Raw genomic sequence first — 55,717 nt, 5'->3', positions numbered from 1 at the left:
CGGCACCGCCCCGGGATGCACGCCGACGATTGCCTTGGTGCGGATCACCGCATGCAGCGCCGCGTTCAGCAACAGGCCCGACAGCACGGCGGAGATGGCGATCGGCCCCTCCGCCTCGGCATCCGGCAGCCAGGAATGCAGTGGCACCAGCCCGGCCTTGGTGCCGTAGCCGACGAGCAGGAAGACGAAGGCGAGGTTCAGCACGCCGGGGTCGCAGCGCTCGGCGATGCCGTGCAGCACCGTCCAAGAGAGGCCGGAATCGCCATGCCCGACGAAGGGCTGCGCCGCGAGATAGAGAATGATGGTGCCGAAGAGCGCGAGGGCGATGCCGACGCCGCAGAGGATGAACAGCTTCCAGGCCGCCTCGATCGCCGTGGGCGTGCCGTGCACCGCGACGATGAGCACGCTGGCCAGGGTCGCGATCTCGATCGCCACCCACATCACCCCCATGTTGTCGGCGAGCAGCGCGAGAGCCTGCGCCCCCATGAAGACCTGGAAGGCGACATGGTAGGCGCGCAGCCGCAACGCATCGAACCGCTCCGCCCCGATGGCGCCGAGCGAGAAGACCGCGGTGGTCAGCCCGATGGTGAAGGAGAGCAGGACCAGCGGCAGGTTCAGCGCATCGACATGCGTCCACCCCTCGATGCCGCCGGGATGCCCGAGCAGCAGCAGCGCGAGGACGAGGCTCGCCGCCGAGACGGCGATATTGGCGAGCGTCGCCGGCCGCTCCCGCGGCAGCACGGCGAGCAGCAGCGCGCCGGCCCATGGCAGGAAGACGACGGCCCAGGACAGCGGCATCAATCGGCCTCCCCGCGATGGCGCTCGAGGAAGCCGGTATCGACGGTGTCGAAGCGCTCCCGGATCTGGAACACGAAGACGCCGCCGACGACGAGCAGCATCATCACCAGCGCGGCGGTCGAGAGCTCAACCACCAGCGGCATGCCGGCGACGCCGACCGCGGCGAGGATCAGCCCGTTCTCCAGCGTCATCAGCCCCGCCACCTGCAGGATGGCGTTGCGGCGGGTGATCATCATCAGCATGCCGAGCAGCACCACCGAGAGGGCGAGCGCCAGATCCTCCCGCGCGATGGCGCGGTTGCCGGCGGTGATCGGCAGCACCACCAGGATGGCGAGGGCGACCAGTGCCACCCCTGCGACGAGGCTCGGCCCGATGCCGAGCGCGGTCTCCACGGTCCGGTGCAGGTCGAGCCGGCGCAGCAGGGTGCGGAGCGCGAGCGGGATCAGCACCGCCTTGGCTCCGAGGGCGATCAGCGCCGTCAGGTAGAGCTGCGGCGCGCCCTGCACCAGGGCCTGCCAGGCGGCGGCGAGGGCGAGGATGCCGCCTTGCATCGCCAGGGCATTGATCACCGCCCCGACGCGGCGCTGGTAGAGCAGCACGAAGGAGAGCAGCAGCATGCCGCCGCCGAGCAGGTGCGAGACATCGTAGGGGAGCTGGCCGAAGCTCATGCCAGCCCCGTGCTGACGAAGAGCAGCGCCGCGCCGAGGAGCGCCAGCAGCAGCGCCGCGCCGAGGAATTCCGGCACGCGGAAGACGCGCATCTTGGCGATCGCGCTCTCGAACCAGGCCAGGGCGAGGCAGAGCGCGCCCATCTTCAGCAGCCAGGCCAGCAGACCGACCGCCCAGGCGAGCGGCCCACTGCCCGCCGGCGCCGTGCCGAAGGGCACGAAGATGGCGGCGACCAGCGACAGCCAGAGCGTCAGGCGCAGCGCCGCGCCGTATTCCCAGAGCGCCAGGTGCCGGCCGCTGCTTTCGAGCAGCATCGCCTCGTGCACCATCGTCAGCTCGAGATGCGTCGCCGGATTGTCCACCGGGATGCGGGCATTCTCGGCGACCGCGACCGCCAGCATCGCCACCGCCGCGAGGCCGAGCGAGACGCGCAGGCCGAGCGCGCCGTCGCGGAAGGTGCCGGCGATCAGGTCGAGATTGGTGCTCCCGGCCAGGATCACGAAGTTCAGCACGCAGAGCAGCAGCGCCGGCTCGGCGAAGGCGGCGAAGCTCATCTCCCGCGCCGCGCCGAGGCCGCCGAAGGCCGTCCCGACATCCATCCCCGCCAGGGCCAGCGCAATGCGGGACAGCGCCAGCAGCCCGGCCAGCAGGATCAGGTCGGCGAAGGGGGCGAAGGCCATGCCGCGGGCGAAGCTCGGCACCAGCGCGATGGCGAGCAGGCAGGCGGCGAAGGCGACATAGGGCGCCGCCTCCGAGACGACGGAGGCGTTCTCCGCCAGCACCGGCCGCTTGCGCAGCAGCTTGTCGAGGTCGCGGAGGGGCTGCAGCGGCGAGGCGCCGCGCCGTCCCATCAGCCGCGCCTTCAGCCAGCGCGTGACGCCGAGGACGAGCGGCGCCGCCGCGAGCATGAACAGCAGGTGCAGAAGCTGCGCCAGGATGGCTCCGAAGACCTGCACTCAGCGCGCCTCCAGCCAGGCCAGCAACGCCAGCATCCCGACCAGGGTGGCGAAGCTGAGCGAGAGGCAGCGACGGATGGTGAAGTGGCGCATCCGCTCCGCCGCACCGGCGATGCGGTCGCGCAGCCGCGCCGCCGGGCCGAGCAGCAGGGCGCCCGAGGGGTCCGCGAACCGCACCGCATGGCGGCCCGGCCGGGTCTCGCCCGGCGCCGGCATGTCGACGCTCTCGCGCGCCTGCAGCAGCGTCTCGCCCAGCATGCGGCGCAGCGGCTGGGCGATGCCGGCCGCACCGGGCTGGGTCAGCGGGTCGCCGAAGGGGAGATGCGGCGGCGGGTCGATGAAGCCGCAATTCCAGACCGGCCCGCGCGCGGTCGCCGCCGGGGAGCGGCGCCGCACCAGCAGCCAGGTGACGCCGAGGGCGAGGGCCAGCAACAGGGCGATGACGAGCGGCGCGTAGCCGGTCATGCCCTCGCCCGCAGCCAGCGAGGCGCCGCGCGCCGGCACCCGCATGACCGGGCCGACCAGTTCCTGCAGGGCCGGCGCGGCCAGCCCCAGCACGCTGCCGGGGAAGAGGCCGAGCAGCACCGTCAGCCCCGCCGGCAGCAGCATGGCGGCGCGCTCGAAGCGGCCGGCCTCCCGCGCCCCGGCGCCGCGCGGGCTGCGCGGGCGGCCGAGGAAGACGAGGCCGAAGAACCGCACCATCGCCGCCGCGGCGAGCGCCGCCGCCATCGCCGCGACGGCCGCGGCCGCGGCGGTGAGCACCTGGAAGCCGATATCGCTGACCCGCCAGCCGGCGAGCAGCGCCTGCAGCAGCAGCCATTCGCTGGCGAAGCCCGAGAGCGGCGGCAGCGAGGCCGCGGCCGCGGCGCCGATCAGCGCCGCGAGGGCGGTGACCGGCATGGCGTGGATCAGCCCGCCCAGCCGGTCCAGGCGGCGGCTGCCGGCGCCGTGCAGCACCGCGCCGGCCATCAGGAAGAGCCCGGTCTTGAAGACGCCGTGGTTCAGCGCGTGCAGCAGCGCCGCGCCGGCGGCGAGCGCCGCCAGCGGCCCGAGATCGGCGCCGCGGAAGGCGAGCGCCAGGCCGAAGCCGAGGGTGATGAAGCCGATATTCTCGATGGTCGAGCAGGCCAGCAGGGTCTTGGCGTCATCCTCAAGATTGGCCCGCAGCGCCCCGAACAGGGCCGAGGCGGCGCCGAGCACGAGCAGCGGCACGCCCCACCAGGAGGGCTGCGCCGGGCCGCAGAGGTCGAGCAGCAGCCGCGCCAGCACGTAGAGCGCGATCTTGGTCATCGCCCCCGACATCAGCGCCGAGACATGGCTGGGCGCCGCCGGATGGGCGAGCGGCAGCCAGGCATGCAGCGGCACCAAGCCCGCCTTGGCGCCAGCGCCGAGCAGGCCGAGCAGCAGCACCGCGGCGGCGCGCCAACCCTCCGGCGGGGCGTCGCGCATCGCGGCGAAATCGAGCGCCCCGGCCTGGCCGGCCAGCAGCCCGAAGGCCGGGACCAGGCAGGCGCCGGCCAGCACCGCGAAGACAAGGTAGAGCCGCGCCGCCGCGCGGTTCTCCGGCTTCTCGTGCTCGGCGGCGACCAGCGCCCAGGAGGCGAAGGACATCAGCTCGAAGCCGAGGAGGAGCAGGAAGGCGTCCGTCGCGGCGAGCGTCAGGGCCATGCCGGCAAGGAAGAGCGGAAAGGGCGGCAGGGCGCGCGCCGGCAGCGGATGCCCGCCGGCCTTGCCCTCCATGGCGAAGAGCGAGGCGGCGCTGCCGGCGATGCCGAGCAGCAGCAGGAACCAGGCCGACAGCCCGTCGAGGCCGATTTGCGCCGGCGCCCAGGGCGGCCCGAAGGGCAAGGGTCCGGATTCGACCGGCTCGCCGCCCAGCAGCACGGCGAGCGCCACGACGGCAAACCCGACGGAGGCGATCAGGCATCCCGCATGGACGACCAGCCCCGCCCGGGCATGGCGACCGAGCGGCACCGCCGCCGCCGCGAGCAGGACCAGGACCCAGAGACAGAGCGCGAAGAGCGTCAGCACGGGAACGGGAGGCGGGCCATCACGTCCCCGAGCTTAGTCCCCTACCGCCGACGCGGCGAGGGGGGGTCGACCTTGAAACGGCACGATTCCCGCTCTTAACAAGCGCGCAACAAGAGGTTAGTTAGGCCGGTCCCGCTTGCCGTCATGGCGCGGGCGCACCGGGAGCCAGCACAGACACATGGATCGTCGTGGATTCATCGCTAGTGGGGCCCTTGCCGGCACCGCCGCCTTGGCTACTCCTGCCCTCTCGCAGGGCGCGCTGCCGGAGGTCCGGTGGCGTTGCGCCTCCTCCTTTCCGCGCTCGCTCGACACGATCTTCGGCGCGGGCGAGCATGTGGGGAAGCGCGTCGCGGCGCTGACCGACGGCAAGTTCCAGATCCGCGTCTTCTCGGCCGGCGAGCTGGTGCCGGGGCTGCAGGTGGCGGATGCGGTGCAGGGCGGCACCGTGGAATGCGCCCATACGGCGAGCTATTACTTCGTCGGCAAGGATCCGACCTTCGCCTTCGACGCCACGATCCCCTTCGGGATGAACACGCGGCAAATCAATGCCTGGCTCTATGCCGGTGGCGGCCGCGAGCTGCTGCAGGAGTTCTTCGCCGGCTACAACATCCACTCCATCCCCTGCGGCAGCACCGGGGCGCAGATGGGCGGCTGGTTCCGCAAGGAAATCAAGACCGTCCAGGACCTGTCGGGCCTGAAGATGCGCATCGCCGGCATCGCCGGCAACATCATGCAGAAGCTTGGCGGGGTGCCGCAGCAGATCGCCGGCGGCGACATCTACCCGGCGCTCGAGAAGGGCACGATCGACGCCGCCGAATGGATCGGCCCCTATGACGACGAGAAGCTCGGCTTCAACCGCGTCGCGCCCTATTATTATTACCCGGGATGGTGGGAAGGCGGGCTGAACCTCTCCTTCTACGTGGCCAAGTCCAAGTATGACGAGCTGCCGCAGGTCTACAAGGACGTGCTGGAGAGCGCCTGCCGCGACGCGACGCTCGAGACCATGGCCAAGTACGACGTGCAGAACCCGCAGGCACTTCGCCGCCTGGTGGCAGGCGGCGCGCAGCTTCGCGCCTTCCCGCGCGAGGTGATGCAGGCCTGCTACAAGGCGGCCTTCGAGCTCTACGAGGAGACGGCGGCGAAGAATGCCGCCTTCAAGAAGGTCTACGAGCCCTGGAAGGTCTTCCGCGACCTCGAATACCAGTGGTTCCGGGTCACCGAGAGCACCTTCGACAATTTCGTCTATCTGATGCACGCTCAGGCACAGCAGCAGCGCCGCTGAGACACTGCTGACATGAATGCGCCCCGCCCCCGGCCCGCCGGTGGGCGGGCGCGCCAGGGAGGTAACACGCTCTCATGGGTCCCCTGCTCGCCTTCAGCCGCGGCGTGGACAGGCTGAACGCCGCGGTCGGCAAGCTGGCCGACTGGGCGGTGCTGCTGTCCTGTGCGATCTCCGCCGGCAACGCCTTCGTGCGCTACGGCGTCTCCTACTCCTCGAATGCCTGGCTCGAGGTGCAGTGGTACCTCTTCGGCGCCACCGTCATGCTCGGCGCCTCCTACACGCTGTTCCGCAACGAGCATGTGCGGGTGGACCTGCTCTATTCCAGCCTGTCCGAGCGGGCCCGGCTCTGGGTGGACGTCTTCGGCTTCCTCTTCTTCATGCTGCCGGCGGTCACCCTGCTGGCCTGGATGACCTGGCCCTTCTTCCTCGACAGCCTGATGCGCGAAGAGGGCAGCCCGAATGCCGGCGGCCTGCTGCGCTGGCCGGTGAAGATCCTGCTGCCGATCGGCTTCTTCCTGCTGATGCTGCAGGGCATCTCCGAGCTCATCAAGCGCATCGCCCTGCTGCGAGGCGTCTCCCCGCAGGCCGAGGTGGTGGTCGAATACCACCGCCCCGAGCAATAGACCCTCGCCAGGATCCGCGCCCCTATGACCATCGACATGGACGTGATGGCGCCGCTGATGTTCGGCGGCCTCGTCGTCTTCCTGCTGATCGGCTTCCCGGTCGCCTTCAGCCTCTCCGCCGTCGGCCTGTTCTTCGGCTTCCTGTCGATCGAGCTCGGCTTCTTCACGCCGGCCTATCTCGGCAACCTGCCGCTGCGGGTCTTCGGCATCATCTCCAACGACCTGCTGCTGGCGATCCCCTTCTTCACCCTGATGGGCGCGATCCTCGAACGCTGCGGCCTGGCGGAGGACCTGCTGGAGGGCACCGGGCAGCTCTTCGGCAAGGTGCCGGGCGGCCTCGCCTATGCGGTGATCCTGGTCGGCGCCGTGCTCGGCGCCATCACCGGCACGGTGGCCGCCTCGGTCATCGCCATGGGCATGATCAGCCTGCCGATCATGATGCGCTACGGCTACGACATGCGCATCGCCACCGGCGTCATCGCGGCCAGCGGCACCATCACCCAGGTGATCCCGCCGAGCCTCGTCCTCATCGTGCTCGGCGACCAGCTCGGCAAGTCGGTCGGCGACATGTATGCCGGCGCCATCGGACCCAGCATCCTGCAGGTGCTGCTTTTCATCGGCTTCATCGTCGTCGTCAGCATCTTCCAGCCGCACCGGGTGCCGCCGCTGCCGGACGAGGCGCTGACGCAGCGCGGCTGGCAGCTCTGGTGGCGGGTGCTGAAGGGCATGGTGCCCTCCATCGTGCTGATCTTCCTCGTGCTCGGCACCATCTTCCTCGGCCTCGCCACGCCGACCGAGGCGGGGGCGATGGGCGCGGTCGGCGCGGTCGTGCTGGCCATGGTGAACCGCCGCTTCACCTGGGACCTGCTCTGGCAGGCCACCCAGAACACCATGCGCATCACCGCCATGGTCATCTTCATCCTGATCGGCGCCACCGTGTTCAGCCTGGTCTTCCAGGGGGTGGACGGCGCGATCTGGATCGAGCACCTGCTCTCGAAGCTGCCGGGCGGCCAGGTGGGCTTCCTGATCTTCAGCCAGATCTTCATCTTCTTCCTGGCCTTCTTCCTCGACTTCTTCGAGATCGCCTTCATCATCATCCCGCTGCTCGCGCCGGTGGCGGCGAAGCTCGGCATCGATCTCGTCTGGTTCGGCGTGCTGATCTGCGTGAACATGCAGACCAGCTTCATGCACCCCCCCTTCGGCTTCGCGCTCTTCTATCTCCGCGGCATCGCCCCGAAGGAGGTGCGCAGCCGCGACATCTACTGGGGCGCCATCCCCTGGGTCGGGCTGCAGCTCGTCCTGGTGGCGATCGTGATCTTCTGGCCGGAGAGCGTGACCTACTGGCTCGACCGGAGCACGGGCGTCGACCCGAGCACGGTCCGCATCGAGGTGCCGCTGCCCGACCTGCCGGACGACGACGCGCCGCCAGTCTTCAAGTAGCGTCCTTCAAGTAGCGCCTCTCGCGGCGGGCGGGCCCGAACGCCCGCCCCGTCCCGGCGTTGACCTCCCGGTGCCGCCTGGCGGGACCGATCGGATCGCAGGGAGGAAGACGTCATGACACGCGGATGGATCCTGGCCGTTGCGGTGGCCTGCCTCGCGGGCTGCGCCGAGACGCAGCAGAGCGTCGATACCGTCGCCTCCGCCGCCAAGGCGCAGGTGAACCCGACTCTCTCGACCACCGATGCGAGCTTCATCACCGACGCCGCCCGCGGCGGGATGGCGGAGGTGCAGCTCGGCCAGCTGGCGGAGCAGAAGGGGCGCTCGCCCGCCGTGCGCCGCTTCGGCGCGCAGATGGTGAGGAACCACGGCGAGGCGAATACCGGCCTCATGGCGCTCGCCCGGCAGAAGCAGATCACGCCGCCCGATGGCATCGGCGGGGAGCAGCAGGCGGTCTATGACGGCCTGGCCAAGCTGCAGGGCCGCGCCTTTGACCGCGCCTATGCCAAGGCCATGGTGCAGGACCATCAGGAGGACCTGCGCGCCTTCCAGAACGAGGCGCAGAACGGCACCGATCCGGATGTGAAGGCCTTCGCGGCGCGGCAGGTCCCCATGCTGCAGGAGCACCTGCGCATGGCCCAGGCGCTGCCACGCTGAGACTGTCCCACGAAGCGGCGCCGCCGCTTCGTGGGGCCCGTTCATGGGAAAACCCTGGCTGGTGTCAGCCCTGGCCCGCCGGGCGCGGGTCGATCGGCGTCAGCATCGGGTAAGCGGCTTCGATCGCCTCTGCCGCGGCGAGCGCCAGGTCCTCACGCCAGCGCGGCGCCACCACTTGCACGCCCATCGGCAGCCCCTCGGCGAGGCCGGTCGGCACCGAGACGCTCGGCAGGCCGAGTTGCACGGTCGGGAAGAGCGGCGTCTGCGCCCGGATCACCCGCTGGAAGTCCTGCTCGTCCAGCCCCTGCGGGAAGGGCGGCTCGGCCGAGACCGGAATCACCAGCAGCGGCCGCTCCTGCATGAACTGCGCCCAGGCGCGCTGATGCGTGGCACGGCGCGCCAGCAGCCGCATCCAGTCCGGCAGTGCCGGCAGGGCCCGCTCGCCCATCTCGGCGAAGATCGCGCGCGCCGCCGGATCGGCGAGTGCCTCGAAGCCGGCCTTCATGAAGACGGTCGCCTCGGCATGGATGAAGGCGTCCCAATCCGCCGCCACCTCGTTGAAGCCGGGCGGCTCCGCCTCCTCCACCACATAGCCGGCCGCCTGCAGCGCCTCGCCTGCCGCCTTCACCGCCGCGGCGACCGCGGGATGCACGCCCTGGCGCGCCGGATCGGCGCAGAGCGCGACGCGGAGCGGTCGCGGCAGGGGCGGTCCCTCCAGCGGCACCGGCGCCTGCCAGGGATCGCGCCGGTCCGGCGCCGCCATGGCGGCGAGGGCGAGCCGCAGGTCCGCGACGCGCCGGGCCAGCGGTCCCTGGGTGGACAGCAACTGGCCGGAGAGCGAGCGCTCCTCCTTGGCCGAGGGGTTGAAGGCGGGGATGCGGCCGGCCGAGGGGCGCAGCCCGGCGATGCCACAGGCATAGGCCGGGTAGCGGACCGAGCCGCCGATATCGTTGCCATGCCCGATGGCCCCGATCCCGGCCGCCGTCGCGGCGCTCGCCCCGCCCGAGGAGCCGCCCGGCGTATGCCCAGCGCTCCAGGGATTCAGGGTGCGGCCATGCAGGGCGTTGTCGGTGAACCAGCGCCAGGAGAAGGCCGGGGTGTTGGTGCGGCCGATCACGACGGCGCCGGCCTTGCGCATGTTGCCGATGACGGCGCTGTCGGCCGGCGCGATCACGTCGCGGAAGGCAACGACGCCGTTGGTCGTGGCCCGCCCCTCCATATCGGCATTCACCTTCACCGTGACGGGCACGCCATGCAGCGGGCCGAGCGCCTCGCCGCGGGCGCGCGCCGCATCGGCGGCATCGGCCGTGGCGAGGGCCAGCTCCGGCAGCGGGTCGACCACGGCGTTGAGGGCGGGGTTCACCGCCTGCAGCCGGGCCAGCGCGGCCTCGGTCGCCTCGCGGGCGGAGAGGGTGCCGAGGCGGATGGCGCGGGCGATGTCGACGGCGTCCCAGCGCCAGGTCTCGGAGGGGAGATGCTGCATGTCGGTTCCTTCGCGGTCCGCCGCGGAGGGTAGACCAGATCCACGACACGCGAAGCCGCCTCCGCGCCGGGCTGGCGGGCGCGGGTCATGGCGGCGCAACCAGAAATCCCTGACGAATTTTCAACTTATAGTTGAGTTTCGCATATATAATCAGGTCGCCTCATACGCCCCGTGGCGGGACGCGGCGCGAACGCCCGTCCGAACGGGTCGTGCGGGGCCGGGAAGACCCCCTCGGAGGAGACCAGGATGGCCAGCTACAATGCGATCTCCGGCACCCGGTATGACGACACCCTCGAGGGCGGCGCCGAGCCGAGCCGCTTCCTGGGCGGCGCGGGCAACGACACCTTCGTCCTCAAGGCCGGCGAGCTGCTGCAGATCGGCGGGTCCGGCCTCGTCGACCAGATCCTCGATTTCCACGGCGCCGGCAGCTCGGGCGACGGCGAGCAGGACGTGCTGACCCTCTCCGGCTTCGGCGCCGGCAGCACCCTGACCTTCGACCACTACGGCGCCGACCGCGTCTTCGACCCCGATCTCGACCGCTACGTGCTCATCGAGAACCAGCGCCAGCAATACTACCGGGTGACCGACGGCGCCGACGCCACGAAGAGCGGCATCCTCCTGGTGCAGATGGCCGACGGCACGAACCAGCTCACCGCCGACGACTATGCCTTCACCAACGATCCCGGCACCGGCATCGTCTTCATGACCGGTTCCGGCAATCCCTGGGGCATGGCCAGCTACGACGGCAGGATGGGCCTCGCCTTCGGCGCCGGCGCCTGGACCAAGCAGCAGGGCTTCGAGGCCAGCGTGCTGAGCGCGACCAACCAGACCGTCTACATCGACGGCAGCGCCGACCAATCAAGCGCCTTCGATAGCTTCGTCGCCGCCCACAGGGCCGAGATGGAGCGCTACGTCGCCGGTGGCGGGCATCTCTTCCTGAATGCCGCACGCCTGTCCGACGAGGATCTCGATCTCGGTTTCGGGGCGACCCTGCATCTCGATGCCGGCCTGTCCGTCATCTCCGCCACCGGCCATGTGGTGGACGCCGCGGGCGACCTGGCGAACGGGCCGGCCGGCGAGGCCGGCACCGACTTCACCGGCTCCTATTTCAGCCATGACATCGTGACCGGCACGGGCTTCACGACCCTGATGACCGGCGAGTATGGCGACATCCTGATCGAGAAGGCCTATGGCCTCGGCACCGTCACCATCGGCACCCTCACCGCCTCGGACTGGCAGTCGCCCTCGCCCGAGGCCGGCATCCTCTTCGCCAATATCCTGGCGCATGTGAACGACCACGTTCTCGCCTGACGGGGGTGATCAGCTGACGGCGGGTGATCAGCCTTCGCCCGGCGCGATCCGCTTCCAGGTGATGACCAGCACGTCCCGGCAGGAGGGCAGCGCCGGATCGGCGGGTTGCACCGGCGTCACGCCATGCATCACCCGCCGGTCGTCCATGAAGGCGCAGTCGAGCCGGTCGAGCAGGGTGAAGCGCGCCAGCGCATCGCCGGCATCGTCGGTGACCAGCGTCTCGCCGCCCGCGAGGTTGGTGCGCGCGATCATCCCGATCAGCACATAGTCCACGCCGTCATGGTGCACGCCCTCCGGCGTCGGGAAGCCGGGGGCGCCGGCCGCGGCCTCGATGCGGAACTGGTGCACCTCGACGAACCAGTCGGTCCGCGGGCTGCGCGCATCGGCGACGCCGCGGCCGAGCGCGAGCAGCGCCTGCAGCGGCGCGCTCGCGGCGACGGCATCCTCCATCGGCCCGAACCAGCGCTCGACGCCGCCATTCAGGCTGTTGTGCACCACCGCCTGAAAATGCGGCCGGTGCGGGCCGCGGACATGCCCCGGCTGGCCGGCCCGGGCGGTGAAATTCGCATGGCGTCGGCGCCGGTAGCGACCGCCATCGGCCATGAAGCGGTCGGTCTCCAGCCGCTCCCAGCTCGCGGCGAAGGCGTCGAGCTCGGCCGGCGCCCCGGCCGGGCCGAGGCGCGCCGCCATCTCGGCACCGCGCAGCAGCGCGAAGCCCTGGGCCTCGATCGCCGCGAGCAGCGGGTCCGGCGGACTGACCTGCAGGGCTGCGCTCATTCCGTGTCGCCGATCGCCGGCGCCTCCCGGGTGCGGCCGGCCAGCACCTCGGCGACGTGGCGCACCTTCACCGGCGTGCCCTCGCGCTTCAGCCGACCCGCCATGTTCAGCAGGCATCCCATGTCGCCGGCGAGCAGCGTATCCGCTCCTGTCGAGGCGATGGAGCGCGTCTTGTCGGTGACCATGCGGGTGGAGATGTCGGGATACTTCACGCAGAAGGTCCCGCCGAAGCCGCAGCAGATCTCGGCATCCGGCATCTCCTTCAGCGTGACGCCCGGCATGGATTGCAGCAGCTTGCGCGGCTGCGCCTTGACACCGAGCTCGCGCAGCCCCGAACAGCTGTCGTGATAGGTGATCACGCCGTCATAGCGCGCCCGCACGCTGTCGAGGCTGCGGATGTCGGTGAGGAAGGAGACGAGCTCATGCGTCTTCGCCGCCAGCGCCTCGGCCCGGCCACGATACTGCGGATCGTCGGCGAAGAGCCCGGGATAGTGATGCGAAATCATCCCGCCGCAGGAGCCGCTCGGGACGACGGTGTAGTCATAGGGCAGGAAGGTATCGATCACGCCCCGGGCGAGGTCCTGCGTCGTCGCCCGGTCGCCGGTGTTGTAGGCAGGCTGGCCGCAGCAGGTCTGGGCGTCGGGCACCTCGACCAAGCAGCCGGCCTCCTCGAGCAACGCAATGGCGGAGAAACCGACATTCGGCCGGTAAAGATCGACGAGGCAGGTGACGAACAGGGCGACGCGTGGCCGGGTCTGGAGCATGCCGACAATCTAGCAGATGGCCAGGGCGCGGAAACGGCCGCGAAGATGAATTCGGCTCCGCGATCAGGCAGCTGGGGCGGGTCGCGGGAGGGCAGGACCGCCGGGCCTGGGATGGCCCGGCGGCCAGCAGGCCTGCCCGCTGCTGCACCGCCTCAGCGGCGCTCCGCCAGCAGGACGGGCCCGCCCGGCTGCGGATCGGCATAGGCGACGATGGGCTGGCCATCCATGCTGCCGATCACGGTCAGCGGCCCACGGCCGACATTGCCCCGCGGCGTGCCGGAATAGGCAACGCCATAGCCGGTGCCGGAGGCGACGAGCCGCGCCTCGCCGTTCCGCCAGCCGCTCCCGCCGTCGCGGATGGCGGCCTGCCGCATCGCCTCGGCGGCGGCCTGCAGCCCCTCGCCCTCGCTGCCTTCGGCCCGGCCGGCCAGCGGCAGGAGAATGGTGAAGCACAGCACCAGGGCCAGTGCTCCGAGCTTGCGCATGTCACACTCCTTCTCGCATAGTGTGCGGGAAGATTGGCGTGGCTGCGCCCGGGCGTCTGTGCGCCCGGCCACGCCGAGACACGCTCGTCGTTCGGTGCCCAACGGGGGCCGGGATGCGTCAGGGCGCGACGCCTTCGCGCGGCACCAGCACGGTCATCTCCACCACCTCCCGCATCGGCCCCGCGCGCGCCGCTGCGGCCTCGCCCCAGCCGAAGAACAGGTCGCCGCGCGCCGCGCCACGGATGGCGCCGCCCGTATCCTGCGCCTGTACCAGCCGCCGGATCGGACTGCCGTCGAGCGGGTCGCGCGTCACGATCCAGACCGGCACGCCCAGCGGGATGAAGGCCGGATCCACCGCCATCGAGCGCCCCGGCGTCAGCGGCACGCCGAGCGTCCCCGGCGGCCCCTCATCCGGCCGCAGCGCCTCGTCGCGCTGGAAGAAGACATAGGAGGGATTCTCGTTCAGCAGCGCCATCGCCGCCTCCGGCGGGGCCGCCGCCAGCCAGGCGCGGATCGCCTGCATGGACATCGCCTCGCGGGCGATGGCGCCGCGCTCGAGAAGCACCCGGCCGATGGCGCGGTAAGGATGGCCGTTCTTGCCGGCATAGCGCAGCCGCAGCAGCCCGCCATCCGGCAGCAGCACGCGGCCCGAGCCCTGGACCTGCAGGAAGAAGGCCTCGACCGGATCGACATGGACGAGGATGGGGGAGAGGCCGTCCAGCGCCCCGGCCTCGATCGCCGCGCGGTCGGGAAGCGGCATCCCCTCGGGCGGGGCCGGCGGCAGGCCGCGCAGCGGCGTCGGATGCGGCGCGTCGGGCGCCAGGCGGCCGGAGAGCTGCGGCTCGTAATAGCCGGTCAGCAACCCCGTGCCGACCGGCATGGGCTCGAGTCGACGCTCGAGGAAGTCCCGCTCGGCCCCGGCCGGCAGCGCCATCGCCTCGGCGCAGACGAGATCCCAGGCCGCGGGGCGGCCAGCACGCGCGGCAATCGGGCCACGACCGCCAAGGGGGGCATCCGGCGCCCGTCGCGCCAATTCGCGGCAACCGGCGCGGAAGGGCGCCAACGCCGCGGCGGCATCCTCCTCCGCCCAGCCGGGCAGGCTCGCTAGATCGCCGGCGCCGGCAGGCGCGCCGGCGACAAGGCCGAGAGCCCCCGCCAGGACCAGCCCTGGCCAGCGCCGCCGGGGCTTCGCCACATCCTGCCGCAAGGGCTCAGGTGTGGCTGGTGCCGGTCAGCTTCCAGGTCGGGTCGGTCGCGGTGACGTCGCGCTGGAAGGTCCAGATATCGGTCAGCTCGGTGACGGCGTCGCTGCCGGAGATGACCTCGCCGTTGCGGCCGGTGGTCATGTTCACCTGATCGGTGACGAAGCGCACCACCACTTCCGCGATGTTGCCGCGCAGGTCAGCCCCCTCGATCGCCAACTCATGGACCTCGCGGATCTCCGTGCGCTGCTGCTCGCCCGCCTGCTCGCGTGCCGTGATGGCGCTCTCGAAGCCGGCATAGGCGCTGTCGCTCAGCAGGCCCTGCAGGGTCTGCCGGTCGCCCGCCGCGAAGGCGGCGACGATCATCCGGAAGGCGCCCTCCGCCCCATCCAGGAAGCGGTCCGGGTCGAAGCTGCGATCCGCCGCCGCGATGCGGCCGAGCGCCTGGCCCGGCGGCGTCCGCGGGTCAGGCAGCACGTGCCGCGTGCCGCTGCGGGCCGGCGCGGCGCGCACCTCCTCGGCCGTGCCATCGAGCACCCGGCCGCCGCGCGGGTCGAAGCCGGATGGCCGCGGCTCCGAGGCAGGCGGCCGTTCGAACCCCGTGCGCCGGCCCAGCACGCTCCGCAGCCGCAGGACCAGAAAGGCCGCGACCATGGCGAAGAGGATCAGGTCGAGCGGAAAGCCACCCGTCATGGTTAACTCCTTTTCACCCATTTAAGGTCGCGAGGGTCCGGCCGCAACGCCGCAGGGCACCGGAACCGGCTGCCGGAAGGGCAACCGGGCGGGCTTGCCCGGCCGGGACGGCACCGGTACGCCATGCCCAGCCTCCCCGTCTCCTCTCCCCACGGCAAGCGACGATGATCCTCCTCCGGCACGGCCAAAGCGAGTTCAACCTGCGCTTCACCGCGACGAAGAAGGATCCCGGCATCCCGGACCCGGCCCTGACGCCGCTCGGCCAGGCGCAGGCGGAGGAGGCAGCGGAGATGCTCGCCGATGAGGGGCTGCGGCGCATCATCGCCTCCCCCTACACCCGTGCCCTGCAGACCGCGACGCCGATCGCCCGGCGGCTCGGCATCCCGGTGCATGTCATGCCGGCCGTGCGCGAACGTTACGCCCTTTCCTGCGACATCGGCTCGCCCTGCTCGCAGCTCGCCCTTGCCTGGCCGGAGGTGGATTTCCGCCATATCGACGAGGTCTGGTGGCCGGCGATCGAGGAGCCCCACCATCAGGTGGAGGCGCGCGCCTCGCTGTTCCGGGCCGAGATGGCGGCCCTGCCGGACTGGCGGGACACGCTGGTGGTGTCGCATTGGGGCTTCATCCTGGCAATGACCGGCGAGCAGCTGACGAACGGCGAGTGGCTGCGCTGCGATCCCAACGCGCCGGCGCCACGGGATATCCAGTGGCGACACTATCAGCCGCCGGTGAAGCGCCAGTGAAAGTTTACCAGTGACGGTTTGCCGGACGGGCCCGGCGCGGCGCTGTTCCGCGCCAGCCCGGCATGCTACCCCGCGCGCCCATTCTCCGGGATGCATTCTGCCATGTCCGACGCCCCCGCCGCCCCGCCGATGCCCCAGGGCCCGCTCGTCCTGAACCTGCAATACACGAAGGACCTGTCCTTCGAGGTGCCCGGCGCGCCCGAGATCTTCGCCACCCTGCGCGAGCAGCCGCGCGTCGACCTGCAGCTCGACGTCCAGGCCCGCCCGGTGCAGGAGGGGGGCAATGTCTACGAGGTGTCGCTGCAGATCCGCGCCGACGCCCAGGCCGAGGGCCGCTCCTGCTTCATCGCCGAGCTGGTCTATTGCGGCGTCTTCACCGTGACCGTCGAGCCGGACGTGCTCGAGCCGGTGCTGCTCGTCGAGTGCCCGCGCCTGCTCTTCCCCTTCGCCCGCAACATCCTGGCCGATGTCACGCGCGACGGCGGCTTCCCGCCGGTGATGCTGGCGCCGATCGATTTCGTCGCGCTCTGGCAGTCGCGCCGCGGCGAGCAGCAGGGACCGGTCGGCACCGCCTGACGCCGGGGGCACGACGTGCCCGCCCGGCCGGGCTTCGCAAGGCAAGCCGCCCGGTGGTGAACCGCCGTGGCGGTGACGGCGATAATCATTAGGAAATCGCATTAAAAATTTGTTGCGAAGTCTCTCTGCTCACTCGATTGTCATGTCGGAACAATCCGGATTTCCACATGACGCCCGTCGAGACCGCGTCCCGACTAGGCCCCGTCCTCGCCTTCCGGCCAGTGCCGGGACGTGCGGAGATGCCGGGGAATGTCCCGGGAACAGCCCCGGCCGAGGAGCGCATCCTGCTCTCCCCGCCGCATCTCACCGGCACCGAGCCGACGGCGCTGCAGGCCGCGCTCCATAGCGGCTGGATCGCCCCCGCCGGCCCGATGCCGACGGCCTTCGAGGAAGCGATCGCCGAGGCCACCGGCTTCGAGCAGGTTCTCGCCACCACCACCGGCACCGCCGCGCTGCATCTTGGCTACCGGCTGCTCGGCGTCGCGCCGGGCGACGAGGTCTGGACCAGCACCCTCACCTTCATCGCCACCATCGCGCCGGCGGTGCAGATGGGCGCGGTGCCGCGCTTCCTCGACGTCAGCGAGGAGAGCTGGACCCTCGATCCCGCGCGGCTCGAGCGCGAGCTCGCCCGCGCCGCCCGCCGCGGCCGCCTGCCGCGCGTCGTCGTGCCGGTCGATCTCTTCGGCCAGTGCTGCGACCTCGACACCATCGCCGCGCTCTGCGAGCGCTGGGGCGTGCCGGTGCTCTGCGACAGCGCCGCGGCGCTCGGCGCGACGCAGCGCGGCCGCCATGCCGGCCGCGGCGCGCGCCTCGCCGCCTTCAGCTTCAACGGCAACAAGATCATCACCACCGGCGGCGGCGGCGCCCTGGCCTCGGACGATGCGCGGCTGATCGAGCGCGCCCGCATGCTGGCGACGCAGGCGAAGGAGCCGGCGCCGCACTACCAGCACGAGACCACGGGCTTCACCTACGGGCTCTCGGCCCTGCTCGCCGCGGTCGGGCTGGCGCAGCTGCCGGCGCTGGCCGAGCGGGTCGCGGCGCGGCGGGCCATCTTCGCCCGCTACCGCGAGGCGCTGGGCGACCTGCCGGGCATCGGCTTCATGCCCGAGCCAGGCTGGGGCCGCGCCAACCGCTGGCTCAGCGTCGCCCTCTTCACGCCGCGCTCCGGCGCGCCGGAGCGCGAGGCGGTGCGGCGGCGTCTGGCGGCGCTGGACATCGAGAGCCGGCCGGTCTGGAAGCCGCTGCATCTGCAGCCGGCCTTCCGCGACGCGCCGCGCAGCGGCGGCGCCATCGCCGCCCAGCTGTTCGAGACCGGGCTCTGCCTGCCCTCCGGCAGCGGCCTGACGCCGGCGCAGCAGGCGCGCGTCACGGCGGCGATCCGCAAGGAAGCGGGCGGCTGATGCGCATCCTCTACCTGCACCAGCATTTCTCGACGCCCGAGGGCGCCACCGGTACGCGCAGCCATGCCATGGCGCGGGCGCTGGCGGCGCGCGGGCATGCGGTGACCATGGCCTGCGGCCAGTATGCCGGGGCGGCGACAGGCCTCGGCGGCGGCTTCCGCCACGGCCGCCGCGAGGGGCCCGTGGACGGCTTCCGCGTCGTCGAATGGGCCATCCCCTGCGGCAATGCGATGCCGCTGCGCGCCCGGGCCGGGGCCTTCCTGCGCTATGCGGCACGCGCCACCCGGCTCGCCATGGCAGAGACCTGGGACCTCGTCATCGCCAGCTCGACGCCGCCGAGCGTCGCCCTGCCGGCGCTTGCCGCCTGGCGGCTGCGCGGCATCCCCTTCCTCTTCGAGATCCGCGATCCCTGGCCGGAGCTGCCGCGCGCCATGGGCATCGGCTCGCCGCCGCTCTGGTGGGCGCTCGACCGGCTGGCCGATGCCGCCTGCAGCAACGCCGCCACGGTGATCGCCCTGTCGGACGGCATGGCCGAGACCGCCCGGGCGCATGGCGCGCGCGCGATCGCTGTGCTGCCGAATGGCTGCGACCTCGACCTCTTCGACCCGCGCATCGCCCCCTGGCGGCCCCCCGGCCTGCCGGCCGATGCGGCGCTCGCCGTCTATGCCGGGGCGCAGGGTCCCGCGAACGGCCTCGGCCTGCTCCTCGAGGCGGCGGCGCGGCTGCAGGCGATCGGGGCGCCGCTGACCCTGCTGCTGGTCGGCGAGGGCGCCGAGACGCCGCGGCTGCGCGAGCGGGCGGCCGCACTCGGCCTGCGCAACCTCCGCTTCCTGGCGCCGCTGCCGAAGCGGCGGCTGGCGGCGCTGCTGGCCAGCGCCGATATCGGCCTGCAATGCCTGGCGCCGGTGCCGGCCTTCGCCGAGCTCACCGCGCCCAACAAGCTGATGGACTACCTCGCCGCCGGCCTGCCGGTGGTGGCCAATCTCGGCGGCATGGCGGCGCGGCTGCTGGCCGGCGGCCGGTACGGGCCGGCCGGCATCGCCGTGCCGCCGGACGATCCCGCCGCCCTGGCCGGGGCGCTCGGCGCGCTGGCGGCGGACCCGGCCCGGCGGCGGGCGATGGGCCATGCCGCCCGGCAGCTCGCCGAGCGCCGCTGGGACAGGCGGCTGCTGGCGGCGCGCTTCTGCGAACTCGCCGAGGCGGCGGTGCCGGCCCGGCCGCGGCTGGCCCTGGCATGACCGCCCGCACCGGCCGGTCCGGCCGATGACCCTGCTAACGCCCCAGCCAACGCCCCAGCCAACGCCCTTGCCGACGCCCCTGGGCGAACTGCACCTGGTCGCCGCGGCGCGGCCGAACCTGCCGAAGCTGGCGGCGCTCTGGCACGCCCTGCCCGCATCCCGCCTGCCGCTGCGCCCGGTGCTGCTGCATACCGGCCAGCACCAGGACCCGGCCATGTTCGGCGACCATCTGGCCGAGCTCGGCCTGCCGGCGCCGGAGATCGCGCTCGGCGTGCCGGGCGGCAACCATGCCGAGACCACCGGCCGCACCATGATGGCGCTGCACGCCGCCTGGGCGCGGCGGCGCCCGGCCCTCGTCGTCGTGGCCGGGGATGTCGACGGTTCGCTCGCCGCGGCGCTCGCCGCGCGCAAGCTCGGCCTGCCGGTCGCGCATCTCGAGGCCGGGCTGCGCGGCGGCGAGGCGGACATGCCCGAGGAGATCAACCGTCGCGCCATCGATGCGGTGGCGACGCTGCTCTGGGCGCCGGACGAGGGCAGTGCCGCCCGCCTGCTGGCCGAGGGGGCCGCGCCCGCGGCGGTGCGGGCGGTCGGCAACGCCATGATCGACACGCTGCGGCGCAACCTCGCCGCGGCGCGGGCGCGGCCGCTGCCCGAGGAGCTGGCGTCCAAGGGGTTGGCGCCCGGCGGCTATGGCCTCGTCACCCTGCACCGCGCCGGCAATGTCGACGATCCGGCGCGGCTCGCGGCGCTGCTGCGGGCGCTCGGCGCGGCCGCCGCGCATCTGCCGCTGGTCTGGCCGGTGCATCCCCGCAGCGCCGCCCGGATGGCGGCGGCCAGGCTGGCGCTGCCGCCCGGGCTGCACGCCCTGCCGCCGCAATCCTACCTCGCCTTCCTCGGCCTGCTCGCCGGCGCCCGGCTGGTGGCGACCGATAGCGGCGGGGTGCAGGAAGAGGCGACGGCGCTCGACCTGCCCTGCCTGACGCTGCGCCCCTCGACCGAGCGGCCGGTGACGCTGAAGGCCGGCAGCAGCCGGCTGGTGACGCCCGAGGCGCTGCCCGCGGCGGTGGCGGCGGCGCTGGCCGGCGACTGGCCGCGGGCCCGGCCGATCCCGCTCTGGGACGGCGGCGCGGGGCCGCGCATGGCGGCGCATCTGGCCGAGGTGCTGGCGGCATGAACGCCCTCGCCCCGCCGCCGGTGCGCCTGGCCCCGGCCGAGGCGCCGCTGGTCCTGATGCTCTCGGCGGCGCATCCGCCGGACGATATCCGCGTCGTGCGGAAGGAGGGTGCGGCGCTGGCCGCGGCAGGCTGGCGGGTGCGGCATCTCGCGCCGGCCCGCGACGCTATGCCGGCGGCGGTCGCGGGCGTGGCGATCGAGGGTTTCGCCCGCCGCCCGGGCTGGGCCGGCCGGCTCGCCGCCCTGCCCGGCCTCGCCCGCCGGGCGGCGGCGAGCGGCGCCGCGGTGATCCATGCCAGCGAGCCGGATGCCTGGTTCGCCGCGCTCTGGGCCGGATGGCGCAGCGGCGCGCGGGTGGTGCTCGACGTGCACGAGCATTATCCGAGCCGCCTCGACAGCCGCTTGGCCCGGCCGCTGCGCCCGCTCGCGCGGGCGGCGCTGCGCCTCGCCTGCCGCCTCGCCGGGCGCGCCGCCGATGCGGTGGTGGTGGCCAAGGACGGGCTGGCGGAGGATTTCGCCGGCGCGCCGCGGCTGGTCGCGGTGCGCAACTACGCCATGCCCGGCGCCGCCGCGCCCCGGCGCCATGCCGCCGGCCCGCTGACGCTGGTGCATGCCGGCGCCATGGGCCGCAGCCGCGGCTGGCCGGCGCTGCTGGAGGCGATGGCGCTCGGCCCGCCGGAGGACCGGCTGCGGCTGATCGGCCGCTTCACCGATGGCTCGGAGACGGAATTCCTCGCCCGCGCCGCGGCGCTCGGCCTCGCGGACCGCATCGAGCGCCTGCCCTGGCTGCCGCATCCCGAGGCCATGGCGCGGCTGGCCGAGGGCGATATCGCCCTGGTGCTGTTCCAGCCGGGCGAGGAGAATCACCGCCTCGCCCTGCCGCACAAGCTGTTCGACGCCATGCAGGCCTGGCTGCCGGTGATCGCCCCGGCCTTCGCCACCGAGGTCGCCGGCATCGTCGCCGCGACCGGCTGCGGCATGCTGGTCGACAGCGCCGATCCGGAGGCCATCGCCGCAGCCATCGAAGCGCTGCGCGATCCGGACCGCCGGGCCGCGCTCGGCGCGGCGGGGCAGCGGGCGGCGACGACCCGCTTCGGCTGGGCGGGCGAGGCGGCGCGGCTGGTCGGGCTCTACCGGGCGCTCGCCCCCTTGCCAGTCCACGCCCCCGGCGGAGTGCCGGCGCCCTGATCGGCCCTCCCCTGGTGGCGCCCGCAGTGGCGCCCATGGTGGCGCCCATGGTGGCGCCCTGGGGCGGACCGGCTTATAGCCGGCGGATGGCCCGCCGCGCGCCGCACCGCATCCTCCTCAACCTCGCGCTCGATTCCGCCATCGCCTGCCTGGCCCTGCCGGCGGCGATGCTGCTCGATGCGCCCGGCACCTGGCCTGCCGCGGGCTGGTGGCTCGGTGCCCTGCCCGGCGCCGTCCTGGCGCTGCTGGCGGCCGGGCTGCCGGTGCGGCTGCCGCAGCAATACTGGCGCTATGCCGGGCTGCCCGACCTGCTCGGCATCGTCGGGGCGGCGATCGGCGCGGCGCTGCTCTTCTGGATCGGGCTGCGCCTGTTCGGCGCCTGGGCGCCGCCCAACCCGGCCTTCCCGGCCATCCACGCCCTGACCCTCGGCATCCTGCTCGGCGCCCCGCGCATCGCCGGGCGGCTGCATCATGGCCGGCGCGCGCATGAGACGATCACGCCGCAGCCGGTGCTGCTGGTCGGCGCCGGGGACGGGGCGGACATCTTCATCCGGGCGCTGGCCGCCGAGCGGCAGCCGGCCTTCCGGGTCATCGGCATCCTCTCCATGCGCACCCGCCAGGCGGGGCGGCGCATCCAGGGCCACCCGATCCTCGGCACCGCCGAGGAGATCGCCAGGGTGCTGGACATGATGCGGGAGGAGGGCCGGCTGCCCGCCCTCATCGTCCTCACCACCCACCACGTCCAGGGCCTGGCGCTGGAGCAGCTGCTCGACGTCGCCGACCGGCACGGTATCCCGGTGCGGCGGGCGCCCTCGGTCACCTCGCTCGACCCGGCGGCCAGGCGCATGGCGGGCGGGCTGGAGGAGAAGGCCGGACAGCGGCTGAAGCTCGACCCGGTGGCGATCGAGGACCTGCTCGACCGGCCGCAGGTGCCGCTCGACCGCGAGGGCATGGCGCGGCTGATCCAGGGGCGGCGCGTGCTGGTCACCGGCGCCGGCGGCACCATCGGCGGCGAGCTGGCGCGGCAGGTGGCGAGCTTTGGGCCGTCGCAGCTCACCCTGCTCGACCATGGCGAATTCGCCCTCTACGAGATCGACCTGGAGCTGCGCGAGCGGCATCCCGACGTGCCGCGCCGCGCCGTGCTCGCCGATATCCGCGACGAGCCGCGCATGCGCCGGCTGCTCGAGGACATCCGGCCGGAGCTGGTCTTCCACGCCGCGGCGCTGAAGCACGTGCCGATGGTGGAGAACAACCCGCTGGAGGGGCTGCTGACCAACGCCCTCGGCACCCGCATCGTCGCCGATGCCGCCGCCGCGGTCGGCTGCCGGGCCATGGTCTTCATCTCCACCGACAAGGCGGTGAACCCGACCAGCGTCATGGGCGCGAGCAAGCGGCTGGCCGAGATGTACTGCCAGGCGCTCGACATGTCCGCCCGCGCCGCGAGCCGCGACCCGGTGCGCGCCAGCGGGCACGGCATGCGCTGCGTCACCGTGCGCTTCGGCAACGTGCTGGGCTCGACCGGCTCGGTGGTGCCGCTGTTCCGCCGCCAGCTCGAGCGCGGTGGGCCGCTGACCGTGACGCATCCCGACATGCGCCGCTACTTCATGACGGTGCGCGAGGCGGTCGGACTCGTCTTGCAGGCGAGCGTCATCGGCGCCGAGGACCGCGAGGACCAGCCGCGCGAGCTGGCCGAGGGCGGCATCTTCGTCCTCGACATGGGCAAGCCGGTGAAGATCGTCGACCTGGCGCGGCGCATGATCCGCCTCGCCGGGCTGCGGCCCGAGGAGGATGTCGAGATCCGCTTCACCGGGCTGCGCCCCGGCGAGAAGCTCTACGAGGAGCTGTTCCACGGCCAGGAGCCGCCGCGACCGACGCAGTTCCGCGGGTTGCTGGTGGCGACGCCGCGCACCGCCGACCCGGCGCTGGTCGGCCGTGCGATCGACGAGATCGCGGCGGCGGCACGGGCGGGCAACCCGCGCGCGGCGCTGGCGCAGCTCGGCCGGCTGGTGCCGGAATTCGACCATAATGCCGAGGGCGCCGAGGCACAGGCGGCGCGGTAGTATCCTGCCCGTGCCCGGCCGCACAGCCGGGCGCGCCGTCGGCGAATATGGGGCGGACTTGTCGCAGCCGGAATGGCGTCCCCGTGGTTTCGCGCCAGGCGGCGATCCGGTGTAGTCCTCCGCCGCCGCGCGGCGGCACCGGGCCATAACGGCCATGCAGGCCAGGAGACCTCCCATGCACCGCAGATTCCTGACGGCGGCAGGGCTCGCCCTCGCCGCCCTTCCCTCCCGCCTCGGCGCCGTCGAGCTCCCGCTTCGCTGCGCCGTCGGTCCCCTCCTGCCCACGGTGGAGGAGACGCACCGCCTCTGGCGGCCGTTCTTCGCCCATATGGCGGAGGCGGTCGGCCGGCCGCTCGAGTTCAGCGTCACCCCGGACTGGGCCGGTATCGCCCTTGCCCTGGCGACCAACCAGATCGACCTCGCCTGGATGGGGCCCTGGAGCTACCTGCTGGCCAAGGAACGCGCCGGCGCCGAGGCGCTCGCGGTGGTGACCTATCAGGGCAAGCCGACCTACCAGGCTGTCATCCTCGCCCGGCAGGCGCTGAAGATCGGGCATTTCCCGGAGGACGCGAAGGGCCTGTCCATCGCCTTCGCCGATGCCGGCTCGACCAGCGGCTGGTTGATCCCGCATTACTGGTTCCGCCAGCACGGCATCGATCCGGCCACCTACTTCCGCTACCAGGACGGCAACACCCATGCCGCCAACACCCTGGCGGCGGCGAATGGCAAGGTCGACCTCGCCACGGATGACGACCGCGGCCTGGCGGCCATGGTCGCGGCGGGGCGGCTGCGGCCCGACCAGCTGCGCGTCGTCTGGCGGTCCGACCCGCTGCCCAACGATGCGCTGGCAGTGCGGTCGGGCCTCGACCCGGCGCTGAAGGCCAAGCTGCGCGAGGCGGCGCTGGCCATCGACGAGGCGAAGGCGGCGAAGGTGATGCCGCCCCGCTATACCGGTTGGGTGGCGGCGCAGCCCGACAGCTACGCCATGATCGAGAGCGCGGGCCGCACCCTGCTCGGCAGCAGCGGCGCGGGCTGAGCGGCAGCCCCCGCGGGCGGGTGTTGCACCGCGACACGCGCCTTGATTTTGCGCCGGCCTTCGCCCGGGTCTAGAGCAGGCGCGGCAGGGCCGGTCCGCGAGCCCCCCTGCGCCCCGTCCGGGCCGATGCCCGGCGGATCCGCGACCGGATGGCGACCGTCGATCCGCGTCCCGTCCTCGCGCTGGAACGAGACCGCGCATGAGCAGCACGAACCATCCCGAGACCCGCCCCATCGCCTTCTTCGACATGAAGGCGCAGCAGGCGCTGATCCGGGCCGAGATCGATGCCGGCATTGCCCGCATCCTCGAGCATGGCCGCTTCATCCAGGGCCCCGAGGTGGATGCCATCGAGGCGCAGCTGGCCGGGTTCAGCGGCGCGAAGCATGCCGTCGGCGTCTCCTCCGGCACCGATGCGCTGCAGATCGCCATGATGGCGGAGGGCATCGGGCCGGGCGATGCGGTCTTCCTGCCGGCCTTCACCTATACCGCGACGGCCGAGGTGCCGCTGGCGCTCGGGGCGACGCCGGTCTTCGTCGATGTCGAGCCGGGCAGCTTCAACATCGACCTCGCCGATCTCCGCCGCCGCCTGGCGATGGTGGCGCATGAGCGGCGGCTGCGGCCGCGCGCGGTGATCGGCGTCGATCTCTACGGGCTGCCGGCGGACTGGCCGGCGATCCGGGCGCTCTGCGCCGAGCACGGCATGTTCGCGCTCGACGACGCGGCGCAGGCCTTCGGCGGCGCCCTCGGCGGCCGGCGCCTCGGCACCCAGGCCGATGCCACGGCGCTCAGCTTCTATCCGACCAAGACGCTCGGCTGCTACGGCGATGGCGGCGCCATTCTGACTGACGATGCCGACCGCGCCGAACTCTACCGCTCGCTCCGCACCCATGGCGAGGGCAAGTCGCGCTACGAGGTGCTGCGCACCGGCATGAACGGCCGGTTGGATTCCATCCAGGCGGCCATCCTGCTGGCCAAGATGCCGCTGCTCGAGGGCGAGCTGGCGGCGCGGCGGCAGGCAGCGGGCTGGTACGGGGCGGCGCTGGGCAACCAGGTGACGGTGCCGCGGGTGCCGGAGGGAGCCGAGAGCGCCTGGGGCATCTACACCATCCTGTTGCAGGACACGGCGCAGCGCAGCCGGGTGCAGGCGGCGATGCAGGCGGCTGGCCTGCCCTCGGCCATCTATTACCCGAAGCCGCTGCACCGCCAGCCCGCCTATGCCGCGGCGCATGCCCGCGGGATCGAGGCCGGCGCGCCGCCCCTGCCGGTCAGCGAGGATCTCTGCACCCGTTGCCTGTCGCTGCCGATGCATCCCTACCTGTCCGAGGCGGATGTCGGGCGGGTGGCGGAGGTGGTGCGCTCCGCCCTGTAGGAGCAGGCGGGGGGCCGCCCCGGATGCCATGGTCGCGGCCATGGGTTGTGCAAGACCCTGGCCTACAATCTCCGGTCCCCGGCGCGATCATCTCTGCGCGTCATGAGGTTCCCTGTTGAACTCGGTGGCCGCCGGGCGCTTCCATGACGCATTCGCGTCACGAATGGAGGCCGCGGCCCATGCACCGTCGCTCCCTGCTGGCGGTCGGAGCCGCCGCGCTGACCTCGGCTCCGATGCTGCGGCCGCGCCCGGCCCGGGCCGATGGCGAGCCTGTGGATGTCCTGCTGGTGCTGGCGGTCGATGTCTCCCGCTCGGTCGATGACGACGAGGCACGGCTGCAGCGGGAAGGCTACCGCGCCGCGGTCTCCGACCCGCAGGTGGTGGAGGCGATCCGCGGCGGCATGATCGGCGCCATCGGCGTGGCCTATGTCGAATGGGCCGGCGCCGAGTACCAGCGGCTGGTGCTGCCCTGGATGCGGATCTCCGGCATGGCGGAGGCGCAGGCCTGGTCGGAGAGGCTGGCCGAGGCGCCGCGCGCCTCGCTCTCCTGGACCTCGATCTCAAGCGGGCTCGACTTCTCCCGCACCACGCTGCAGCAGGCGCCCTTCGACGGCACGCGGCGGGTGATCGACGTCTCGGGCGACGGGGTGAACAACAGCGGCGGGCCGGTCGAGCCGGCGCGCGACCGGCTGGTGGCCGAGGGCGTGACGATCAACGGCCTGCCCATCGTCAACGACCGCCCGACCTTCGGCCGCATGCCGCCCATCCCGCTCGACGACTACTACCGCGATAGCGTGATCGGCGGGCCCGGCGCCTTCGTCGTCGTCGCCGAGGATTTCCAGAGCTTCGGCAATGCGGTCAAGCGCAAGCTGATCCGCGAGGTGGCCGGCCTGCCTGGGCCGGTCGTGATCTGACGGTCCGGTTGCGGCTATTTCTTGGGGCCGTTGACCAGGGCCTCGATCCATTTCGGGCTGTTCTGCTTGACGATCTCGACCTCGGACTTGTTCTGCTGCCGCAGGTCCTGGGCCAGCGCGGCGGCCTCGGCCTCCCGCATGGGGGCGCTGCAGACCACGCCGGTCAGCACGATGTATTGGCACACGACTGCGAGCATCCGGCCTTTCCCTGTTCCACCTTCAAGAAGCCGAACGAGTACAGGATGCCGGGCCGGCAAGACCAGCCGCGGCGTCGGGGCGTGCGGAGGTGTGAAGCGCGGGCGCGTGAGGCGGGGCCGGCGATGTGGCATCCAGCCCCCCGCCTCACCCCCTAGCCTCACTCGGGCGGCATCGCCCAGGCCAGTTCCTCGGCGCCCGGCGCGTAGAGCTGGTTGGTCACCGCCGGGTTGCGGTTGACCAGCCGCCGCATGAAGAGCGGATGGGTCATGGAGCGGCATTCGTGCTCCACCTCGAAGAGCAGCCGGCCGTTGTCCGGATCGACGAGGCGGATGAAGCGGTACTGGAACTGGCTGTCCTCCTGGCTGATCAGGCCGCGCTCGGACAGCCGGGCATGCACCCCGCCGAAATCGACGAAGGCGAGCTGGATATGGTGGCCGTCATAGGCGGGCTGCGGCCGGTCGGTCTCGCGGAAGGTGAGGTACTGGCCGGGCGCGACCAGCGCCTTCGCCACCCCGTCCTCGATCCGCGCCGGCGCCTGCACGATCTCGCGGTAGAACCGGACGATGCCATCGAGGGCGCCGGGCGCCACGTCGAACTCGACATAGGGGATGCCGAGCCGGATGCGGCCGAAGCGCTCGGCATCCGGGGCGTGGCAGCGGAAGCGGTTGCCCCAGGGGCAGGTGACGGCGATGTGGTCCGCCTGCTCCTCGAAGCCGTAGCGCGTGCCGTCGAGCCAGCGGCGCGCCGTCTGCAGCCGGTGCAGGAGCTGGGCGCGGTCCGGCAGCACCAGCCCGATCGTGCCGCGCAGCACCTGCGCCTGGCCATGCGGCAGGTGGAACTGGCTGACCCCGGCATTGGCCCACATGTTCTCGACCCCGGTCAGCAGGAAGGGGTCGCGCGTCAGGCCGAGGGCGGAGATGTAGAAGGCGGTCGAGAGGCGCTGGTCCGGCACGCGCAGGTTCACGTGCTGCAATTCCACTGAATTGCCGAGCGATTCCGCCGCCCGGTTCCAGGGGCATTCGAGCTTGCTCATGCCGTCCATCGCTTGCGGTCCTCCGTCAGGGGCTGCGGGCGGCGCGCGGCAGCCCGCCCATCCAGGCGCATGGGGCCCCCGGCGGGACGGAAGGAGGACCGGCCGGACGGCGCGCGACCCGGCGCGCGCTCCCCTGGCGGCGGCGATCCAGCATCATCCCCTCCCCGGGGTCGTTGCCGGGGAGGTTCGCATGCGCCCCGGCCGGCCGTAAAGCGGCGCGGCCGCAGTGGTCCCGTCAGTCGGCGTACTGCCCGGCCGCCTGGATGATCGGCTTCCACTTGGCGATGTCGGCGAGCCAGAATTTCCGGTGCGCCTCCGGCGTCGCCATCTCCTGCGCCACCGGCGTGGTGCCGAGCTCGGCGAAGCGGGCGATGAGCTTCGGGTCACGCAGCGCGGTCTGCAGCGACTGGGACAGGCGCGCCGTCACCTCGGCCGGGGTGCCCTTCGGAGCGTAGAGCCCATGCCAGATGCTCACCTGGAATTCGGCCAGGCCGGCCTCGGCGCTGGTCGGCACGTTGGGCAGGGCCGGCAGGCGCTCGGGCGTCGTCACCGCGAAGACCTTCACCGCGCCGGCATTGATCTGCTCGGTGGTGTTGGTGGTCTGGTCGCACATCAGGTCGATGCGGCCGGAGAGCACCTCCTGCATCGCCGGGCCGGTGCCGCGGAAGGGCACGGTGGTCATCGGCGCGTCCACCGCCTTCATCAGCAGCAGGCCGCAGAGATGGCTGGCGGCGCCGATGCCGGCATTGGCGTAGTTGAGCTTCTCCCGGTCCCGGCGGATGACGGCGACCGCCTCGGCGAGGGTGGTCGCCGGGAAGTCCTTCCTGGCGATCAGGGTCATCGGCACCTCGGTGACCAGCCCGACCGTCTCGAAGCCGCCGACCGGGTCATAGGCCAAGCGGCGATACAGGGTCGGGGTGGTCGCCATGCCGATATGGTGCAGCAGCAGGGTGTAGCCGTCCGGCCTCGCCTGGGCGACGCGCTGGGCGCCGATGGTGCCGCCGGCGCCGCCGGCATTCTCCACCACCACGGTCTGGCCGAGGTCGCGGCTCATGGATTCGGCGACGAGGCGGGTGACGGTGTCCGTCGGCCCGCCCGCCGCGAAGGGCACGATCACGGTGATCGTCCGGCTCGGGAAGGTTTCCGCCGCGGCGGGATGGGCAAGGCCGAGCGGGACGAGGGCGGCGAGCGCGAGCAGGGCGCGCCGGGCGAGACGGGACATGCGAACAGGACCTCCTGCGGACGCGGCCGGGCGGGACGCGGGTGGCGCGCAGGTCGCCCTGGCACCACCTGATGTCAAGCCGGCAATCTCCTATTCACGCGCAATAGGAGCGAAATCAATTTCCGCGGCCCGCAGCGGGTCACGACGGCACAGCCAGCCGCAGCGCCGCCACGGCCGCGTCGAGGGTGGCGATGAGGCCGCGCAGCTCCGGCTCGGCCGCTTGCCGTTGCGGCCGCCCGTTCGAGCTTCTGCGCCGCCCGCCCGGCGGCCATGGCGCCGACCGAGAGCAGGCCGCCGGCCAGCCGATGCGCGAGGAAGCGCAGCTCGGCCGGGCTCGAGAGCAGGCCGCCGCAGCGGCCGAGCTGCTCCGTCGCCTCGGCGAGGCTCTGGCTAAGCATGGCGTCGCGCTCGGGGCGGCCGAGCAGCCGGTCGATCTCGGCGATGATCTCCGGGTCGAGGACGGGCGTGCCGTCGTCCGGCGGCGCCGAGATGGGGCAGCCGGCGACCGCGGCCAGCAGGGCTGCCGGCGATGCCGGCTTGGTCAGGGCCGCATTCATCCCCGCCTCCTCCAGCCGCGTGCGCTGGGCGCCGGAGACATCGGCGGTCAGCGCCATGATCGGCGTCGCTGCATTCGGGCCGCCGGCGCGGATGCGCCGTGCCGCCTCCGGCCCGTCCATGACCGGCATGTGGACGTCGAGCAGGATCAGGTCGAAGCGCTGCCGCGCCGCGGCATCGACCGCGCCGCTGCCATCCGCGGCCAGCGTCACCGCATGCCCCGCCCGCTCGAGATGCGTCCGCACGAGGATCCGGTTGGCCTCGACATCGTCCACCACCAGCACCCGGCGCGGCGCGGTCGGGACCGGCGGCCCGGCCAGGCCGGGCGCCTCCGCCTGCGGGACGCCCTCCGCCAGGGCGAGCGGCACCTCGAACCAGAAGCGGCTGCCCTGGCCGGGCACGCTCTCGACGCCGATCCGGCCCTGCATCGCCTCGAGCAGCCGGCGGCAGATGGCGAGGCCGAGCCCGGTGCCGCCGAAGCGCCGGGCGGGCCCGGCCTCGGCCTGCTCGAACATGGTGAAGAGGCGCGGCACCGCCTCGGGCGCGATGCCGATGCCGGTGTCGATGACCTCGATGCGCAGCAGCGTCTCGGCCGACCCGGTGCCACCTGGCGCAACGCCGGCGCGGCTCATGGCGCGCAGGGTGATGCCGCCCGCCTCGGTGAATTTCACCGCATTGCCGATCAGGTTGTCGATGACCTGGCGCAGCCGGATGGGATCGCCGCTGGCCCGCTTGGGCAGGTCCGGCGCCAGGTCCAGCGCCATGCGCAGCCCCTTCCGGCCAGCGAGCGGCCACGCCAGGTCGAGGGACTGCCGCAGCAGCTCGGGCGGCGAGAAGGCGACGCTCTCGATGCTGATCTTGCCCGCCTCCAGCTTGGCGAGGTCGAGCAGGTCGTTGACCACGGCCAGCAGCACCTTGCCGCTGTGCAGCACGGTCTCGGCATGGCCATGCGATTCCGCCGGCAGATCCGCCGTCGCCAGCAACTCGGCGAAGCCGATGACGCCGGTGAGCGGCGTGCGGATCTCATGCGCCATCACCGCCAGGATCTCCGAGCGCTGCCGCGCCAGCCGGTCGGCGGCCTGGGCACGCGCCTCGGCGAGCTGGCGGTTCTCCTCCTCCAGGGCCTGGGCGCGCTCGGCCATCTCCCGCCGCTCCTCGGCCAGGGCCTGCGCCCGCATCGCGACGTCGCGGGCCACGGCCGCGGTGGTCGCGGCATTGCGGGCGGCGGCCTCGGCCATGCGGCGGCGGCCGAAGTCGCGCTGCATCATGGCCGTCGCGGCGGCGAGGCAGAGCATCAGCAGCAGGGTCGCGCCGCCGGTGATCCAGGCCTGCCGCCGCCAGGGGGCGTCGATCGCCGCCGTGGCGACCGTCGCCATCAGCAGCAGCGGCGTGCCCTCGATCCGGGACAGCACCTGCAGCCGCTCCACCCCGTCGCGCCGGGCGAAACCGACGAACTCGTCATCGCCGCTGGCCGCCGCCAGCATCTCGCGCGGCACCTCGCGCCAGGACCCGGCGGGCTCCCCCGCCGCGGGCGCTCCCTCGGGCAGGCGCAGGATGACGGCGCCGTCCTCGCGCAGCAGGGTGAGCGCGCCCTTCAGGCCGAGCTCCATCCGCTCCAGCAGCGGCCGCAGCGTGGCGAGCGGCAGCGTGATCACGAGGACGCCGCGGATGGTGCCGTCGGGCTGGCCGACGGCGCGGCTGAGCGGCACGACCCAGCCATCGCCCCTTCCATTCCCGGGCCGGCCGCGGCCGGGGCGGCCGATATGCAGGTCGCCATCGGCATGGGCGCGATGGAAGCGGAGGGCTTCCTCGCCCAGGATGCCGGCGGCCCAGCCCGGCGGCGAATCGGCATCGAGCAGCAGGATCTGGCCGGGCGCCGGGAGGCAGGTCGCGGCCGCCTCGGGGCAGGCCGGCCCGACCCGCAGGGCGGTGCCGGTTTCATCGCCGGCCTCGGCGGCCGCCAGCAGTTGCAGGTCGAAACCCTGGATCGTCCGCGCCAGGTCCGAGGCCACGGCCCGGCTGGCATTGCGGGCGGTCAGGATCGCGCGGTTCCAGCTCTCCTCGCGTGCCTCCAGCAGCATCGCCACCACGACCGTGGCGAGCGCGAAGCCCGCGAGGAGGACGGCGACGCTCAGGATCCTCGCGCGGCGGAGGTCGATTCGGGATGGCATCTCGTCGCTTGCTGGCTGATCCATATCCCGCGGACCCCGAAGCGAGCCCGCCGGCAGCCTAGCTTATTGAGAGAATGAATGACCGATTAGTATCCCGAATGGTTGATTGACCCACCCCGAATGACGGCCTGCCCCGGTGCGGGCGCCCCCGGCCTTGAAACAAACTCCGACTTGCAGCCGGCGCAACCGGCCGAGCGCCCGGATGGGCGCCGCCACCAGTGTGGCGCAGCCAGGCTGCCGGAGGCAGCGCCGGCGCCTGAGGGCATTGATGTGCCAACATCAATGCATGCCGAGCATCAGGCGTCCATCTTGAGGGCGGCGATGAAGGCGCTTTGCGGGATCTCGACCTTGCCGAACTGCCGCATGCGCTTCTTGCCCTCCTTCTGCTTCTCCAACAATTTGCGCTTGCGGGTGATGTCGCCGCCATAGCATTTGGCGGTGACGTCCTTGGACAGGGCGGAGATGGTCTCGCGCGCGATGACCCGGCCGCCGATCGCCGCCTGGATCGGGATCTTGAAGAGCTGGCGGGGGATCAGCTCCTTCAGCTTCTCGCAGATGGCGCGGCCGCGCCGGTCGGCGGCGGAGCGGTGCGCCATGAAGGAGAGCGCGTCCACCGGCTCGTTGTTCACCAGGATGGAGATCTTCACCAGGTCGCCCGGCTCGTAGCCGTCCATGGCGTAGTCGAAGCTGGCATAGCCGCGGCTGACCGATTTCAGCCGGTCGTAGAAGTCGAAGACCACCTCGTTGAGGGGCAGGCGGTAGACCGCCATGGCGCGGCTGCCGACATAGGTGAGCTCCACCTGCTGGCCGCGGCGCTCGTTGCACAGCGTCAGCACGGCGCCGAGATAGTCGTCCGGCACCATGATGGTGGCCTTGATCCAGGGCTCCTCGATTGCCTCGATCAGGCTACCATCCGGCATGTCGGCCGGGTTGTGCAGGTCCATCTTCTCGCCGCTGGTCTTGGTCAGCTTGTAGACGACGGATGGAGCGGTCGCGATCAGGTCGAGGTCGAACTCGCGCGAGAGCCGCTCCTGCACGATCTCAAGATGCAGCAGGCCGAGGAAGCCGCAGCGATAGCCGAAGCCGAGCGCCGCCGAGGTCTCCGCCTCGTAGTGGAAGCTGGAATCGTTCAGCCGCAGCTTGCCGAGGCTCTCGCGCAGCTTCTCGAAGTCGTCGGCATCGACCGGGTAGAGGCCGCACCAGACGACGGGGATGGAGGGCTTGAAGCCCGGCAGTGGCTCGGCCGCGGGGTGGCGGTCATCGGTGATGGTGTCGCCGACATTGGTGTCGGCGACCGTCTTGATGGCGGCCGTGACATAGCCCATCTCGCCTGGCCCGAGGCTCTCGACGGCGGCCATCTTCGGGGTGAAGACGCCGACCTGCTCGATGGTGTGGGCGGCGCCGTTCGACATCATGCGGATCTTCTGGCCTTTCCGCAGATGCCCGTCCTTCACCCGCACCAGCACCACCACGCCGAGATAGGCGTCGTACCAGCTATCGACCAGCAGCGCCTTGGTGGTGGCCGCCGGGTCGCCCTTCGGCGCCGGCAGGCGGGTGACGATCGCCTCCAGCACACCCTCGATGTTCAGCCCGGTCTTGGCGCTGATCTCGACCGCCTCGGAGGCGTCGAGGCCGATCACGTCCTCGATCTGCTGCTTCACCCGCTCCGGCTCGGCCGCCGGCAGGTCGACCTTGTTGAGGACGGGGACGATCTCGTGGTTGGCGTCCAGCGCCTGGTAGACATTGGCCAGGGTCTGCGCCTCGACGCCCTGAGAGGCGTCGACGACCAGCAGGCTGCCCTCGCAGGCGGCCAGGCTGCGCGAGACCTCGTAGGCGAAGTCCACATGGCCGGGCGTGTCCATCAGGTTCAGCGTGTAGATCTGCCCGTCCTTGGCTTGGTAGTTCAGCCGGACGGTCTGCGCCTTGATGGTGATGCCGCGCTCGCGCTCGATCTCCATGTTGTCGAGCAGCTGCTCCTTCATCTCCCGCGCGGTGACCGCGCCGGTGGTCTGGATCAGCCGATCGGCCAGGGTCGACTTGCCGTGGTCGATATGGGCGATGATGGAGAAGTTGCGGATGCGGTCGAGCGGGGTGTCGGGCATGCGGGTTCCGGCGGCCATGGAGGGGGCGTGACGGTCCCCTGCGGGGCGCCCGGCCTTCTGCTCCGGGGGAGATAAGGCAGGCCCGCGCCGAATCAAAGCGCCGCCTGCCCTCCCGCCCGCGATGCGCCGCTACTGCACCGCCTGGCTGGCGGTGCCGCAGGCGTTGACGTTCCGCCGTTCCTGCGCCTTGCCGTTCTGCCAGACCCAGCGGAGGTTGTAGCGGCATTCGCCATAGGGCAGCCGGATCGGGACGGACTGGCCGGGCTGGACCAGGTTGCCCTCCCCCAGTCGTTCCGGCCCCTGGTTCTGCGCCGAGGCGGGCGAGGCGTAGAAGGCCGCGATCGCCTGCCGGCCCCGGTTCACCAGGTTGAAGGAGGGGTTGCCCTGGGGGGCGTTGCGCGGCGCCGCGGCGCCGCCGCCGAGGATCAGGTCGCCGAGGCCGCATGTGTCGATGTTCCGCCGCTCCTCCGCCCCGCCCTGCTGGTAGACGATGCGGATGTCGTAGAGGCAGGTGCCGGCTGGCAGGCGGATGAGCTGCCGCCCGCCCGGTGGCACCACATCGGCCCCCAGCCGGTCATGCCCCCAGCCCGACGAGGAGACGGGCGAGACATAGACCTCGTTGATCGGCTTGAGGGTGTTGTTGACCACGCGGAAGGACGGGTCGCCCGACTGCGCCCCGGCCGGGACGGCGTATCCGAGCAGGAGGGTCAGGACGGCTGCGGCAGGCCGGGGCCAGCCCGGCCGGGACAAGGAGATCGGAAGCACGGAAGCCAGACTGTCCCAGGACGGGAAGGTTGCACAACACCATCGGGTTTGCCGACCCGGCACGGCCGGCGAGGGCCGCGCGCGGGGCCGCGGCTCAGCCCGGCCGGACCTCGAGCAGCGCCCGCGCCACGAGATCGTCGGCCACCGGCCGCGTCGCCTCGGGATGCGGCTTGCGCGGCCCGGGCGGCCGCCGCTCCCAGACCACCGCCTCGCCCACCGTCACCTCGAAGCCGGCGCGGCGGAAGCGCCCCACCATGGCCGAGAGCCCGAGCCGGTTGACGTAGATCCCGGCGCGGCCGACCAGCGGGCTGGCCCAGAACTGGTCGCTGAAGCGCAGGTGCTGCAGCCCGCCGCCGAGATGGTCCTGGAAGTCGATGCCGTGCAGCCCGATCCCGTCCGGCGCGGTGACGCGGCGGAGCTGCTGCAGCAGCGGCGCCATGTCCTCCCGCCGCACATGCTCGAGCACCGCCTCGCTGACCACGAGGTCGATCGCCCCGTCCGGGATGGTGGCCAGCGCCGAGGGGCCGCCGATCAGCAGGGTCGCGCCGCAGCGGGCGAGGGCGGCGCCGCGGTCCCGGCAGCCGGCGAGGTCCGGCGCGGGCAGGCCCTGCGACCGCGCCAGCTCGGCGGCGGACCTGTAGGGCGCGGGGCCGGCCGGCCCGCTATCCGCCGGATCGGCGAACCAGACCCGCCGCAGGCCGAGCCCGGCCAGCACCGGCGCCCGCACCACCATGCCGCCGGGGCCGATCTCGAGCAGCGTGCGCGGCCGGCGGCCGATCAGCGCCTCGGCCCGGTCGAGCCAGGCGCGCGGCACCGCGATCAGCTTGGCGGGCTCGGTCGCGTCGTAGGAGGGGCGCGCCAGGCCCAGCGCCCGCGCCCGGTGCCCATGCACGCCGAGCGCGGCCAGGCTCAGCTTCATGCCGAGCTTCATCCACCACGGCACCGGCGCGCCCCGGGACAGACCGGGTGGTGCCGGCACCTCGCGCCGCGGCCTCGCCGCTTCCTCGATGCGCTGTTCCATGGGAGTCGGCCGTTGCCTCCTGATCCTCCAGGCATAGAGCAGATCGCCCCTACCCGGAAACGCCCGGGAGGGGCAATCCGCTCCCGAAATACTGCGCGAGCGGCGTTTGCGTCGCGCCGGCCGGACTCCGATAGTGCCGGCGTGACCCCGATCGAGCATATCCGCGGCTTCCAGGACCAGCTCACCGCCTGGCGCCGCGACTTCCACGCCCATCCCGAAACTGGCTTCGAGGAGCACCGCACGGCGGCGCTGGTCGCCCAGCGGTTGGCATCCTGGGGCATCGAGGTGCATCGCGGCATCGGCCGCACCGGCCTGGTCGGCGTGCTGCGCAACGGCCATGGCAACCGCGCCATCGGGCTGCGCGCCGACATGGACGCGCTCGACATGCCGGAGGCGAACGGTTTCGCGCATCGCTCCACCGTGCCGGGCAAGATGCATGGCTGCGGCCATGACGGGCACACCACCATGCTGCTCGGCGCCGCCCGCTACCTGGCCGAGACGCGGCGCTTCGACGGCATCGTCCATTTCATCTTCCAACCGGCCGAGGAGGGCCAGGGCGGAGCGCTAGCCATGCTGGAGGACGGGCTGTTCCGGCGCTTCCCCTGCGATGCGATCTACGCCCTGCACAACCGGCCCGGCCTGCCGGTCGGCCACTACGCCATCCGCCCCGGCGCGATGATGGCGGGCTGCGCCTTCTTCGACCTGGCGATCGAGGGCCGCGGCGGCCATGCGGCGCGGCCGGAGAGCACGGTCGATCCGGTGGTCTGCGGCGCCCAGATCGTCTCCGCCTGGCAGAGCATCGTCGGGCGCAACGTCGCGCCGAACGACACGGCGGTGATCAGCGTCACCGGCTTCTCGGCCGGCACCGCCTACAACGTCATCCCGGCGCAGGTCGCGCTGCGCGGCACGGTGCGGGCCTTCCGCGCCGAGACGATGCGGCTGCTGGAGGCGCGGATGCGGGCGCTGGCCGAGAGCATCGCCGCGGGCTTCGGCGGCACGGCGCGGCTGGAGTTCCGCGAGGTCACCGTCCCCGTCGTCAACGCCCCCGAGCAGACCGCGATGATCGCCGATGCCGCCGCGGCGATGGTGGGCGAGGCGCGGGTGGACCGCGACCGCATCGCCGCCATGGGGAGCGAGGATTTCTCCTGGATGATGGCGGAGCGGCCGGGCGCCTACATGCTCGTCGGCAATGGCGAGGGCGAGGGAAGCTGCGAGGTGCACAACCCCGGCTACGACTTCAACGACGCCGCCATCCCCTATGGCGCCGGCCTGCTGGCCGCGGTGGTGGAGCGGGAGCTGCCGCAGGGCGTCTGAGCCCCTCCCGGAGGCCGCCGCCGGCCGATATCGGATGACGCGGCGCGCCGCCCCTGCGTAAGCTTCCTGCCAGGCGGCGCCGACAAGCCGCTGGTGGGAGGACACCATGACCCGATACGGGACGACGCGGCGCAGCGCGCTGCGGGCGGGCATCGCCGGCATGGCGGGCGCTGCGCTGCCGCTCTTTCACGTCCATGGCCAGGGTTCGGCGGGCGTGCTGCGCTGCGGCTTCTGGGACCACTGGGCACCGGCCGGCAACGGCGCCCTGGCCGCGCTCTGCAAGGAATGGGGCGCGAAGAACCGGGTCGACGTGCAGATCGACCTCGTCACCTCGGTCGGCAACCAGAACGTGATGACCATCGCCTCCGAGGCGCAGTCCCGCAGCGGCCACGACATCCTCGCCTTCCCGCCCTGGGAGCCCTCGGCGCATGCCCGGCTGCTGGAGCCGGTCGATGACGTGATGGGCCGGCTGCAGCAGAAATACGGCCCGGTCACGCCCGCCGCCGAGTATCTGGCGAAGCGCGACGGCGCCTGGCGCGCCGTGCCAGCCGTCGCCGGCACCCAGACCAAGCCGCCCTGCGTGCGCTACGACCTGCTGCAGGAGCATGCCGGCATCGACATCCGCGCCATGTGGCCGGCCGAGGCCAGGCAGGGCCCGGGCGCCGATACCTGGACCTGGGACACCTTCCTCGCTGCGGCGCAGAAATGCCATGCCGCGGGCTATGCCTTCGGCCTGCCGATGGGGCAGTTCCCGGATGCGGTGGACTGGCTCGGCGCGCTGTTCCGCAGCTTCGGCGCCAGCATGATGGATGCGGAAGGCCAGGTCACCTTGCGCGGCAACGACAAGGTGAAGCAGGTCATCGACTATGCGGTGCAGCTCTCGCAGTACCTGCCGCGCGATGTCTGGGCCTGGGACGATGCCTCGAACAACCGGGCGCTGATCAGCGGCAAATCGGCCCTGATCCTCAACCCGCCCTCCTCCTGGGTGGTGGCCAAGCGCGACAACCCGTCCGTCGCCGAGAAATGCTGGTATGCGCCGATGCCGAGCGGCCTGGCCGGACGCTTCACGCCCTACAACCCGGCCTTCTGGGGCATCTGGAGCTTCGGCAAGAACAAGTCGGCGGCCAAGGCGCTGCTCGAGCACATCTCGGACCGCGCCAGCGCGGAGCGGCAGGTGGCAGCCACCAGCGGCTTCGACCTGCCGCCCTTCCAGAGCATGTCCGACTTCAAGACCTGGGAGACCGAGGGGCCGCCCACCGGCTTCGAGTTCAACTATCCCGACAAGCCGCACCACAAGGCCCAGCTCTGCATCGCCTATGCCCCGGCGCCGGCCGAGGCGGCGGTGCAGGCCTATACCCAGGCGATCAGCAGCAAGATGATCGCCCGCGTGGCGCAGGGCGGACAGAAGCCCGAGGAGGCCATGGCCTGGGCCGAGGGCGAGCTGAAGAATTTCGCCCGCGGCTGAGGGGCCCAAATGCGGTCACGCATGCGGGCCTTTGGCATTAAAGTCCGACCCGCATGGCGGCCGCACGCCGCCGGCGGGGAGACACGTTCATGACGCGATACGGGATGACGCGGCGCGCGGCGCTGCGCACGGGCCTCACCGGCATGGCCGGGGCCGCGCTGCCCCTGTTTCATGTCCACGGCCAGGGCTCGGCGGGCGTGCTGCGCTGCGGCTTCTGGGACCATTGGGTGCCGGCGGGGAATGAAAGCTTGCAGACGCTCTGCAAGGAATGGGGCGCGAAGAACCGGGTCGAGGTGCAGGTCGACTTCATCACCTCGGTCGGCAACCAGATCCTGCTGACCATCGCGGCGCAGGCGCAGTCCCGCAGCGGCCACGACATCCTCTCCTTCCCGACCTGGGAGCCCTCCTCGCATGCCCGGCTGCTGGAGCCGGTGGACGATGTCGTCGGCCGGCTGACGCAGAAATATGGCGAGATCGCCCCGGCCGCCGCCTATCTCGCCAAGCGCGAGGGCGCCTGGCGCGCCGTGCCCGCCATCGCCGGCACCCAGGCCAAGCCACCCTGCATCCGCTACGACCTGTTCGAGAAGCATGCCGGCATCGATATCCGCGCCATGTGGCCGGCCGAGGCCAGGCAGGGCCCGGGCGCCGACACCTGGACCTGGGACACCTTCCTCACCGCGGCGCAGAAGTGCCACGCCGCCGATTATCCCTTCGCCCTGCCGATGGGCCAGTATTCGGATGCGGTGGACTGGGTGGGGGCGCTGTTCCGCAGCTTCGGCGCGAGCATGATGGATGCCGAGGGCAAGGTCACCCTGCGCGGCAACGACAAGGTGAAGCAGGCGGCGGAATACGCCATCCGGCTCGCGCAATACCTGCCGCGCGATGTCTGGGCCTGGGACGATGCCTCGAACAACCGGGCGCTGATCGGCGGCAAGACGGCGCTCGCCTTCAACCCGCCCTCCGCCTGGGCGGTGGCCCGGCGCGACAACCCATCCGTCGCCGAGAAGATGTGGTACGCGCCCATGCCGGCCGGGCCGGAGGGCCGCTTCACGCCCTACCTGCCGTATTTCTGGGGCATCTGGAGCTTCTCGAAGAACAAGACGGCGGCCAAGTCGCTGCTGGAATTCCTCTCCGAGCGCACGAGCGCCGAGCGGCAGACCACCGCCACCTCCGGCTACGACCTGCCGCCCTTCCAGAGCATGACCGACTTCAAGGTCTGGGCGACGGAGGGGCCGACCACCGGCTTCGAGTTCAACTACCCCGACAAGCCGCACCAGCACGGCCAGTACAGCGTGGCCTTCGCCCCGGCGCCGGCCGATGCGGCGGTGCAGGCCTATACCCAGGCGATCAACACCAAGATGATCGCCCGTGTGGCGCAGGGCGGCCAGAAGCTCGACGACGCCCTGGCCTGGGCCGAGGGTGAGCTGAAGAACTTCGTCCTCGGCGGCTGAGCCGGACCGTTCGGGCGCTCTCAGGCGCCCGGCCGGTGCCGCATCGCGGCGAGGAATTGCGGCCGGTGGCGCGACCGGCATTCCTCCGCCGCCACCGGCGCCGCGTCGAGCCGGACGAAGCCCATCCCCGCCGCCCGCAGCGCCGCGACGCCCGCTGCGACCCCGGCCCCGCTCGGCCGCTCGGGATGGTTGAGATGCGCGATGATGACCTCGTTGCCGCGCGCCGCGCCGATCCGCCGCGCCACCGCGGCGGCCGGCAGCGAGGCGCCCTCATCGGCATTGAGCGAGAAGCCGGCGACCCGCTGGCCCATCGCCTCGATCAGCGTCACCGCCTCCGGGCTGTAGAGCGCGGTCGCGCCGCGATACCAGCGCGGCGGCGGCAGCCCGGCCTCGACCAGCGCCGCCGCGCCGCCCGCCACCTCCGCCTGCACCGCCGCCAGCGTGCCGGCCGGCGCCAGCCCATAGACCCGGCCGGGCCCGAGCACCGCCGGCAGGTGGCGGGCGCCGTGGTTCTGCAGGCTGAACAGCGCCGGATGCGCCCGCAGCAGGGCCAGCGCCGCGGCATTGCCCTGCACCCAGCGGGCGGTGGCGAAGACGGTCGCCGGCACCTCGAGCCGCAGCAGCGTCTCGAGGATGCGCATATCCGTCCGACCATCGCAGGCATCGAGGGTCAGCGCCACGCCGCGCGGCGCCGTCGCCGGCAGGGCGAGCCGCAGCGAGGGCTCGAGCAGCGCATCCGCCGGGCAGGCGAGGCCGGCGGCCGGGAGCAGCGCCGGCAGCAGCCCGGCGAGCAGGGCGCGGCGCGGCAGGCCGGCACGGGGGGAGAGGCAGTGACGGCACACGATCCGCAAGGCTCCGGGCTTGGGCAGGGCGGGTCCGCCGTAGCATCCTCCACGCCCTGCGTCGAAGGGGGGACCGATGGCCGGAGATGAGGCGGCACTGCCGGAAGGCATCCGCATGGTGTTCGACCCGGCCCCGCCCGCCGGCTTCCGGGCCGAGCTGGGGCAGCGGATCAACGCCTTCCATGCCGAGACCGTGCCGCACCGGGCGGACCGCTTCGGGCTGCGCCTCGAGGATGCGGCGGGCGAGCTGGTCGGCGGCTTCATCGGCGTGCTGTCCTGGGGCTGGCTCTTCGTCGAGGCGGTCTGGGTCGATCCGGCGCGGCGCGGCCTCGGCGCCGGGCGGGCGCTGATGGCGGCGGCGGAACGGCACGCGGCCTCGGCCGGCTGCCATTCCGCCTGGCTCGACAGCTTCCAGGCCCGCGACTTCTACGAAACGCTCGGCTATGCAGTGTTCGGCGCGCTGGAGGACTATCCGGCGGGGCAGACGCGCTGGTTCCTGCGCAAGCGCCTCGCCGCGGGTTGAGCGCGGTGCGGCGGGCCTCGTTAGGGGCCTCGGACCGGTCAGGCGGCCGGTCCGGCGGCATCACACCAGCGGGCAGCCACCTTCGGCCATCGGCCGGAAGGCCTGGTCGGCCGGGACGGTGCGCAGCACCTTGTAGTAGTCCCAGGGGCCGCGGCTCTCGGCCGGCGATTTCACCTCCACCAGATAGGCCGGGTGCAGCTTGCGCCCATCGGCGCGGATGCCGCCTGGGCCGAAGGCGTCGTCATCGGTCGGCATCGCCCTCATGCGGGCCACCGTCGCGGCGCCGTCCGCCTTGGCCGCCGCCACGCCCAGATCGGCCACCGCCTTCAGGTAGTGCAGCACCACGCCGTAGCAGCCGGCCTGCACCATGGTGGCGGGCGGCGCGCCGAAATTCTGCTTCATCCGCTGCGTCAGCGCCCGCGTGCGGTCATTGGTGTCCCAGTAGTAGCTCGTCGAGCAGACCAGGCCCTTCGCCGTCTCGAGGCCCATGGAATGCACCTCGGAGATGAAGAGGATGAGGGCGGCGAGCCGCTGCCCGCGCTTCTGCAGGCCGAACTCGGTCGCCTGCTTCACCGCATTCGCCATGTCGGTGCCGCCGAAGGCGAGGCCGATCACCTTCGCCTTGCTCGCCTGGGCGCGCAGCAGGAAGGCGGAGAAGTCGGTGGTCCCGGGGAAGGGGAAGCGGGCATTGCCGATCACCTTGCCGCCCTCGGCACCGATGATCTTGCCGCCCTCGACCTCCATGGAATGGCCGAAGGCATAGTCGGCGGTGACGAAGAACCAGCTATCGCCGCCCTCGCGCACCACCGCCCGCGCGGTGGAATTGGCGAGCATCCAGGTGTCGTAGGTCCATTGCACCGTGTTCGGGCTGCACTGCGCACCGGTGAGTTCCGAGGTGCCCGGGGCGGAGGCGAGAAAGGCCTTGTTCTTCTCCCGCACCACCGCATTCACCGCGAGAGCGGCGGAGGAGGCGGGCACGTCGACCAGCGCGTCCACGCCCTCCCGGTCGAACCACTGCCGGGCGATGTTCACCGCGATGTCGGGCTTGTTCTGGTGGTCGGCGGCGACGACCTCGACCTTCAGGCCGAGCGATGCCGCATCCTGCACCGCCTGGCGCACCGCGAGCACGGCATTCGGGCCGGAGAGGTCGGCGAAGGCGCCGCTCATATCGGTGATGACGCCAAGCCGGATGGTCTGCCTCGCCTGGGCCCGGGCCAGCTGCGGCAGCACGCCGAAGCCGGCGCCGCCCAGCAGCGCGCGTCGGTCGAGGTTCATCGTGGTTCCCTCCCGGCGGCTCGACATGCCGGGGCATCGCAGCCGCCGCGCGGCGCCCCGGCCCGGATGCGCCCGGACGCCCCTACCAACGGCCGTTGATGTTGACACATCAACGGCCCCTTCAATCGCCGGCGCTGCCTCCGGCAGCTTGGCTACGCCACGCCGCGCCGCCAGGCGCGCCAAAGGGCGCGACCGACGGCGCCCGATCGGGCGCTCGGCATGAATGGATCATTCATGCCATTGGTATGACCTGCTCATGCGGCACGGCCGGCGCGGCCGCGCCGATGGCGAGCCTGTCCCGTTCGCCGGCGGTCCTGCCTCAGCCGCGGCCTTCCGGCGGATCGCAGGGCTTGGTCGCCATGTCGCCCGGGATCGAGAGCTCGAGGATCTCGACATCGTCCGAGGTGGCGATCTCGTTGTGCTTCATGCCGCCGGGGATGAGCACGGCATCGCCCTGGCCGCTGCGCGTGCGGGTGCCGTCCTCGAATTCCAGCTCGACCCAGCCCTTCAGGATGTAGATGAACTGCGCCTCGCACTGGTGGGTGTGCCAGCCCGTCGGCTCGGTCATGCCGGTGATCGCTTCCATCACCTGCGCCCGCAGCTTGCCGCCGGTCGCCGCCTGCATGCCGAGGTCGCGGTAGCGGAAGAATTTCCGCCGTCCCTTCACGAAGGGCTGGTCGGCCTTGTTCGAGACAGTGAGCTTGATGTCGGTCTTTCCGTCGGCGCGCGCGCCCGCGATGCTGCCATCCATGGTCCGTCCTCCTTGCGGTCTCTCCGAACCGTAAGGCGCAGGCTACACCCCGGCAGGCCGGCGGCAAGGCACAATCAGGCGCGGTCCCCCTCCTTCCTTTGGCCCGACCGACACCACCGCGCAACGGACTCGGCAACGCCGCGTTGCGCCGGGGTGGCCGATCCCCGGCCCGAGGTCACCAATAGCGGCATGCCCGACACGCCACCCCCGCGCCCCTCCGCCGTCCCGCAGCACCGGGGCGTCGCCGCCGCCGGCGTGCCCGGCTCCGCCCTGCATGTCCTGCAGGGCGCGATCCTGGTGATCGCGATCCTGTATTTCGGGCGGGAGCTGCTGATCCCGCTCGTCCTCGCCATGCTGCTCTCCTTCGTCCTCGCGCCGGTGACGCGCGGGCTTCGGCGGCTGCACCTGCCGCGCCCGGCCTCGGTCCTGGTCGCGGTGGTCCTGGCCGGCGCGGTGATCCTCTCGATGTTCGGCCTGGTCGGGCGGCAGGCGACCTCGCTCGCCGAGAACCTGCCGACCTATCAGACCGCCATCACCGAGAAGCTCGGCCGGCTGCAGGCCTCGGGCGGGCTGATCGACCGGGTGGTCAGCACGCTGCAGGAGATGGGGCGCAGCGCCGGCGCCCGCGACAAGCCGCCCGCGAGCCCGCCCCTCGCCCAGCCCGAGGCGCTGCCGAGTCAGCCAACGAACCGGCCCATCCCGGTCGAGATCCACAACCCTGACCCGACCGCCTTCGAGATGCTGCAGCGGGTCGCGGAGCCGCTGCTGGGCCCGCTGGCGACGGCCGGCATCGTCGCCATCCTGGTGATCTTCATCCTGCTCTACCGGGAGGACCTGCGCGACCGGCTGATCCGCCTGGCCGGCGCCCGCGACCTGCACCGCACCATGGCGGCGATGGACGATGCCGCCTACCGGCTCTCCCGCTACTTCCTGGCCCAGACAGGCATGAATTTCGGCTTCGGCCTGGTGATGACCGGCGTGCTCTGGCTGGTCGGTATCCCCAACCCGCTGCTCTGGGGCTTCGTCGCCGGGCTGATGCGCTTCGTGCCCTTCATCGGCAGCTTCATCGCCGCCGGCTTCCCGGCGCTGCTCGCCCTCGCCGTCGATCCCGGCTGGGGGACGCTGGTCTGGGTGCTGGTGCTCTTCGCCCTCGGCGAGGCGGCGATGGGCCAGGTCTTCGAGCCGCTGGTCTTCGGCCATTCCACCGGCCTGTCGCCCATCGCGGTCATCGCCGCGGCGACCTTCTGGACCTGGCTCTGGGGCCCGATCGGCCTGCTGCTGGCGGTGCCGCTCACCGTTTGCCTGGTGGTGCTCGGGCGGCATGTCGACCGGCTGGAATTCCTCGAGGTGATGCTCGGCGACAGCCCGCCGCTGGACCCGGAGGAGACCTTCTACCAGCGTGCCCTCGCCGGCGACGCCGATGCACTGGCCGAGCAGGCCGAGCGCTGCCTGAAGGAGAAGTCCTTCGCCGCCTATCTCGACGCCATCGCCCTGCCGGCGCTGCGCCTCGCCCAGGCCGATGCGGTGCATGGCGCGCTCTCGCCCGAGCGGCGCGAGGCGCTGCAGGCCAGCGTCGAGCAGCTGATCGAGGATCTGGAGGAGGCCGAGGATCCCGAGGCGGAGGATGGCGAGGCGGCGGCGCCGCTGCCGGCCGCCTGGCAGGTACCGGGCTCGGTGCTCTGCCTGCCGGGTCGCGGCCCCTTCGACGGGCTGGCGGCGATGATGCTCGCCCAGGCGCTGCAGCGGCGCGGCTTCGGCGTGCAGGTCGGCGGCATGGCCGCCAGCCCCGCCACCCCGCCGAAGCTGCTCTGCCTCTGCCTCATCGAAGGCGGCAGCAGCACCGCGACGGCGCGCTACCTGCTGCGCCGGGCCCGCCGGCGGCTGCCCGGCATCCCGGCCCTCGCCCTCGCCTGGACGACGTCCGAGGACGACACCCAGGCCGGCCCCATGGCCGCGCCCATCGCCGCGGCGCTGCGCGCCGAGGGCCAGTCGGCGCCGCTCTTGCTGGCGGCGAACCTGGTCGAGGCGACCGATCTGGCGGCCGAGCAGGCGGCGGCCGCGCCGGTGCCCATGCTGACCGAGCCGGCGCCGCGGCCGGAGCCGCCCGCCCTCGGCATGGCGCCCGCACCGGCCTGAGCCGGTCGGGCGGCCCGCCTTTCCCATGCCAGCGAGCGGGGCGGTTGCGACCCCCCCGCCCCCTGGCGTAGGAGGTCGCGAATGACCACCCCTCGCACCGCCAGCATCACCCGGACCACGGCCGAGACCGAGATCCGCGTCACCCTCTCCCTCGACGGGACGGGCCAGGTGCGGGCGGCGACCGGCATCGGTTTCCTCGACCACATGCTCACCGCGCTCGGCCGCCATGCGCTCTTCGACCTTTCGGTCGAGGCCAAGGGCGACCTCCATATCGACTTCCACCACACGACGGAGGATGTCGGCATCGTGCTGGGACAGGCGCTGAAACGCGCGCTCGGCGACAAGCGCGGGATCCGGCGTTACGGCCAGTCCCTGCTGCCGATGGACGAGGCGCTGGCCGAGGCGGCGATCGACATCTCCGGCCGGCCCTTCCTTGCCTGGTCGGTGCCCTTCGCCCGCGACAAGGTGGGCGAGATGGACACCGAGCTGTTCGAGGAGTTCTTCCGCGCCCTCGCCTTCAATGCCGGCATCACCCTGCATCTGACCTTGAAGGCCGGTACCAACGCGCACCATGTCGCTGAGGCCTGCTTCAAGGCGCTGGCCCGGAGCCTTCGCATGGCGGTGGAGACGGACCCGCGCTCGCCTGACACGGTTCCCTCGACGAAAGGGGTCCTGGAAGCCTGATGCGCATCTGGACCGTCCACCTGCCGCGCAGTGGCGGGGGCGCCGCGCATGGTGCTCCCGCGTCCCTGCCGCGCGACCCCATCCTGGTGCGGGAGGGGTTTTCCTGGGGTGCCTTGCTCTTCGGCCCGATCTGGTTGCTGCGGCACCGGCTCTGGCTGGAGACGGGCGCCTGGATCGGGCTGGTCCTGCTGACCGCCATCCTGCTGCCCGCCACCTATCGGCTGCCGGTGCTGCTTGCCCTGCAATTCCTGCTCGGCGCCGAGGCGGAGGATCTGCGGCGCGCGGCGCTCGGCCGGCGCGGCTGGCGCCTGGCGCATGTCGTCGCCGCCCCGGCGGAGGAGCTGGCGGTCGCCCGCCTCTTCGAGACGCGGCCCGAGCTATTACGGACAGTGGCGGCATGAGCGGTGCGATGCGGGTCGCCGTGGTCGATCCGGGCTCGGGCAACCTCGCCTCGGTGCTGCGCGCGCTCGGCCGCGCCGCCGCCGATGCGGGCATCGCCGTCGAGGCCGCGGTGACCCGCGACGCGGCGGAAGCCGCTGCGGCCGACCGGCTGATCCTGCCCGGCCAGGGCGCCTTCGCCGCCTGCATGCGCGGCCTGTCCGCGTTGCCCGGCATGGTCGAGGTGCTGGAACGCCGCGTCGCCGAGGGCACGCCGCTGCTCGGCATCTGCGTCGGCATGCAGATCATGGCCGAGCGCGGGCTTGAGCACGGGACGACGCCCGGCCTCGGCTGGATCCGCGGCGAGATGGCGCCGATGGCGCCCAGGGGCCCGGACGGGGCCGCGCTGCCCCTGCCGCAGATGGGCTGGAACACCCTCGCATTCCCGGCGGATGGGCATCCATTGCTTGCGGGAATTCACCCAGGCGAGCACGCGTATTTCGTTCATTCCTACGCCCTGAGCGACTATGATGCCGGCGAGGTGCTGGCCACCACCGATTACGGCGGCCCGGTCGTCGCCATCGTCGGTCGCGGCAATATCGCCGGTACGCAATTCCATGTGGAGAAGAGCGCCGCGGTGGGCCTGCGCATCCTCGCCAATTTCCTTCGGTGGACCCCATGAGCGCACCGAAGGTGCCGATTGGCCTGGTCGAGCCGAGCATGCCGCACCAGCCCGAACTCTCGGTCGAGCGGGTGACGGAGCTTGACGACCACGACATGGCCGAGCTCTGCGAGGCGACCGACGCCGCCATCATCGAGGGCGGCGGCTTCGGCTGGATCGAGCCGCAGGGCCGGGTGGCGCTGCAACGGCATTTCCGCGGCGTCATGCTAGTGCCGGAGCGCGAGCTGTTCATCGCCCGGCTCGACGGCGTGGTGGTCGGCAGCGCCCAGCTCGTCCGGCCGCCGCGGAACAACGAGGCGCAGGCCTTCGGGGCGACGCTGACCCATGCCTATATCGCGCCCTATGCCCGCGGCCACGGCCTGGCGCGGCTGATGATCCGCCGGGTCGAGGAGCGCGCCGCCTCGCTCGGCCACCGCGTCGTGAACCTCGACGTGCGCGAGACTCAGACCACCGCCATCTCGCTGTTCGAGACGCTGGGCTACGAGCGCTGGGGAACCCATCCCGCCTATGCCCGGGTGAACGGGCGGACGGTCGCGGGCCACTTCTACTACAAGCTGCTCGAGCCGGGCCGGGGCCGCAGCACCGGGAAGGTGATGGGGCGCTAGCCCCTCCTCCCGGCACCCCCGCCCGGGCCGGAACCAGGACAGGCCTCGCATGTCACTCACCCTCTATCCCGCCATCGACCTCAAGGGCGGCCAGGTCGTCCGCCTCAAGCGCGGCGACATGGCCCAGGCTACGGTCTATTCCGCCGACCCGGCCGCCCAGGCGCGGCATTTCGCGGCGCTCGGCTTCCCCTGGCTGCACGTGGTCGATCTCGACGGCGCCTTCGCCGGACGGCCGGCCAACTCGGCGGCGGTCGAAGCCATCCTCGCCGCGATCCCGGAAATCCCGGTGCAGCTCGGCGGCGGCATCCGCAGCATGGCGACGGTCGAGGCCTGGCTCGGGCGCGGACTGCGTCGCGTCATCCTCGGCTCGGCGGCGGTGAAGGACCCGGATTTCGCGCTGGCCGCCTGCAAGGCCTGGCCCGGCCGCGTCGCGGTCGGCATCGATGCCCGCAACGGCATGGTGGCGACTGAGGGCTGGGCCGAGGTGAGCACCGTCCTCGCCACCGATCTCGGCAAGCGCTTCGAGGATGCCGGGGCGGCGGCCATCATCTACACCGATATCGAGCGCGACGGCATGCTCGGCGGCGTGAACCTGGAGGCGACGCTCGCCATGGCCCGCGCGGTGCGGCTGCCGGTCATCGCCTCGGGCGGCGTCGCCTCGCTCGACGATCTCGCCGCGCTGGCTGGCCTCGCGGGCGAGGGGATCGAGGGCGTGATCATCGGCCGGGCGCTCTATGACGGCCGCGTCGATCCAGCCGCGGCGCTGGCCCTGGCGGCGGGGCGAACGCCGCCCCGCCCCTGAACGCCGAGGCGTCCGGCGCCCGCCGCCCTCTACCGCTCGCCGGCGAGCAGGCGCTCGAGGATACGCGCCTCGAAACCCGCGAGGGCGGCATCGCCGCGCCGCCGCGGCCGCGGCAGGTCGATGGCCAGGTCCATCGCCACCCGCCCCCGCTCCAGCAGGATCACCCGGTCGGCCAGCGCCACGGCCTCGCCGACGTCATGCGTGACCAACACCGCGGTGAAGCCCTCGGCCCGCCAGACCTCCTCGACCAGGGCCTGCATGCCGATCCGCGTCAGCGCGTCGAGGGCGCCGAGCGGCTCGTCGAGCACCAGCAGGCGCGGCCGGCTGACCAGGGCGCGGGCCAGCGCCACGCGCTGCTTCTGCCCGCCCGAGAGCACGGAGGGCCATTCCGCCGCCCGGTCGGCGAGCCCGACCTCGGCGAGCGCCGCCTGCGCCCGCGCCTCCCGCAGCGCCGCCGGGGTGTCGCGCGCCAGCCCGACCTCGACATTGCCCCGGATGCTCGACCAGGGCAGCAGCCGCGGCTCCTGGAACATCAGCCGCACCGCCGCTTCGGGGGCGAGTCGCTCCGGTCCCGCCTGCAGGGCGAGCGTGCCGGCGCTCGGCCGGTCCAGCCCGGCGATGAGACGGAGCAGCGTCGACTTGCCGCAGCCGCTGCGCCCCACCACCGCGAGGAACTGCCCCGCCGGGATGTCGAGATCGATGCCCTGCAACACCGAGGGACCGCCGAAATCCTTGCGCAGCCCGCGGATGCCGACCGCGGCCGCGCCGGCGCGCGCCGGCGCCTGCACCATGCCGTCCATCACGCGCTCCGATAGGCCGGGTTCCAGGAGAGGCAGAGCCGCTCCAGCAGCCGCGCCAGGCTGTCCGCCAGCTTGCCGAGCAGGGCGTAGACCAGGATCGAGAAGACCACGACATCCACCAGCATGAACTCGCGGGCGTGCATCGCCATGTAGCCGATGCCGGAATTCGCCGCGATCGTCTCGGCCACGATCAGCGTCAGCCACATGATGCCGAGCCCGTAGCGCAGCCCGACGAAGATCGAGGGCAGGGCGCCCGGCAGCACGATGCGGCGGAACAGCCTCGGCGCGTCCATGCCATAGGCCCGGCCCATCTCGACCAATTGCGGGTCGACCGAGCGCACGCCATGCATGGTGTTGACATAGACCGGGAAGAAGCTGCCCAGCGCGACGAGGAAGAGCTTCGCCGCCTCGTCGATGCCGAACCACAGGATCACCAGCGGGATCAGCGCCAGGTGCGGGATGTTGCGCAGCATCTGCACGCTGGAATCGAGCAACCGCTCGCCCAGGCGCGACAGGCCGGTGAGGACCCCGAAGCCGAGGCCGAGCCCGCCGCCGATGGCGAAGCCGGCGAGGGCGCGCCAGGCGCTGACCTCGATGTTGCGCAGCAGCTCGCCCGACTGCGCCAGGTCCCAGCCGGCGGCGAGGACGGCGGAAGGCGCGGGCAGCACCTCCTCCTCGATCCAGCCGGCCATGCTGCCGGCCTGCCAGGCCAGCAGCAGCAGCGCCGGCAGCAGCCAGGGCAGGGCCGAGCGGCCGAGGCCGCGCCAGGCCAAGCCGGCGCGGCGGGCGGCAGGCGCCGCCAGCCCCGCCTGCGGCAGGACCGCCCCGCTCATGCCGCCAGCGTCCCGTAGCCGCCGCCGGTGGTCACGAAGTCCCGCGCCGCCACCTGCGGCCGCGCCGCCCCGCCGAGGCCAAGCCGCGGGAAGAGCAGCTCCGCCACCCGGTAGGCCTCTTCGAGATGCGGATAGCCCGAGGCGATGATGGTGGAGATGCCGAGCGCCTGATACTCCCGCAGCCGCGCTGCCACCGTCTCCGGGCTGCCGACGAGCGCGGTGCCGACGCCCGCGCGCACCAGGCCGATGCCAGCCCAGAGGTTGGGCGAGACTTCCAGCCGGTCGCGCCGGCCGCCATGCAGCTCGGACTGCCGCCGCTGCCCGACGCTCTCATTGCCCTCGGCGCGGCGCTTCTGCACCGCGGCGATGGTCGCGTCGTCCAGCCGCGAGATGAGCCGCTCGGCCTCCGCCCAGGCCTCGGCATCGGTCTCCCGCACGATCAGGTGGACGCGCAGGCCGAAGCGCAGGCTGCGGCCATGCGCCGCGGCGCGGGCGCGCGCCGCCTCCAGCTTCGCCGCCACCAGCGCCGGCGGCTCGCCCCAGGTGAGGTAGGTCTCGACATGCCGCGCCGCGACCTCGATCCCCGCCTCGGAGGAGCCGCCGAACCAGAGCGGCGGGTGCGGCGTCTGCACCGGCGGGAAATGCTGCCGGCCGCCGCGCGAGGCGAGGTAGCGCCCCTCGAAGTCGATCCCCTCCGCGGTGAAGAGGCCGCGGAAGATGGTCAGGAATTCCTCGGTCTGGGCGTAGCGCTCGGCATGGGAGAGGAAGATGCCGTCGCCGGCCAGCTCCTTCGGATCGGCGCCGGTGACGATGTTCAGCAGCAGCCGGCCGTTGGTGATGCGGTCGAAGGCGGCGGCCTGGCGCGCCCATTGCGCCGGGGTCTGCACGCCGGGCCGCAGCGCCAGCAGGAATTTCAGCCGCTGCGTCCAGGGCGCGATGGCGGCGCCGGTGATCCAGGGATCCTCGCACTGGTTGCCGGTCGGCAGCAGCACGCCGCCGAAGCCAAGCCGGTCGGCGGCCACCGCCACCTCGCGCAGATAGCCGAAATCCTGCGGCCGGGCGCCCTCGCTGGTGCCGAGATAGCGGCCGTCGCCCGAAGTCGGCACGAACCAGAACAGGTCGAGCGGGGGGGTGTCGTTGCTCATGATCATGGACCCTCAGGCGGCCGGCGGCTGCCAGACGATGTCGCGCACGGTGACGGCGCGGGGGATGAGCTTCAGCCGGTGGAAGCGGTCGGCGACGCGCTGCTGCTGCGCGATGACGGCTTCGGAGAGCGGCGCCACCTCGAAGGCGGCGCGGGCCGCCGCCCGGCGCATGGCCTCGATCGGCAGGCCCGTCGCCTCGGCGCCGAGGCGCGCCACCTCCTCGCGATGCGCGTCCGACCAGGCGCCGACGCCCGCCAGCACCGTCACCGCCTGCGCGACCAGCCGGGGATGCGCCTCGGTGAAGCCGCGATTGGCCAGGAAGTAGCTGCTCTGCGGCTCCACCGCGTCGCCGGCGACCAGCACCCGGGCGTTCCGCTGGAGCTCGGTCAGGGCGAAGAAGGGGTCCCAGATGCTCCAGGCGTCGATATTGCCGCGGGCGAAGGCGGCGCCGGCATCGGCGGGCGGCAGCTCGACCGGGCTGATGTCGGACCAGGCGAGCCCGGCCTTCTCCACCGCGCCGACCGCGAGGCTGTGGGCGGAGGAGCCGCGGGCGAAGGCGAGGCGCCTGCCCTTCAGCTCCGCCACCGAGCGGAGCGGGCTGTCCTGCGGCACCAGGATGGCTTGGCTGGCGCCGCGGCTCGGCGTCGCCGCCACGTAGAGCAGCTTCGCCCGCGCCGCCTGGGCGAAGATGGGCGGGGCGTCGCCGACGGCGCCGAAATCGATGCTGCCGACGTTCAGCGCCTCGAGCAGCGGCGGGCCATAGGTGAATTCCAGCCAGTTCACCGCGATACCGAGCGGGGCGAAGGCGCGCTCGAAGTCGCCGTTCTGCCTGGCGACGAGCAGGGGGCCGGATTTCTGGAAGCCGATGCGGAATTCGCTGGGCTGGCCCTGGGGGAGCTGACTCTGCGCCCGGCCGGCACGGGCTGCGAGCAGGGGGGCGCCGAGGGCGGCGGCGAGCAGGGCGCGGCGCCGCGCGGCCTGGAGGATGGGCATGGCTGGGGTCTCCGGGCGCGCTGGGGCGCGCCGAGCGGGCGAAAGGCGAAAGGCGGCGGGAGGCCGGGGGCGCTCAGCGCCGACAGGCTCTCCAGGGAGACGCGGCCCCGCCGGAGACGGAACGGCGCTTTAGCTCTTGGTGACGCGGTGCAAGCTGCATGGATCAAATCCCGCGGTGCCGGCGCAGGATGGGCCGGCCGTCACACTATTAACCCCTCGTCAGCGTGCTTCGTCAAGGATCTGACCAATGTGATTCGTGAAATAAGCAGAAAACCCCGATCTGGCGGGACAAAAGGTGCCAGCCGATCCGCGCTTGACCCGGGCCGCGTTCCGACGCAAGCGCAGCAGCCCGCGCCGCCGCGGCGCATCCTCACGCCGAAGGTGGCTCCCGTGCTCGCACTCCGCGTCATTCCCTGTCTCGACGTGAAGGACGGCCGGGTCGTGAAGGGGGTGAATTTCGTCTCTCTCCGCGATGCCGGCGACCCGGTGGAGCAGGCCCGCGCCTATGACCGGGAGGGGGCGGACGAGATCACCTTCCTCGACATCGGCGCGACGCATGAGAACCGCGACACGATCTACGACGTGGTCTCCCGCACCGCGGCCGAGGTCTTCATTCCGCTGACTGTCGGCGGCGGCGTCCGCTCGGTCGAGGATGTGCGCCGCCTGCTGCGGGCTGGGGCCGACAAGACGAGCATCAACAGTGCCGCAGTGGCCGAGCCGGCGCTCGTCAGCCGCGCCGCCGAGGCCTTCGGCAGCCAGGCAATCGTCGTCGCCGTCGATGCCCGACGGGTGGCCGAGGGCCGCTGGGAGGTCTTCACCCATGGCGGCCGCAAGGGCACTGGCATCGAGGCGGTGGGCTGGGCGCGGCGCATGGCCGAGGCCGGGGCGGGCGAGCTGCTGGTGACCTCCATGGACCGGGACGGCACCAAATCGGGCTTCGATCTCGAGCTGCTGCGGGCGATCCGCCGCCATGTCCGGGTGCCGATCATCGCCTCCGGCGGCGTCGGCACGGTGCAGCATTTCGTGGAGGGAGCGGAGGCCGGCGCCAGCGGGCTGCTGGCCGCCAGCGTGTTCCATTACGGGGAGTTCCGCATCGCGGATGCCAAGGCGGCCCTGGCCGCGGCAGGCCTGCCGGTGCGCCCCCTTGCGGAGGCCGCCTGAGCATGGGGAAGAGCGTCGAGAAGGCCACCAAGCAAAAGCCGGCGAAGAAGCAGCCCGGGCTGCCCGTGCCCGCCGGCGTGCCGGCCAAGGCGAAGAAGCCGCCGAAGGCGGTGCGGAAGGCTGAGGCGCGGCATCTCCGGCCGCTCGATGTCCGGGTGGCGGGCGGCGATGCCGGTGTGCTCGACGATCTCTGGCGGACGGTGGAGGCACGGCGGCTGGCCGGCGACGTGGCGCATAGCCACTCCGCGCGGCTGCTCGCCCGCGGCACCCCGAAAGTGGTCCAAAAGCTCGGCGAGGAGGCGGTGGAATGCGTCATCGCCGCCACCATCGGCCAGCGCGGCGAGACCATCCTGGAGAGCGCCGACCTGCTCTACCACCTGCTGGTGGTCTGGGTGGATGCCGGCATCCGGCCGGAGGAGGTCTGGGCCGAGCTGCGCCGGCGCGAGGGCATCAGCGGCATCGTCGAGAAGGCCTCGCGCCCGAAGGGCATCGCGCGCGCGGCGCGGACCACCAAGCTGCCCTGAGCGCCGAGCCGGCCGCCCGGCGGGCTGGCAGGGAGGGCCGGCAGGAGGTCTGGCAGGGAGGGCTGGCTGCGTGAGCCTGATGGGGGGCTTGATGCCGCGGGCGGGCGCGGCCATGACGACCGGAGGAACGCAGCGAGGGGACGCCCGCCATGTCGGTCACCGGCAAGCCGCCCTATGACGACGCCAATATCTTCGCCCGCATCCTGCGCGGGGAGATTCCCTGCAAGAAGATCGCCGAGGATGAGCACGCCCTCGCCTTCCACGACATCGCGCCGCAGGCGCCGCTGCATGCGCTGGTGATCCCGAAGGGCCGCTGGGTCAGCGCCGCCGATTTCCATGCCGAGGCGCCGGCGGAGACCATCGCCGGTTTCTGGCGTTTGGTCACCCGGGTCGCACGGGAGCTCGGCCTGGAGGAGAGCGGCTACCGCCTCCTCTCCAACATGGGCGCCGATGCGGGACAGGAGGTGCCGCATTTCCACGTCCACATCTTCGGCGGCCGGCGGCTCGGCCGCATGGTCCCGGCGGTGCCGACCTGAACGCACGGCCTTCGCGGGCCGCCTGAGCCAAGGAGAGTCTGGCCATGGCCACCAGCCCCCAGGAGGAGGCACGCGCCGCCCTCACCGCCGCCGGCCAGCTGCCCGATGCCGAGATCGACCTCGCCGCGGTCGCGCTGCAATTCGCCCGCATTGACGCGCCGGAGGCTGATTGGCGCGCCGCCGCCGCCGGGCTGACGGAACTCGCCCAGGCCGCCGTCGCCGCCGCCCTGGCCGACCCCGAGGCCGATGCCGGGGATGCCGACCGCCGGCGGGAGGCGCTGGCCGCCGTCATCCACGGCCGCTTCGGCTATGCCGGCGACACCGAGCGCTACGACGATCCGGCCAATGCCAACCTCATCCGGGTGACCGAGCGCCGGCGCGGCCTGCCCGTCGCGCTCGGCATCCTCTGGCTGCACGCCGCCGAGGCGGCGGGCTGGGCGGCGCATGGCGTCGATTTCCCGGGGCATTTCCTGCTGGCGGTCGAGGGCGGGCGCGGCCAGGCGCTGGTCGATGTCTTCGCCGGCGGCACCGGCCTGGCGGCGCCGGAGCTTCGGGCGCTGATCAAGCGGATCGAGGGCGAGCGGGCGGAGCTGCGGCCCGGCCTGCTGCGCGGCATGGACAAGCGCTCGGTGCTGCTGCGGCTGCAGAACAACATCAAGTTGCGCCGGCTGCGCGCCGGCGACCTGACCGGGGCGCTCGCCTGCACCGAGGACATGCTGCGCCTCGCCCCCGATGCCGCCCTGCTCTGGCGCGAGGCGGGGCTGATGAACCAGCGGCTGGACCGGATCGGCGCGGCGCTCGGCTGCCTCGACCGCTCGCTCGAGATCGAGCCGGAGGGCGAGACGGCGCGGCGCATCCGCAACGTGGTGGAGGAGCTGCGGCACCG

At 72.5% G+C, this 55,717-nt stretch carries 53 protein-coding genes (2 of these 53 only partly in view); 29 read left to right on the top strand and 24 right to left on the bottom strand.

The features are described 5' to 3' along the window. The 4 genes in view from HJG45_RS09490 to HJG45_RS09475 are tightly spaced (each overlapping or abutting the next) and all read right to left on the bottom strand, a layout consistent with a single transcriptional unit that may run on beyond the window. Positions 1-798 carry the 5' portion of a proton-conducting transporter membrane subunit gene (locus HJG45_RS09490; RefSeq protein ID WP_171611891.1) on the bottom strand. Its footprint begins 642 nt before the window's first position, so the window shows 798 of its 1,440 coding nt (coding positions 1-798); the start codon lies at positions 796-798; the stop codon falls past the left edge of the window. Next, positions 798-1,466 carry a hydrogenase-4 component E gene (locus tag HJG45_RS09485; RefSeq protein ID WP_171611890.1) on the bottom strand — a complete coding sequence of 223 codons (669 nt, stop codon included), beginning with the start codon at positions 1,464-1,466 and terminating at the stop codon, positions 798-800. The genes HJG45_RS09490 and HJG45_RS09485 overlap by 1 nt, the downstream gene beginning before the upstream one ends. Next, a complete protein-coding gene (locus HJG45_RS09480; protein ID WP_368040554.1) occupies positions 1,463-2,422 on the bottom strand; it encodes a respiratory chain complex I subunit 1 family protein in 960 nt (319 codons plus the stop codon). Before HJG45_RS09480 ends, HJG45_RS09485 begins: the two co-directional genes overlap by 4 nt. Then, a complete protein-coding gene (locus tag HJG45_RS09475; protein ID WP_171611889.1) occupies positions 2,423-4,453 on the bottom strand; it encodes a proton-conducting transporter membrane subunit in 2,031 nt (676 codons plus the stop codon). A gap of 178 nt (positions 4,454-4,631) precedes the next feature. Here HJG45_RS09475 and HJG45_RS09470 point away from each other — a divergent pair, with 178 nt between their 5' ends. The 4 genes from HJG45_RS09470 to HJG45_RS09455 all read left to right on the top strand — a co-directional run bounded on the left by HJG45_RS09470 (position 4,632) and on the right by HJG45_RS09455 (position 8,452). Further along, on the top strand, positions 4,632-5,735 hold the full coding sequence (locus HJG45_RS09470) for a TRAP transporter substrate-binding protein (protein ID WP_171611888.1): 1,104 nt from the start codon (positions 4,632-4,634) through the stop codon (positions 5,733-5,735). A 74-nt stretch (positions 5,736-5,809) separates the two neighbouring features. Further along, positions 5,810-6,358, top strand: coding sequence for a TRAP transporter small permease subunit (locus tag HJG45_RS09465; protein ID WP_171611887.1), 549 nt, complete (start codon positions 5,810-5,812; stop codon positions 6,356-6,358). A 24-nt stretch (positions 6,359-6,382) separates the two neighbouring features. After that, entirely contained in the window at positions 6,383-7,798 is a 1,416-nt protein-coding gene (locus HJG45_RS09460) for a TRAP transporter large permease subunit (protein WP_217362885.1), read from the top strand. Positions 7,799-7,912: 114 nt separating this feature from the next. Continuing rightward, entirely contained in the window at positions 7,913-8,452 is a 540-nt protein-coding gene (locus HJG45_RS09455) for a DUF4142 domain-containing protein (RefSeq protein ID WP_171611886.1), read from the top strand. Between the two features lie 64 nt (positions 8,453-8,516). Here HJG45_RS09455 and HJG45_RS09450 read toward each other — a convergent pair whose 3' ends face one another. Continuing rightward, on the bottom strand, positions 8,517-9,935 hold the full coding sequence (locus tag HJG45_RS09450) for an amidase (RefSeq protein ID WP_171611885.1): 1,419 nt from the start codon (positions 9,933-9,935) through the stop codon (positions 8,517-8,519). Between the two features lie 246 nt (positions 9,936-10,181). On the opposite strand from HJG45_RS09450, the gene HJG45_RS09445 reads away from it, so the two are divergent. Further along, positions 10,182-11,246 (top strand): hypothetical protein, encoded by a 1,065-nt coding sequence (locus HJG45_RS09445; protein ID WP_171611884.1) that lies wholly within the window; start codon positions 10,182-10,184, stop codon positions 11,244-11,246. 27 nt (positions 11,247-11,273) lie between these two features. On the opposite strand, the gene HJG45_RS09440 is transcribed toward HJG45_RS09445, so the two are convergent. From HJG45_RS09440 to HJG45_RS09420, 5 genes are all read right to left on the bottom strand, one after another. Next, positions 11,274-12,023 carry a 2OG-Fe dioxygenase family protein gene (locus tag HJG45_RS09440; RefSeq protein WP_171611883.1) on the bottom strand — a complete coding sequence of 250 codons (750 nt, stop codon included), beginning with the start codon at positions 12,021-12,023 and terminating at the stop codon, positions 11,274-11,276. Further along, complete coding sequence (locus HJG45_RS09435; protein ID WP_171611882.1) at positions 12,020-12,787, bottom strand: (Fe-S)-binding protein; 768 nt, start codon at positions 12,785-12,787, stop codon at positions 12,020-12,022. Before HJG45_RS09435 ends, HJG45_RS09440 begins: the two co-directional genes overlap by 4 nt. 152 nt (positions 12,788-12,939) lie before the next feature. Beyond that, the gene (locus HJG45_RS09430; RefSeq protein ID WP_171611881.1) at positions 12,940-13,272 is read right to left on the bottom strand and encodes a hypothetical protein; all 333 of its coding nucleotides are present in this window, start codon (positions 13,270-13,272) and stop codon (positions 12,940-12,942) included. Positions 13,273-13,390: 118 nt separating this feature from the next. Then, complete coding sequence (locus tag HJG45_RS09425) at positions 13,391-14,467, bottom strand: murein transglycosylase A (protein ID WP_368040553.1); 1,077 nt, start codon at positions 14,465-14,467, stop codon at positions 13,391-13,393. 16 nt (positions 14,468-14,483) lie between these two features. Continuing rightward, entirely contained in the window at positions 14,484-15,167 is a 684-nt protein-coding gene (locus tag HJG45_RS09420; RefSeq protein ID WP_171611880.1) for a Tim44/TimA family putative adaptor protein, read from the bottom strand. Positions 15,168-15,331: 164 nt separating this feature from the next. Between HJG45_RS09420 and HJG45_RS09415 the strand changes: the two genes are divergently transcribed. The 10 genes from HJG45_RS09415 to HJG45_RS09370 all read left to right on the top strand — a co-directional run bounded on the left by HJG45_RS09415 (position 15,332) and on the right by HJG45_RS09370 (position 26,864). Continuing rightward, positions 15,332-15,910, top strand: coding sequence for a histidine phosphatase family protein (locus HJG45_RS09415; protein WP_171611879.1), 579 nt, complete (start codon positions 15,332-15,334; stop codon positions 15,908-15,910). Between the two features lie 102 nt (positions 15,911-16,012). Continuing rightward, positions 16,013-16,486 carry a protein-export chaperone SecB gene (gene secB, locus HJG45_RS09410; RefSeq protein WP_171611878.1) on the top strand — a complete coding sequence of 158 codons (474 nt, stop codon included), beginning with the start codon at positions 16,013-16,015 and terminating at the stop codon, positions 16,484-16,486. A 239-nt stretch (positions 16,487-16,725) separates the two neighbouring features. Then, positions 16,726-17,886: a DegT/DnrJ/EryC1/StrS aminotransferase family protein gene (locus HJG45_RS09405; RefSeq protein ID WP_171611877.1), complete on the top strand. Its 1,161-nt coding sequence runs from the start codon at positions 16,726-16,728 to the stop codon at positions 17,884-17,886. Further along, the gene (locus tag HJG45_RS09400; protein WP_171611876.1) at positions 17,886-19,124 is read left to right on the top strand and encodes a glycosyltransferase family 4 protein; all 1,239 of its coding nucleotides are present in this window, start codon (positions 17,886-17,888) and stop codon (positions 19,122-19,124) included. Before HJG45_RS09405 ends, HJG45_RS09400 begins: the two co-directional genes overlap by 1 nt. A 67-nt stretch (positions 19,125-19,191) precedes the next feature. Further along, the gene (wecB, locus tag HJG45_RS09395) at positions 19,192-20,298 is read left to right on the top strand and encodes a non-hydrolyzing UDP-N-acetylglucosamine 2-epimerase (protein WP_254452412.1); all 1,107 of its coding nucleotides are present in this window, start codon (positions 19,192-19,194) and stop codon (positions 20,296-20,298) included. Beyond that, entirely contained in the window at positions 20,295-21,485 is a 1,191-nt protein-coding gene (locus HJG45_RS09390) for a glycosyltransferase (RefSeq protein ID WP_171611874.1), read from the top strand. Before wecB ends, HJG45_RS09390 begins: the two co-directional genes overlap by 4 nt. Positions 21,486-21,520: 35 nt before the next feature. Beyond that, positions 21,521-23,545, top strand: coding sequence for a nucleoside-diphosphate sugar epimerase/dehydratase (locus HJG45_RS09385; protein WP_254452411.1), 2,025 nt, complete (start codon positions 21,521-21,523; stop codon positions 23,543-23,545). 175 nt (positions 23,546-23,720) lie between these two features. After that, positions 23,721-24,581, top strand: a complete 861-nt coding sequence (locus tag HJG45_RS09380; RefSeq protein ID WP_171611873.1) for a phosphate/phosphite/phosphonate ABC transporter substrate-binding protein — start codon at positions 23,721-23,723, stop codon at positions 24,579-24,581. Positions 24,582-24,780: 199 nt separating this feature from the next. Then, the gene (locus HJG45_RS09375; protein WP_171611872.1) at positions 24,781-25,950 is read left to right on the top strand and encodes a DegT/DnrJ/EryC1/StrS aminotransferase family protein; all 1,170 of its coding nucleotides are present in this window, start codon (positions 24,781-24,783) and stop codon (positions 25,948-25,950) included. A 179-nt stretch (positions 25,951-26,129) separates the two neighbouring features. After that, positions 26,130-26,864, top strand: coding sequence for a DUF1194 domain-containing protein (locus HJG45_RS09370; RefSeq protein ID WP_171611871.1), 735 nt, complete (start codon positions 26,130-26,132; stop codon positions 26,862-26,864). 14 nt (positions 26,865-26,878) lie between these two features. Here HJG45_RS09370 and HJG45_RS09365 read toward each other — a convergent pair whose 3' ends face one another. From HJG45_RS09365 to HJG45_RS09335, 7 genes are all read right to left on the bottom strand, one after another. After that, the gene (locus tag HJG45_RS09365; protein ID WP_171611870.1) at positions 26,879-27,061 is read right to left on the bottom strand and encodes a hypothetical protein; all 183 of its coding nucleotides are present in this window, start codon (positions 27,059-27,061) and stop codon (positions 26,879-26,881) included. 158 nt (positions 27,062-27,219) lie between these two features. Continuing rightward, on the bottom strand, positions 27,220-28,095 hold the full coding sequence (locus HJG45_RS09360) for a hypothetical protein (RefSeq protein ID WP_171611869.1): 876 nt from the start codon (positions 28,093-28,095) through the stop codon (positions 27,220-27,222). Between the two features lie 235 nt (positions 28,096-28,330). Next, entirely contained in the window at positions 28,331-29,317 is a 987-nt protein-coding gene (locus HJG45_RS09355; protein WP_171611868.1) for a tripartite tricarboxylate transporter substrate-binding protein, read from the bottom strand. Between the two features lie 74 nt (positions 29,318-29,391). Beyond that, positions 29,392-32,043, bottom strand: coding sequence for an ATP-binding protein (locus tag HJG45_RS09350; protein ID WP_171611867.1), 2,652 nt, complete (start codon positions 32,041-32,043; stop codon positions 29,392-29,394). A gap of 296 nt (positions 32,044-32,339) precedes the next feature. Beyond that, positions 32,340-34,145: a translation elongation factor 4 gene (gene lepA, locus HJG45_RS09345; protein ID WP_171611866.1), complete on the bottom strand. Its 1,806-nt coding sequence runs from the start codon at positions 34,143-34,145 to the stop codon at positions 32,340-32,342. A gap of 129 nt (positions 34,146-34,274) precedes the next feature. Continuing rightward, positions 34,275-34,910 carry a hypothetical protein gene (locus tag HJG45_RS09340; protein ID WP_171611865.1) on the bottom strand — a complete coding sequence of 212 codons (636 nt, stop codon included), beginning with the start codon at positions 34,908-34,910 and terminating at the stop codon, positions 34,275-34,277. 94 nt (positions 34,911-35,004) lie between these two features. Continuing rightward, the gene (locus tag HJG45_RS09335; protein WP_254452410.1) at positions 35,005-35,931 is read right to left on the bottom strand and encodes a methyltransferase domain-containing protein; all 927 of its coding nucleotides are present in this window, start codon (positions 35,929-35,931) and stop codon (positions 35,005-35,007) included. 141 nt (positions 35,932-36,072) lie between these two features. Between HJG45_RS09335 and HJG45_RS09330 the strand changes: the two genes are divergently transcribed. From HJG45_RS09330 to HJG45_RS09320, 3 genes are all read left to right on the top strand, one after another. Then, positions 36,073-37,245 (top strand): M20 aminoacylase family protein, encoded by a 1,173-nt coding sequence (locus HJG45_RS09330; protein ID WP_368040552.1) that lies wholly within the window; start codon positions 36,073-36,075, stop codon positions 37,243-37,245. A 106-nt stretch (positions 37,246-37,351) separates the two neighbouring features. Next, entirely contained in the window at positions 37,352-38,710 is a 1,359-nt protein-coding gene (locus tag HJG45_RS09325) for an ABC transporter substrate-binding protein (RefSeq protein ID WP_171611861.1), read from the top strand. Between the two features lie 89 nt (positions 38,711-38,799). Next, positions 38,800-40,161 (top strand): ABC transporter substrate-binding protein, encoded by a 1,362-nt coding sequence (locus tag HJG45_RS09320; RefSeq protein WP_171611859.1) that lies wholly within the window; start codon positions 38,800-38,802, stop codon positions 40,159-40,161. 20 nt (positions 40,162-40,181) lie between these two features. Here the strand turns inward: HJG45_RS09320 and HJG45_RS09315 are convergent, their stop codons facing one another. Next, positions 40,182-41,003: a polysaccharide deacetylase family protein gene (locus HJG45_RS09315; protein WP_217362884.1), complete on the bottom strand. Its 822-nt coding sequence runs from the start codon at positions 41,001-41,003 to the stop codon at positions 40,182-40,184. 76 nt (positions 41,004-41,079) lie between these two features. On the opposite strand from HJG45_RS09315, the gene HJG45_RS09310 reads away from it, so the two are divergent. Continuing rightward, a complete protein-coding gene (locus HJG45_RS09310) occupies positions 41,080-41,526 on the top strand; it encodes an N-acetyltransferase (protein ID WP_217362883.1) in 447 nt (148 codons plus the stop codon). A 60-nt stretch (positions 41,527-41,586) separates the two neighbouring features. Here HJG45_RS09310 and HJG45_RS09305 read toward each other — a convergent pair whose 3' ends face one another. Next, complete coding sequence (locus HJG45_RS09305; RefSeq protein ID WP_171611856.1) at positions 41,587-42,801, bottom strand: ABC transporter substrate-binding protein; 1,215 nt, start codon at positions 42,799-42,801, stop codon at positions 41,587-41,589. 319 nt (positions 42,802-43,120) lie between these two features. Continuing rightward, a complete protein-coding gene (locus tag HJG45_RS09300; RefSeq protein WP_171611855.1) occupies positions 43,121-43,552 on the bottom strand; it encodes a cupin domain-containing protein in 432 nt (143 codons plus the stop codon). Positions 43,553-43,705: 153 nt separating this feature from the next. Here HJG45_RS09300 and HJG45_RS09295 point away from each other — a divergent pair, with 153 nt between their 5' ends. From HJG45_RS09295 to hisA, 6 genes are all read left to right on the top strand, one after another. After that, complete coding sequence (locus HJG45_RS09295; protein WP_171611854.1) at positions 43,706-45,688, top strand: AI-2E family transporter; 1,983 nt, start codon at positions 43,706-43,708, stop codon at positions 45,686-45,688. Between the two features lie 81 nt (positions 45,689-45,769). Next, positions 45,770-46,372, top strand: coding sequence for an imidazoleglycerol-phosphate dehydratase HisB (hisB, locus tag HJG45_RS09290; RefSeq protein ID WP_171611853.1), 603 nt, complete (start codon positions 45,770-45,772; stop codon positions 46,370-46,372). After that, entirely contained in the window at positions 46,372-46,773 is a 402-nt protein-coding gene (locus tag HJG45_RS09285; protein WP_171611852.1) for a DUF2628 domain-containing protein, read from the top strand. Before hisB ends, HJG45_RS09285 begins: the two co-directional genes overlap by 1 nt. Positions 46,774-46,781: 8 nt before the next feature. Next, the gene (hisH, locus tag HJG45_RS09280; RefSeq protein WP_171612134.1) at positions 46,782-47,432 is read left to right on the top strand and encodes an imidazole glycerol phosphate synthase subunit HisH; all 651 of its coding nucleotides are present in this window, start codon (positions 46,782-46,784) and stop codon (positions 47,430-47,432) included. Beyond that, positions 47,429-48,037: a GNAT family N-acetyltransferase gene (locus HJG45_RS09275; RefSeq protein ID WP_254452409.1), complete on the top strand. Its 609-nt coding sequence runs from the start codon at positions 47,429-47,431 to the stop codon at positions 48,035-48,037. The genes hisH and HJG45_RS09275 overlap by 4 nt, the downstream gene beginning before the upstream one ends. A 49-nt stretch (positions 48,038-48,086) precedes the next feature. Further along, positions 48,087-48,839, top strand: a complete 753-nt coding sequence (gene hisA / locus HJG45_RS09270) for a 1-(5-phosphoribosyl)-5-[(5-phosphoribosylamino)methylideneamino]imidazole-4-carboxamide isomerase (RefSeq protein WP_171611851.1) — start codon at positions 48,087-48,089, stop codon at positions 48,837-48,839. Between the two features lie 29 nt (positions 48,840-48,868). On the opposite strand, the gene HJG45_RS09265 is transcribed toward hisA, so the two are convergent. Genes HJG45_RS09265 through HJG45_RS09250 form a run of 4 tightly spaced genes read right to left on the bottom strand, consistent with a single transcriptional unit; the run spans position 48,869 to position 52,610 of the window. Beyond that, the gene (locus HJG45_RS09265) at positions 48,869-49,639 is read right to left on the bottom strand and encodes an ATP-binding cassette domain-containing protein (RefSeq protein WP_171611850.1); all 771 of its coding nucleotides are present in this window, start codon (positions 49,637-49,639) and stop codon (positions 48,869-48,871) included. Further along, positions 49,639-50,472: an aliphatic sulfonate ABC transporter permease SsuC gene (ssuC, locus tag HJG45_RS09260; RefSeq protein ID WP_171611849.1), complete on the bottom strand. Its 834-nt coding sequence runs from the start codon at positions 50,470-50,472 to the stop codon at positions 49,639-49,641. Before ssuC ends, HJG45_RS09265 begins: the two co-directional genes overlap by 1 nt. Beyond that, positions 50,469-51,617: an FMNH2-dependent alkanesulfonate monooxygenase gene (gene ssuD, locus HJG45_RS09255; protein ID WP_171611848.1), complete on the bottom strand. Its 1,149-nt coding sequence runs from the start codon at positions 51,615-51,617 to the stop codon at positions 50,469-50,471. Before ssuD ends, ssuC begins: the two co-directional genes overlap by 4 nt. A gap of 12 nt (positions 51,618-51,629) precedes the next feature. Next, entirely contained in the window at positions 51,630-52,610 is a 981-nt protein-coding gene (locus tag HJG45_RS09250) for an aliphatic sulfonate ABC transporter substrate-binding protein (protein ID WP_171611847.1), read from the bottom strand. Positions 52,611-53,000: 390 nt separating this feature from the next. Here HJG45_RS09250 and hisF point away from each other — a divergent pair, with 390 nt between their 5' ends. The 4 genes from hisF to HJG45_RS09230 form a co-directional block, all read left to right on the top strand. After that, a complete protein-coding gene (hisF, locus tag HJG45_RS09245; protein ID WP_171611846.1) occupies positions 53,001-53,771 on the top strand; it encodes an imidazole glycerol phosphate synthase subunit HisF in 771 nt (256 codons plus the stop codon). Positions 53,772-53,773: 2 nt separating this feature from the next. Further along, complete coding sequence (locus HJG45_RS09240; RefSeq protein ID WP_171611845.1) at positions 53,774-54,295, top strand: phosphoribosyl-ATP diphosphatase; 522 nt, start codon at positions 53,774-53,776, stop codon at positions 54,293-54,295. Between the two features lie 149 nt (positions 54,296-54,444). Next, positions 54,445-54,831, top strand: a complete 387-nt coding sequence (locus HJG45_RS09235; protein ID WP_171611844.1) for a histidine triad nucleotide-binding protein — start codon at positions 54,445-54,447, stop codon at positions 54,829-54,831. Positions 54,832-54,875: 44 nt separating this feature from the next. Then, positions 54,876-55,717 carry the 5' portion of a SirB1 family protein gene (locus tag HJG45_RS09230; protein ID WP_171611843.1) on the top strand. Its footprint extends 10 nt past the window's final position, so only the first 842 of its 852 coding nucleotides appear in the window; it begins with the start codon at positions 54,876-54,878; its stop codon lies off the right edge, out of view.

This window comes from Roseicella sp. DB1501 (assembly GCF_013112485.1).
GTDB lineage: Bacteria > Pseudomonadota > Alphaproteobacteria > Acetobacterales > Acetobacteraceae > Paracraurococcus.
Note: the sequence above shows the minus strand (reverse complement) of the source record. Positions and strands in the feature narration are given on the sequence as shown.

What these genes read in the sequence shown, in the direction of transcription:
- HJG45_RS09485 (WP_171611890.1), bottom strand. Translation starts at nt 1,466, where the DNA reads ATGAGCTTCGGCCAGCTCCCCTACGATGTCTCGCACCTGCTCGGCGGC.
- HJG45_RS09470 (WP_171611888.1), top strand. Translation starts at nt 4,632, where the DNA reads ATGGATCGTCGTGGATTCATCGCTAGTGGGGCCCTTGCCGGCACCGCC.
- HJG45_RS09465 (WP_171611887.1), top strand. Translation starts at nt 5,810, where the DNA reads ATGGGTCCCCTGCTCGCCTTCAGCCGCGGCGTGGACAGGCTGAACGCC.
- HJG45_RS09460 (WP_217362885.1), top strand. Translation starts at nt 6,383, where the DNA reads ATGACCATCGACATGGACGTGATGGCGCCGCTGATGTTCGGCGGCCTC.
- HJG45_RS09455 (WP_171611886.1), top strand. Translation starts at nt 7,913, where the DNA reads ATGACACGCGGATGGATCCTGGCCGTTGCGGTGGCCTGCCTCGCGGGC.
- HJG45_RS09450 (WP_171611885.1), bottom strand. Translation starts at nt 9,935, where the DNA reads ATGCAGCATCTCCCCTCCGAGACCTGGCGCTGGGACGCCGTCGACATC.
- HJG45_RS09445 (WP_171611884.1), top strand. Translation starts at nt 10,182, where the DNA reads ATGGCCAGCTACAATGCGATCTCCGGCACCCGGTATGACGACACCCTC.
- HJG45_RS09440 (WP_171611883.1), bottom strand. Translation starts at nt 12,023, where the DNA reads ATGAGCGCAGCCCTGCAGGTCAGTCCGCCGGACCCGCTGCTCGCGGCG.
- HJG45_RS09435 (WP_171611882.1), bottom strand. Translation starts at nt 12,787, where the DNA reads ATGCTCCAGACCCGGCCACGCGTCGCCCTGTTCGTCACCTGCCTCGTC.
- HJG45_RS09430 (WP_171611881.1), bottom strand. Translation starts at nt 13,272, where the DNA reads ATGCGCAAGCTCGGAGCACTGGCCCTGGTGCTGTGCTTCACCATTCTC.
- HJG45_RS09420 (WP_171611880.1), bottom strand. Translation starts at nt 15,167, where the DNA reads ATGACGGGTGGCTTTCCGCTCGACCTGATCCTCTTCGCCATGGTCGCG.
- HJG45_RS09415 (WP_171611879.1), top strand. Translation starts at nt 15,332, where the DNA reads ATGATCCTCCTCCGGCACGGCCAAAGCGAGTTCAACCTGCGCTTCACC.
- secB (WP_171611878.1), top strand. Translation starts at nt 16,013, where the DNA reads ATGTCCGACGCCCCCGCCGCCCCGCCGATGCCCCAGGGCCCGCTCGTC.
- HJG45_RS09405 (WP_171611877.1), top strand. Translation starts at nt 16,726, where the DNA reads ATGCCGGGGAATGTCCCGGGAACAGCCCCGGCCGAGGAGCGCATCCTG.
- HJG45_RS09400 (WP_171611876.1), top strand. Translation starts at nt 17,886, where the DNA reads ATGCGCATCCTCTACCTGCACCAGCATTTCTCGACGCCCGAGGGCGCC.
- HJG45_RS09390 (WP_171611874.1), top strand. Translation starts at nt 20,295, where the DNA reads ATGAACGCCCTCGCCCCGCCGCCGGTGCGCCTGGCCCCGGCCGAGGCG.
- HJG45_RS09385 (WP_254452411.1), top strand. Translation starts at nt 21,521, where the DNA reads ATGGTGGCGCCCATGGTGGCGCCCTGGGGCGGACCGGCTTATAGCCGG.
- HJG45_RS09380 (WP_171611873.1), top strand. Translation starts at nt 23,721, where the DNA reads ATGCACCGCAGATTCCTGACGGCGGCAGGGCTCGCCCTCGCCGCCCTT.
- HJG45_RS09375 (WP_171611872.1), top strand. Translation starts at nt 24,781, where the DNA reads ATGAGCAGCACGAACCATCCCGAGACCCGCCCCATCGCCTTCTTCGAC.
- HJG45_RS09370 (WP_171611871.1), top strand. Translation starts at nt 26,130, where the DNA reads ATGCACCGTCGCTCCCTGCTGGCGGTCGGAGCCGCCGCGCTGACCTCG.
- HJG45_RS09365 (WP_171611870.1), bottom strand. Translation starts at nt 27,061, where the DNA reads ATGCTCGCAGTCGTGTGCCAATACATCGTGCTGACCGGCGTGGTCTGC.
- HJG45_RS09360 (WP_171611869.1), bottom strand. Translation starts at nt 28,095, where the DNA reads ATGAGCAAGCTCGAATGCCCCTGGAACCGGGCGGCGGAATCGCTCGGC.
- HJG45_RS09355 (WP_171611868.1), bottom strand. Translation starts at nt 29,317, where the DNA reads ATGTCCCGTCTCGCCCGGCGCGCCCTGCTCGCGCTCGCCGCCCTCGTC.
- HJG45_RS09350 (WP_171611867.1), bottom strand. Translation starts at nt 32,043, where the DNA reads ATGCCATCCCGAATCGACCTCCGCCGCGCGAGGATCCTGAGCGTCGCC.
- lepA (WP_171611866.1), bottom strand. Translation starts at nt 34,145, where the DNA reads ATGCCCGACACCCCGCTCGACCGCATCCGCAACTTCTCCATCATCGCC.
- HJG45_RS09335 (WP_254452410.1), bottom strand. Translation starts at nt 35,931, where the DNA reads ATGGAACAGCGCATCGAGGAAGCGGCGAGGCCGCGGCGCGAGGTGCCG.
- HJG45_RS09325 (WP_171611861.1), top strand. Translation starts at nt 37,352, where the DNA reads ATGACCCGATACGGGACGACGCGGCGCAGCGCGCTGCGGGCGGGCATC.
- HJG45_RS09320 (WP_171611859.1), top strand. Translation starts at nt 38,800, where the DNA reads ATGACGCGATACGGGATGACGCGGCGCGCGGCGCTGCGCACGGGCCTC.
- HJG45_RS09310 (WP_217362883.1), top strand. Translation starts at nt 41,080, where the DNA reads ATGGCCGGAGATGAGGCGGCACTGCCGGAAGGCATCCGCATGGTGTTC.
- HJG45_RS09305 (WP_171611856.1), bottom strand. Translation starts at nt 42,801, where the DNA reads ATGAACCTCGACCGACGCGCGCTGCTGGGCGGCGCCGGCTTCGGCGTG.
- HJG45_RS09300 (WP_171611855.1), bottom strand. Translation starts at nt 43,552, where the DNA reads ATGGATGGCAGCATCGCGGGCGCGCGCGCCGACGGAAAGACCGACATC.
- hisB (WP_171611853.1), top strand. Translation starts at nt 45,770, where the DNA reads ATGACCACCCCTCGCACCGCCAGCATCACCCGGACCACGGCCGAGACC.
- HJG45_RS09285 (WP_171611852.1), top strand. Translation starts at nt 46,372, where the DNA reads ATGCGCATCTGGACCGTCCACCTGCCGCGCAGTGGCGGGGGCGCCGCG.
- hisH (WP_171612134.1), top strand. Translation starts at nt 46,782, where the DNA reads ATGCGGGTCGCCGTGGTCGATCCGGGCTCGGGCAACCTCGCCTCGGTG.
- HJG45_RS09275 (WP_254452409.1), top strand. Translation starts at nt 47,429, where the DNA reads ATGAGCGCACCGAAGGTGCCGATTGGCCTGGTCGAGCCGAGCATGCCG.
- hisA (WP_171611851.1), top strand. Translation starts at nt 48,087, where the DNA reads ATGTCACTCACCCTCTATCCCGCCATCGACCTCAAGGGCGGCCAGGTC.
- HJG45_RS09265 (WP_171611850.1), bottom strand. Translation starts at nt 49,639, where the DNA reads ATGGACGGCATGGTGCAGGCGCCGGCGCGCGCCGGCGCGGCCGCGGTC.
- ssuC (WP_171611849.1), bottom strand. Translation starts at nt 50,472, where the DNA reads ATGAGCGGGGCGGTCCTGCCGCAGGCGGGGCTGGCGGCGCCTGCCGCC.
- ssuD (WP_171611848.1), bottom strand. Translation starts at nt 51,617, where the DNA reads ATGAGCAACGACACCCCCCCGCTCGACCTGTTCTGGTTCGTGCCGACT.
- HJG45_RS09250 (WP_171611847.1), bottom strand. Translation starts at nt 52,610, where the DNA reads ATGCCCATCCTCCAGGCCGCGCGGCGCCGCGCCCTGCTCGCCGCCGCC.
- HJG45_RS09240 (WP_171611845.1), top strand. Translation starts at nt 53,774, where the DNA reads ATGGGGAAGAGCGTCGAGAAGGCCACCAAGCAAAAGCCGGCGAAGAAG.
- HJG45_RS09235 (WP_171611844.1), top strand. Translation starts at nt 54,445, where the DNA reads ATGTCGGTCACCGGCAAGCCGCCCTATGACGACGCCAATATCTTCGCC.